Genomic DNA, 43,763 nt, shown 5'->3' with positions numbered 1-43,763 from the left:
GCCTCGCGGCTCAGGCCTGGCCTTTCGGCCCCAGTTGGTGTCCTCGATGCTTCGCACCCCGCTGTTACCAGCGACGCACGATCGAGTAGGCTACTGCTGGCAGAACAGCAGATCTTGTCCAATTACTATCGGCAAGACAGTTGCGATAGCGACCTTCAGGTCGCACCTGTATTTTTATACAGTATATGCCAGCCTACCCGTCGAGGATATTTGATAATAGTTGATAAGTGGCTTAGTATCGGACCAGGACATTTTTGAGGGCACAGCCATGATTAGCGCAGACCTTGGGCAGCAACTTGAGGGGTACATCACCAAGCTGGTCGAGACGGGCCGCTATGGCTCGAAAAGCGAAGTCTTGCGCGAAGGCGTGAGGCTCATTCAGGACCGTGAGACGCAGCTTGTCGCGCTGGATACCGTGATCGAGCGCGGCATTGCCGATTCCGATGCAGGCCGGGGCAAGCCCGCCGAGGAAGTGTTCGACCGTCTCGAAGCGAAGTATCTGGCGATGGCGAACGGCAAGCCATGATCGTTCGGATTTTGCCCGCCGCTGAGGCCGAACTCGAAGCCATCGGCGATTACATCGCCCGAGACAATCCCCGCCGCGCCGTGAGCTTCGTGCGTGAGCTGCGCGACAAGTGTTTGAGTCTGGCAGATATGGCACTCGCGTTTCCGCTTGTGCCTCGCTACGAGGATCGCGGCGTGCGGCACCGGGTTCACGGCAACTATCAGATTTTCTATCGCGTCGTCGGCCTGCCCGCCGAGCGGATCGACATTATTCATGTTCTGCACGGTGCGCGGGACTTTGCCGCGATTCTCTTTCCGTAGCCAGAAAAACAAAGGCCCGAAGCGCGGCAACGCTTCGGGCCTCTACCGTCAAACAATGCAGGAGTAAGACGGGTCCAACGAGAAGCCGATTATACCGGCTCGACGGCATCAAGGCCACACCTAACCCTACTCCGCGCCGTGCCGGTGCTGCGCGCCCCTTGCGGGGCTTGCTGGTCGTTCCGCGTGATCGTGGCAGCTCGTCGGGGTCGGTCAGTCGCTATCGACCTTGAATCTGCCACACGCCCCGGCTTTCCCGGTCAAGGGGCTTTCGCGGCATATCCTCGCCCGCTGCGCGGACTGCGGTATCCCACGACCCCTTGACCGCGCAGGTTCGTGCAGCAGACCGGGCTTACCGCGACCGACCGACCCCGACGAGCAGAACCACCAGGCGCCCTCGCGCGCTCTACTCCCAACGCTCACCACTCGGAGCAGCAACCTTGATGCCAGTGGCCGAGTAAATATTTTTGTGTTTTCTATTTACTTCTATTGACTTTTAAGGGGCCATCGCCGATAATACATACATCGAGGCGCTAAACAGTACGGCGCACCGATAGCCGGGAAACAAGCGGCGGCAACCGCTCCCGGCTTTACCTCAACTACGCAGGAGTACGAAACATGCAACTCGCTTCCAAGTTTGGCCGCACGGCCCCGGTTCTCCGTTCGCCGGTTCCCCTCACGGATGACCAAATCCAAGCCGTGGCCCCGTCGATCTTTGCCGCACAGGCACACGACAGCCGCTCGGCGCGTTACACCTACATTCCGACTATCGACGCTTTGAACGGCCTGCGCCGCGAAGGCTTCCAGCCCTTCATGGTCGCGCAAACCCGCGTGCGCGACGAAGGCAAGCGCGAGCACACGAAGCACCTGATCCGGCTACGCCACGCCAACCAGATCACCGGCAAGGTGGCGAACGAAATCATTCTTTTGAACAGCCACGATGGAACATCGAGCTTTCAGATGCTTGCGGGCGTGCTCCGGTTCGTGTGCTGCAACGGCATGGTGTGCGGTACGAACGTCGGCGAGGTTCGCGTGCCGCATAAAGGCGATGTAGTCGGCGAAGTGATCGACGGCGCATTCCGTGTGCTGAACAACTTCGAGGTAGCCGACGAGCAACGCGAGGGTATGCAATCCCTCACGCTTTCCGAAGGCGCACAAACCGCGTTTGCCCGTGCCGCGCTTGAATTGAAGTGGGACACGGAGGACGCACCGGCACCCGTCACCGAACGCCAGATTTTGCGCCCGCGCCGCATGGAGGACGGCGGCTCAGACCTCTGGACGACCTTTAACCGCGTGCAGGAAAACATGACCAAGGGCGGGCTTCGTGGCCGCGCCGCGAACGGTCGCGCGACGACGACGCGCGAGGTAAGCGGCATTGACCAGAACGTGAAACTCAATCGCGCGTTGTGGGTTCTGGCCGACGAAATGCGCAAGATCATCGGCTAACGCGGAAGGCTACCGGGTGAGGCAACCCGCCCGGTAGATCCATCGGACAGACGGAGCAAACGAACATGGAAAAGGTTTTCTATATTCCCGGCTCGCCGACCGCGATTGATTACGCGCTCGAACTTGGGAACGGCCTGGTAGTGACGAACTTGACGCGCGAGACGCTGGAACAGCTTGCCGAGCGTTACCTCGGCGTTGTGCTGGGTGACGAAGATACATTCATCCAGCAGCAGGAGCGCGCGCTAGGCTCGACTCCCGAGGAAATCACGGAGGCCGAATATTACGCGGCGCTCGCGATGCCTAACCCGCTTGTGTGGCAGTTGGGCGACGATATCGAATCGTTCAAGGGCAGCGAATATATCGCGGGCAATGTGACGACGGTGTACGCGCGCAAGGGGCATCGTTTCTGGCGGTTCCGTGGGGTTGCCACCCTCCCCCACGCCTTCATTGTGCAGAAGATCAAGCACCATTGAGGAACCAGCGCGCGCCGTGCCGTTGATCGGTATTGACCGCAGGCGGATAATTCAAACTTTCACACTCCACCAAATGCGAACGATCATGGCAGCAGACAAGATGACGGCGAAGGACTTCAAGGCGGTTATGCCGCGTCTAAAGCGAATGACGGTCGGAAGCGTCGACATCGCGCGGCGCGTGCTGGTTGACGGTATCTCACAGGTGGACGCCGCGAACGAAAGCGGGTTGACCAAGCAGCGGGTTGGCGCGCTCGTTAAGGCTGTGTTGGCGGCGGCACGGGAAATCCCGGCAGATTGGGAACAGGTGGAGGTGTGGCTACCGCCCGAGCTGGCCGCGCAGGTTCGCCAGATGGCGACGGAGGCAAAGGCGCGCATCGACGCCGGAACGTGAGGGAAAGGATATGTCGGCCCGTGATGACCTGCTAGGAGAGCGCGCCATTCTTGGGGCGGGCGTCGCCGACCGACCTTTTCGACTGTCAGGCGGCGTTGCCTTTCCTGCGGGCGCGCAGTAGCGTGGAAATGCTCACCCCCGATTGCTCGGCGGCCTGCTGGTAGGTCACTCCCTGCCTGATCAGGGACAAACCCTTGTTCACCAGGCGCGGTGTCGCGTTGGGCCGGCCGAGGCGCTTGCCCCTGGCGCGCGCATGGGCCAGGCCAGAGCGGACACGCTCCCGAATAAGCTCCCTTTCGAATTCCGCGACCGCCGAGAGCAAATGCGCCTGCATCCGGCCCCCTGGTGTGCTCATGTCGATCTGACCAGGTACCACGAAAGCCACTCCAAGCGCTTCCAGTTCCGCCATTGTCAGGATCAGGTCCTGCACGCTGCGTCCCCAACGGTCCAAGGCCTGGACCGGGATCACATCGACGGCGCGGGTGCGCGCCAGTTGCATGACCGCTTCGCGCAGCGGCCGCTTTTGTGACGCGCCGCTGACGGTTTCCTGCATCTCCCGCACGATCTTCCAGCCGCGGGCTTTCGCATAGTTGCGCAATTCCCGCCGCTGCCGGTCGGTGGATTGGTCCGGGGTGGGCACTCGGGTATAGACCGCTGCACGCATGGTCAAAAACCCCTCCGATTCTCGTGCCCAGGCCTCAGTCCTGGCGGGCCTTGCAGAGCATCGTTTTTGATCGTCAAAATCAGGTGATTCTGACGGTCGTTTACTAAGCTTAGATGACTATGCCAAACGCAACCAGCGCCACGGTTTACCGGCTCCACGTATGGATTCGCCAGATCAGTCCGATGATCTGGCGCCGATTACTCGTACGCAGTGACAGCACGATCGCCGACTTGCATTACGCGCTGCAGATCTTCAAATGAATCAGCAAGTCGTGTTTCTGTCGGATGGCGGCGACACCGTGCGTGATCTGCAGCACTATCTCAGCCCGGAATCCGAGCATCTGCTCGACTGGTTCCACATCACCATGCGCTTGACCGTCATGAGGCAGATGATCAAAGGGATGACGGCGGAACTGAAGGCCGGTGACAAATGTCCGGAAACTGCAACAGGGCTGGTCGATCTGGAGAAACATCTGGAAAGCGTCAAATGGAATCTCTGGCATGGCAATGTTCCGCACGCCCTGCAACGGATTGATGACCTGGACGACGATCTGGAGATGCTGGAAGAGAACCCGCCAAACAGGAAGAAACTGGAGAAGGCAGCACGGGAATTCCGCACCTATATCGGGGCCAACGAGGCGTTCATTCCGAACTACGGGGACCGCTACCGGCACGATGAGACGAATTCCACGGCGTTTGTCGAGTCGACCGTGAACTATGTGGTCAGCAAGCGCTTTGTGGAAAAGCAGCAGATGCGTTGGACCCAGCGCGGCGCGCATTTGCTGCTGCAAACCCGTGTGCAGGTCCTGAACGATCATCTGCGGAAAACCTTCGTCCGCTGGTTTCCCGGAATGAGACCGGAAGAACCTGCGGCGCTAAAGGAGGCGGCATAGAAGTTTCAGCCCCCGGAATGACGCGCTCTCCTAATGCCGTGCAAGGCAGCTTGTGCACATTTACGTTACGCGTAACGAAATACTGCATTTATCGTTATGAATAACGTAAAATAGATGTGGTCAACCGCACCAGGATGGATCATGCCTTCACCGGCAAACGACAAGGTAACCGGCACCACGGAAAAGCGTGGCCGTGGCCGGCCACGGAAACCGGATGCGATGTCGAACGCCGAGCGTCAGGCAGCGTGGCGAGCCCGACATGGCGCGCGCACAAAATCCGTTACGGTAACGAAAAATACCCCTCCGCCTGCCGACGCCCATGACGACCTGGTGCGGGAGTGCGAGCAGCTGCGTGGGGAACTGGTACAGGCGCGGCGCGAGCTTAAGACTGTGTCACGGGCGAAGCCGTCTGCCCAAGCTCCTTCTGACGTGGCGACAGTCCTCGGACGGCTTCCGCGTCAGGAAGACACCGATTCTGGCGAGCGGCGTCTGCACCTGACGATGACTGGCACCCAGTTTTTCGCGCTGGAGCGGCTGGTCGCGCACTTCGGCCTGTCCCGGCGCGCGGTGATCGAGCGCCTGATCGACTGGGCCGACGACACGTTTTCGAGGTCACTTTACGACGACGAAGCCGCATTTAACCGTTACATCGACCGTGACCGTAACGAAAAATAATCCCCTATTGACTGGATCGGCGCGAGCCAGTTCAAGATCCTGCAGGACCGGTTCCGCCAGTGGTGCATGACTGGCCACGTCCCTGAACGCATGATGTAACCGGTTTTGACAACACACAGGCACCTTGAATGGCGGCACCCTGCGAAGCATGGCCGGCGGGTTGGTTGATCACACGCCGTCGTCCGCTTGCCACCGCCACACGAGATGCTCGTCACGATCCCTTTGCAGCCGAGCGCCGCAATAACCGGGGGTCTGTCAACCACTCATCACGCGTTCCAACCACGACGAGCGCGAAGTCCGGATGATTGGGATTGAGCAAATAATTGGATTCTGCAGGAACGACCGCACTGGGAACAGCCAGCACGGCGCTGGTTCGCTTCCGCTCCCACGCCGATCCAAGTTCCTGCAGTTCGGCCCGCGCTGAAATGTCCCGCCAGTCGCGAGGCAAACTGGCGGGATCAATACGTTCGACGATTTTCTCCGGAATACTGGCCGGGATCATCACATAGCGGGCACGTAGCGGTGAATCCTGGACCAACATCTCGAGCAGCGCGAGCGATTGCGTCTGCGCCGTATACACCATCGCGACGCCTTTGGGGTTCCACCGGCCACCGTACAATCGCGCTCCTTCCCCAGAAAAAGCGGTATCCGCATATCGTTCAGTCACCACCCGCCATGCCGTGAACATCACGCAAACACGCCATGCTCGATGCGTCCTAGCGTATCCATCACGCTATCGGTGCCAATGTCGGTATCGACAAGACTCAGCGGCGTGGCGTCTTCCAGGGCAGCAACCGGCATCTTAAGCCAGGCGAGTGCCAGGTCGAGATCATCAAACACCTCGGCAGCGCGCGCGGCGACACGCGCGAGTCGCAGCAGCTTGGCTGACTCCTCACGACTCAACACCCCTTCCCGCTTGCGACGCGCCAAGGTCCGCTCCGGGATATCGAGCGCCTGCGCCAGTTCTGCTTGCGAAAGTCCGATGGATTTGAGCATCGCGTCCAGCGCCCGCGACGAAATGCCGTGGCGGACGACCTCCACCCATTCAAGGCCCGATCGGGGAGAACGCGGAAATACCGACCGGCCTCCCAGCAATGAATCGGCTGATACCTTCTCGATGACGTTCATCGGTTTCACCTCCTGCCATTTGGCATCTATTTTATACCAAAATGGCATAGACGGTAGTTGCTGCCAAGGCATCGCCGGTCCGGGCCGGACTGCCGGCTACTTTCAGCGAAAGATCGCGCCCCCCTTGGGGGACATCGACGACAAGCCCAGGCACTGCTCCGACGAGAAGGTGCGCTCGTATGCCAGGAATCCGGAGACGCTGGCGTATGGGAGCGAAGGAAGGCTGAGGCGGGCGATGCGCCACAGGTAGGCTGCGGAGGCCCACGACGGCACCTCACGGAGTCGCAAGGCTATCAAGGTATTTCTGCGTCGGCTTCGGCGTACCAGGTATCGCGCCGATGACCGAGCCCCGGTGAGATGCGAGCGCCTCGAGATTCAACACCTGCGCGCCAGCGGCTTCGAGTTGATCGAGCAAGCGAGTCTTTCCACAACCAGTCGAGCCCGACAGGACCACATACGAGAACTCACGCGGCCGCGTGGCCAGTTGTTCGTTGACCCATCGTCGATAGCCCTTCCAACCGCCAGGCAGACGGTCCACCTTATAACCGATCGTATCGAGAGCATCAAACCAAAGGAGACTGCGCTTTCCGCCGCGAAAGCAATATACAAGCACCCTTCCATGACGCGTGCGGCCCGCAATTACGGTGTCAAGATGACGCGAAATGTTTTTCAGCAAATAGGCGACGCCGATCAGATAAGCCCGCATTTTGTCGGTCCGATGCAATGCGCCGACCTCAGCGTATTCGTCATTACTGACCACGGGTAGGTCGATTGCCTCTGGGATGTGATCCACGGCGTATTCGCGTTCGCTGCGCGCGTCGATGATGAGGACGTAATCTTCGAATCGGTACATGTGCACCTGCCGTCTGAGTGTCGGCGTGCAATGCGTGTTCGTTACGCCGTTTTGTTAAGACTCAATACGTCGAACAATTGGCCGTCTTCGCAGCTGGAATCTGTATTGCTTTGCCGGTTGCCGGGCTACGGCCTACGCGTGGGGGCGCTCACCACTCGAGAATGAACCGAATCCGATAAGTTGCACGGTTTCGTGCCCTGCCACCGCCGTGGTCACCGTGTCGATATGCGCGTCGATCGCCTCGCCGGTAGCCATCGCGCTTTCACACTTTGCGGCGGCGACCGTATCAACCAGTTCCTGCTTATTCATCGTCTACCCCTGTCAAGCGTTCATGAGACCGTTCGTGCGAACCGCGGCCGCCGGTAACGCCACCCTTCCGCTCGTCGGCGCATTCGCGCAAACCTGACCGCATCCTTTGACTCCAGATATTCCTAGGGCCGCCAGTGATTCAAAAAGGTAGCGACAGCGACCTGCTTGGAAACGCGCAGGTGCTCATGCGGACACTCACGCCGATGCGCGACACGAATTCATGCGCCCGAATACGAATTGCCCCAGGTACCAAACCAGTTCCGTATTCGCGACGATGTCCTCCTCCGCTACAGTTACGGCCTCGATCTTCATACGACGCAGCATGAGCTTGCCCTCCCTCGACGCAACCCATGCGCGGACCAGTTCTTTGCGGGTTTTAGCGTCCGCCGCGTTGAAGTGTTCGCGGCCCTTACGCGACTCCTCGTTCATGCGTGCACGGACTTCTTCTTCGCGCGAAGCGATGCTGCGTGCGACCGAACTCTGGATCTCGGTTTTTACGACATCCGCTTCAGTCTCTTCGGTAAGTAGCTTCGCCTGAACCTCGACCATCTTCCGCTCGGCTTCAGACATCTTCCAGTTATCGCGTAGGGCTCGCATCAGGTAGCCGGCGGGACTCCTTTTTATCTGTCCACGATTGAGCTTGAATCGCGTGTATTCGACAGCCTGCTGGATGTGCGCATCGGTCCAGACTTCGCGGTTCTCGGAAATCTCGCTGAACTGCGCGGTAGACAGGTTGAATTCTTCTTTGAGAATTTTGTACAGGTGGCTGGCGTCAGCCAAGCTGGCCAGCGCAGCGTCGGCGGTATCCTTGCGCTTGAGCAGGAACCTTATGCGGTCGATTTTCTTCGACGTGCTGGACTCGGTCCTGGTCTCATAGGACAGATCGATGTCCGACACCTCATTGATTTCACGCACAGCCGGTTCTAGCCAGTCACGCTTGAAGTATTTGAAGATGGCGGCGTTCGCTCCCATTCTGCCGGGCCAGTTTCGCATGTCTTCCAGCGGTATCCATTCCGTTCTGCCATTTGGGACACTGGGAAGGACCTGGTCATAAATCGCGCGCGCTAGGCTGCGTGTAAAAGCCGTCGATATACGCAGGCTCAACCAGTGGGATTTTTTTGGGTCCCGGATTTGCGGGACTAGGCGAGGGTGCACGTCGAATCGAATGCGCCCCCTGTGGAAGCCGACCATGCCCATCAACTGGACTGATACCCACAGATCGTTTTCGTTCGGGTCCCGATCGATTGGTGTATCGGTAACCTGGATTTTCGCGTCCTGAGCTTCTTCCGCGATAGTGCGCAAGTGCTTGAGATTGCGGCTGTCATAGCGCATCAACCACTTGAAGTAGTTCAGTTCAACGTCGTACTGGTCCCGTGCTTCCTGCTCCTGGGCGACAATGAAATACGCGGCGTCAAGAAAGCGCCGCGCCGGCAACCCCATGTTGACGACTTGAGTGAAGAAGTTGTTGCGCTGGTATCCGATTTCACGATTGGCTTCGCTGATGGGCAAACCCAAGTCGAACATGTCCTCGAACAGCGCGAGCGCCATCTGTCGCGGTGTCACTTTCGACTTGCCTTCGTCCGGATTGTCCTCCGCCGCCATATTCTCATCCGTTCTTCATTTTCGCTTTTGGGAATGTAGCATTCGTGGGTGAGCTGTCAACACATACAACCTCACCATCAGCAGGTCGCACTGGTTGTCTGCGGCCTACGCTCTTCCGCCATGCACAATGAACCTCACCGCAGCACAATCAACCTCACCACGATGAACCCGTATCTCCCGTCAACCGCTTATCCCGTGTGATTGGAATTAGCTCCTGCGCCACTATGCACAGTCAACCTCACCGTGGTACGCGCCAGCGAATCCCGCACATCTGACCTCACCTTCGTGTGGAACCGGCCTCACCTTGGCCACACAATGAAACTCACCTTTGTGCACATCTGACCTCACCTTTGACACAACGGACCTCACCTTTTGGAGGTTAAGACTTTGAAATTAAACAAAGTCACGTGCCTCTGTTGGTTCGTTGGGTTGTTTGATTTTTTAAAAAAAACAAACCAACCCGTTACTAGGAAGCAACTTGGCGAGCGTCCCTGATGGTGAGGTTGATTGTGAGGAGCAGCAGTTTCGGTCCGGCTCCTGTTCCGTTTCAACAGAAACACGTTTTCGATTCGTAAAGCACCCTATTGACGGTGAGGTTCATTGTGCACTCACACTTGTATAAAAACCTCCGCGCGTGCGAGGCGGTCAAAATCAGAGAGGAAGGTGAGGTCAATTGTGCTGGGTGAGACAACTCGAAGCGCGCCGATATGTTCGTAGCACAATGAACCTCACCATGTGCCATTTTTTTGTGCAAATGTCGATGTGCGCGGCGATTCTGCTTTCAGAATTAGCACAAGCGACCTCACCTTGAACGACCATCTGGCGACCGGCGCGCGAACTACAGTGCCTATCGGCGACAATTCTGCCGAATGGCAGTGGTCTGGAAGAGCAGGAAGTGTCTCTTCTATGCGTGTCGGCCGCACTCCAGTCGACCAGAAACGCGCAATGACGCGTGGTTTTTCAGGAAAAACAGCCGTTTATAGAGCTATTTTCATGTGTTTCCTGTATTCTGAGGTTCATCGAAATTTACGGATGAACCTCAGAATGGTGAAAACGAGCCAACTTCCTGCCGTAGACCGAACGGTTCCTCTTGAGCAGATTAGCCAGTTCGCTGAAAAGGTCTCAATTTTCACGGATGAACTGCGTAACACCATTCTTGCACCCCGACCGCGAAAAGCTGCGCCTGTTTTCAAAACAGGGGAAATTGCCGAGATGTGCAACATCTCTCATTCCCAGGTCCAATACCTCGCAACCAAGAGCGACGGAGAGTTGCCGCCAGGCACCGCTGCCGGTACCGGGCGGACCCGCACATTCACTCTGGAGGAAGCGCGCCTTTGGGTCCAGAAAGTCTCCGACATCTATCAGACTCCACTCGTTACCGGAACACGTGAACCTGAAGGGAAAATCGTCATAACGGCCCAATTGAAGGGCGGCTCGGCAAAGACAACCACAACTATGTGTCTCGCACAAGGACTGACGTTGCGCGGGCGCAAGGTGCTTGTCATCGACCTTGACCCTCAGGCCTCGCTTTCCGAACTATGCGGCTTGTACGCGGAAAAGGATGTGACGCCGGATGACACCGTGTTGCCGTATATCTACGACCAGGACGTCGAGGGTGGCCTGGAAACAAGGGTCCAGTCGACTTACTGGGATGGGCTTGACGTGATTCCGGCTCACACCGAATTGATTGGTGCGGAGTTCCATTTGCCGGCAATGCAGAAGATGAGGCCCGGCTTCCGGTTCTGGACGGTGCTTCGGCAAGGTCTCGAGCCACTACGCAAGCGCTACGACTACATCCTCATGGACACGTCGCCTTCGCTGTCGTACCTCAACCTGAATGCACTGCTGGCGGCGGATGCCATGGTCATGCCGATGGTTCCCGAAAATCTGGACTTCATCAGCTCGCTTTCGTTCTGGCGACTGTTTTCAGATGTATCCAAGAGTTTCATCAAGTACGAGCAGGACAAGAAATACGACTTTATTTCGCTGATGCTTTCGAGGGTCGATTACGGGCGCACGTCGTCCGCACCTATCGTGCGTGCATGGGCACAGAGCGCATACGAGAGCTGGCTGCATTCGATTGAAGTGCCGGCCAGTTCGGTGATGAGCACAGGAGCGTTGGCATTTTCAACGGTATTCGACGTAAGCAGTACCCATAGCGCAGCTAAGTCGTTGCAGCGTGTACGACAGCCCCTTGTCGATTACTGCCGTTGGGTGGACGAAATCTATGCGGAAAAATGGAGGAACGCGCAATGAGCAACATGCGAGAGCAGCTGCTGGCCAAGACGTCCGGTATCCGGACGACCTCATCTATCAAGGAAGATGAGGTCAAGCGTAGCAACCGAACGCAGACGGCGCCTGGCCTCGCGGGTGCGCTTGCGGTAGCGCAACTACGTGTCCAAGAGCTGGAGTCTACTGGCGCCGCGTCGCAATTGTCTGTGTCCGACATCGTACCGAACCCCTGGCAGCCGCGGAGAGTATTCAACGAGGCGAAGCTGTCGGAGCTGGCCGAGTCCATTCGTGAAGTCGGGCTTATGCAGCCCATCGTGGTCCGCCGCGCCGACGATATCTATCAGATTGTGGCGGGCGAACGTCGGTGGCGCGCACATAAGATGGTGGGACTCGAAGCCATCAAGGCTGTTGTTGTGGAGTGCTCCGACGAAGACATGGCTGTGCTAGCCCTCGTGGAAAATGTTAGTCGTGACGACTTGTCCGACTATGAAGTTGCCATGTCCATGAGGCAGACGGAGAAGGAGTTCCCTGACCGTAAGCGGATGGCCGAGGCACTGGGTATGTCCCGCAGCGGGCTCTACCAGTTCCTCTCGTTTGAAAATCTACCGGACTTCATCAGGAAGGACCTCGACATTCAGCCGCGGTTGCTTGGCGGGACTGCTGCCCAAGCCATTGTTGCGGCCGTCAAGAAACACGGCGAAGACGGTGTGAACGCAGCAATGGAACTCTGGCCGCTCGTGGTGAAGGGCGACATGGACCAGGGGAAGGTGGCGGCGGCGATTAAGGCGTTGGCAACTCGTCGAACGACGACGAATTCTGCAAGCGAGCGGAGCATCGATAAGTTTTTCTCTGGCAAGGAACACGCGGGCTCCATTACCAAGGACATCAGCGGTATCACGGTGAAAATTAAGGCCGGCGTGCTCACGGACGCGCAGGAGACGCAGATTCGGGAGCTTATCAGCCAGATGTTCCACGCTCACCCGAAAGCAAACTGAGTAACGCTTCACCCTTAACTAAGCCCGCCTTGCGCGGGTTTTTTTCGTCCAGCCGCTCTTAAAGTGTCTAGAGTCTAGACACACCGCAGGCTGCGTCGCCGTCCGGCCCGGAGCAAGCGTGTCTAGACTCTAGACACGAGATTAGGTAGCGGTGAGCGGACGCCATGGGGCGACGCGACGACCAACGAAGAGCTGCGGCCCCCTCGGCGTGTCTAGAGTCTAGACACGCCGAGGGCAGCTGTCGGTTCCGAGCAGCGGGGTCTGCATCTCAGCAATTCACGGTTCCCGTAAGCGGCGATGGTTGCGGACGAGGCTTGAGCATGTCTAGACTCTAGACGCGCCCCTTCAATGGAATCAGCTATACAGGAGCTAGGCTGCTATTGAGAAGCTGGGCACGAGAGTCAGCAAATCAGCGCCGGCGCAGTAGCCTGATCAAGTTGAATCCGAAAAGCGTGCGACCCTAGGAGCCCTTCGTGGTAGACCCAGACTTGCGACAAGTATTCATCGCGGCGGCAAGTAAGCGTACCTGTTCACCATACCTTCGTCCTGAAAGATGCTGATTGTTGAGCAACGCCCGCTCTCGCAACCGGCTTCGGATTCGAGAAGATGCCTGACGAGCATCCGCCGCGACATCCACTTGCGGTGCTCTGGTACCCTTTGAAGGGCAAAGCCCCGCCCCCGCGGCAACCCCTAAGATCGCGACGAATCAGACTACAGTGGTCAGCAATGTTCGACTGTGGGCGCGGCCATCTCCTTGATGTTGTTTCGGGTCATGGTATTTCCTCTTGCAACTGTGTCCATGCCTTTGTGGATCAAGCAGGCGTGATTGTCATGACCGTATAGCGACATGTCTATATTTCTGCGTGCTCAAGTAGCGCCGCACTAGAACTTCCCTCCTCCAGTTCGCCGTCGATGCTACCTGACAGCAATTCAGACCGGTCCACACACGGCGATCACCTCTCTCTCGTAGCACCGACGATTTCAGCCATCAGGCTCGGGCCGGACTGGCGGCTGTCCAATAGGCCGGTCGTCAGCGGCGCAAGGCCTCCTCGGTTTGTAACGCACCGGCCAGTTGCGCAGGCGACAATTTCTCTAGCGTTTGCGGTGAGCGCCGGATCGTGATCGGCGAGGGACGCCGCGTCGATGACAGTTCATGACGGGCTTGAAGCTACGCGGCGCGTTGTGGCGTCGCACGGGCAAGCGGCTTTCGTGAAGGTCCAACGTATCGAAAATGCTCGCTGCGCCGATCATAGCGACGAGGAGACCATAATTGTGCGGCGCCACCCGGGAGTCGTGGGACGCCGACTGTGACCGTGTCACGCGCGAACGGGCCCGCTGCGTCTCCAGCGCGCGCTTCAGCGGTTCGTCGTCGACGTTACTGGCGGAAGGTCCGCAGATCGCTATGGTCCGTGTTTTCGAGCGCCGCAGATGCGTCCAGGCCGTCGCGGACCGCCTGAGCGAGCCCTTTGGCACAAGTGTGACGCAGCCAGTGCGCGGACGCGCGTTCAAACCGGTCGGCATCGACGAGCCGGCCGTGAGCGCGGGCGTAGGCAAACGCAAACGCCTCACTGCACAGTCCGGTGACCAGTTTCCAAATCGCCGTGCGGCTGCGGATGCCCTTGCGTTCACCCCAGCGGGAGCGTCGCACCGACAACAGCAGCGGCAGGTCTTCGTCCGGCAGCGGCACCGGTGGCAGGCCAAACGCGATTCGGTAGGCCTGCAGCGACAACGCTATCTCGTCGCACGGCACCCAGCGGCCCCTGCCGCCCTTCCAGTGGCTGTCGCGCTCAACGCGCAGCAGCCACTGGAAGGGCGGGGCGTCCGGAAACTCACGGCGGAGAGCATGCGGCACCGGCTCGATGCACACATGGCCCATCCGGCACTGCATCACCTCGGTGGTGCGCATGCCGGTCCGTTCCAACAGGTCCACCGCGAACAGGTCCACCGCGAACAGGTCGCGCGCATTCGCCTGGCGCGCCCCGCGGCCGGACTCCGCGCCCGGGCGGGCGGCAATCGCCGCACGCAGGAGCGCCGTGTCGTTCGGTGACAGGAAACGCCCCTGCTTTTCCGGCTCGCGTCGGCCCACCGTCGGCAGCCCGGTGGCCGGATTCAGCTGCAGGTAGCCGACGTCGCGCAGCCAGTCGAATAGCGACGTGACGATTTTCTGGGTCTGGCCCCCCGAGCGCTCGGTCAGTGGCCTGAGGAACGGCCGCCAGTCCGCCGCGCCGCACCCCGCGCACGCGGATCGACCACGGCGCTGGCACCTGCAGGAAGTCGATGTATGCGGAAAACTCATCCAGCCCCCACGCCGAAATGGGTGTATTCACCTTCCGTGCATACCAGAACAGGCGCTCGGCCTCGATGCGGTACTGTGCGAGCGTGGTTGCGGCTAGGCGCTCGCGGCCGGTCGCCTTGGCGGCGAGCCAGCGACCCACGACGTCCTCGTCGGACAGGCCACGTGGGGGATCGGACTTTCTCGCCGGTTCACGACCGGCCGGGTCGCCGCGGCCGTGAGGGCTGGATCCGGTTCAAAACGGTCAATCGTGCTCATCGAGCTGCTCCGGGACGAACCTGGTTGACGTGAGCAACGCAACTAACGGCCTACGCATTGCCCCCACGCGCAAGCCCGCTTGTGCGGGGCCGCAAGGCCTTGCAACGCAGTGGGGGCCCGCCAAGATTGGGAGCAGTTTAGCGGCGAGCTCGCTCACGGCGCAGCCGCCCCACGGCGCATGTTGATGCGCAGCTCGTGCGCCGGCCGCGCCGCGCACAGGAACGAAAAAAGTCAGCTGCCGCGCACGGGTGCGGGACGAACGGCAGCGCCGGTTCGTGCTCGCTGAAAGTGACGTCGATGAGCCCTCCATCCGCAAGGCGGATAACCGAGTGCGCGCAGAGGAGCAACTGCGGCCCGTCGGTGACCACAGCGAGCCAGCCCCGCACGGCCTGCGATTCCGGATGCGTGGCCACCCACGGGTCGACCGCATCGTGGCAGTTGGGTCTGGGCGTAACTGCTGGCCGCACGCGCGGAATTTCCCGGCCCGTTGGGCAGCGGGCAGAAGCCCCGACGAGCGCCCGCGCAAGCACGATCCGAATCTGGACGACCTCATCGAACTCGCGCGCGTCCTTCTCGCAGAGAACGCTCAGGACGGGCTCGGTCACGGCAAGTTCGTCCACGATATGACGCAGGGAGATTCCGTTTGTTCGGCACTCTCACTATTGCTGCAGTGGACGGCCGCGCAGGCCTGCATCGGGCCGGGCCAGCCGGGCGAGCCGTACGTCTCGCACCTGTGCCGGCAGCTCTCGGGCCGCGGCCGCCGTGGCCAGTACGGGCGGCCGTCACCCGCGGCGCGGCGCACCTGAACGTCGGCGAGCGCCATCTGGTGGCGATCCGGCAGATCCTCCCGCGGCCGCGGGCGGAGACCCGCCGGGCCGCAGGATGACACGAGTGGGGCAGGGGCGCCGGGCGGCGTCGCTGTGGCGTCGCGGCCGGATCACGGCGCCGGCGGGACCGTTCTGTCGCCGCTGGCCTTGTCTGCTAATTGTTATTAGCAGACAGCGTTTTAATACCTATAATCAGCGGAAAACGTGTTACGTCACACCAATGATAGGGGTTTACCCTTATTTATTCATCCGGAGCCCGATCTTGATCCCACACGCGCGGCTCGACGCCGTCACCGAAGCCGACCTGCAGGCCCTGATCGACCACGGCGTGCGCGAAAGCCGCACGCTCGACTACAAGCGCGACTGGCCCGCCGACCGCGACGCGCGCACGGAGCTCGCGAAGGACGTGTGTGCGTTCGCCAACTCGCTCGGCGGTGACCTCGTCCTCGGCATGCGGTGACCTCGTCCTCGGCATGCGGGAGGAGGGCGGCGCCGCGGCGGAAATCGTCCCGCTCCAGTTCGCGAACCTCGACGCGGACCTGCTCGCGCTGACCAGTGCGCTGCGCGACCTGCTCGAGCCGCGCGTGAGCGGCGGCCTGCACGCGCATCCGGTGCCACTGGCGAATGGGGGCCATGTAGTGGTGCTGCGGGTCGCGCCGAGCCCGGCCGCGCCGCATCGCGTGACGAAAGACAACCACTTCTACGCCCGCACCTCGGTTGGCAAGGAACCCATGGACATTCACGGCATCCGCCACGCGTTCGCCGCGGGCACGGCCCTCGGCGAGCACATCCGCGCTTTCTGTGCCGATGCGCTTGGCCGGATTGAACGGCGTGAGAACCCGCTCCCCCAACTCGACGGACCCCTGTGCGTCTGTCACGTGGTGCCGGTGTCGGCGTTTTCGCGTCAGGACGCGCACGGCGTCGATGCGCTGGCTGTTGCGGGCAACGCGTTGCGCCAGGCAGGCGACGCTCATTCGCTGCGCCCGCAGGTCAACCTTGATGGCGTCGCCTGTCTGCCACATCGTGAAAACCCGCGACGCGACTACGCGCAGCTCTACCGCAACGGCGCCGTCGAACTGGTGTACGGCGATCTGCTCTTCCGTTCGCCGGCGGACGACACGAACGGCGAGTCGCTTTTCCCCGAGCTGTACGAAAAACCTCTCGTCCGTCGCGGCGTGCCGGCGATCGTTCAGACGCTGGCCGCGCTCGATGTGGCGCCGCCGGCGTACCTGATGCTCAGCTGGCTGTTCCCGCCGGGCACCCGGATTGGCTACGAAACCGACCAGGGGCGGGGGGCCTATCCGGCGCTGCCCGCGCACCTCTCGCAGCTGACGGCCCCGCCGGTTTACCTCGAGGACTTCGGCGCCGATCCGCTGACCGTGTTGCGCCCCGCCTTCGACGTGCTGTGGAATGCCGTCGGCGTGGCGCACACGCGGACGGATTTTGCGGCGGCGGACCCGGACTGAGACACGACATGGCCAACCTCCCGCAAACGCTCACCGTCCCGCCGCCGCGCACCTATACGCGCACCGACTTCGCGGCGCTGCGCGCGTTCGTCCAGCGCATCGAGCCGGCGGCGATCGCGCGGCGCTACTACGACGCCGACGATCCGGATCAGGCCCCGCACGCGGCCACGTCCGAGGCGATGGCGCGCTACCTGGGTGCGATGCGCGACGAGCTGGTGCGCCTCGCGCTGCTCAACGGCTCGAGCGTGCTCGCCGAGCACCTGAAAACCTCGATCCGCAGGCACGGCAGCGCCAGGCTGACCGCGGTCACGCTGCGCATGGTCGAGCAGGCCGCGCAGCTGGCGGCCGCGACACCGTCTCCGGCGCACGGCGTCGGCCTGTGGTTCCGGCCGCTGGTCGCGCAACGCCTGACGGCCGAGGGCATCTCGACGCTGCAGGAACTCATCGACTGGTGCAACCGGCACGGCGGCAGCTGGTGGCGGTCGGTGCCGCGCATCGGCCCGCTGCGTGCGCGGACCATCGTCGCGTGGCTGCGCCGGCACGAGGCGACGCTGGGCGCACGCGTGGACGCCGACGTCGACGAGCGTGAGCTCGCGCCGGTGGCCGCGGGACAGGGTGAAGGGCAGGGCGGCGGGCAGGGGACCGTCGTCGTGATCGGCGGGCCGCCGGAGGCGCCGCGGCTCGCCCCGTTCGAGCGGCTCGCAGTGCCGGCGGAGCTCTCCGGTGGGAATGATACCCATCGAGGGACCAACCGCGCGGGCGCGTTTGCGTTCATCCGTGCGCCGCACGACCTCGCGGCGATCCATGCTTATTTACACCGCTACCGCGACCGCCTGGCGACCTGCCGCGCGTACACGCGCGAGCTCGAGCGCTTCGTGCTGTGGGCCGTGATCGTGCGTGGCGTTGCGGTGTCGTCGGCGACGGTCGAGGACTGCGAGGCGTACAAGGATTTTCTCGCGCGCCCGGCGCCGGCGTTCAGTGGGCCGAAACGCCCGCGCGCGGGCGGGCGCTGGCGACCGTTCACCGGTGCGCTGTCGGCCGGCAGCCAGGCGTATGCGGTGCGGGTGCTGCGGGCGGCGTTCGCGTGGCTCGTCGACGTCCGCTATCTGGCCGGCAATCCGTGGGCCGCGGTGACCGATCCGGTGACCGTGACGCGCGAGGTCGCGGTGCAGGTCGAGCGCGCGTTGCCGGCGCAGCTGTGGGCGACCGTGCGCCGTGCACTCGAGACCCATTGCCGGGCGGCCGATGTGGGCCATGCGGCAGACCAGGAGCGCGACGATGTCCGCCAGTGGCGCATCGCCCGCGCGGCGATCCTGCTGATGGGGGACTCGGGTCTGCGCCGCGCCGAAGCCGCAGCAGCCCGCCGGGAGGATCTGCGGCTCTCGCCGTTTTCGACGGGCAGGGCACCGGTGTGGGCCCTGACCGTGATCGGCAAGCGGCGCCGGCAGCGCACGGTGCCCGTGAGTGCGGCGACGGTGCGCGCGCTGCGCGTGCACTGGGCCGATCGCGGGCGGGATTTCGATGCGGCGGGGGCGGGCGGGCCGCTGGTCGCGCCGCTGGTGATTCCAGGCACGCGCGCGGCGCAGGACCGGCATGGCGGTGGCGAGGCCTCGTACACGGCCGATGCGCTCGCCCGCCTGGTCCGGGCGGCGGTGCGCGATCTCGCCGCGACGCTGGCCAGGCAGGGGTATCTGTCGCCCGACGACACTGTGCGGCTCACCGGCGCCTCTGCCCACGCGTTCCGGCACACCTTCGGAACCGGCGCGGTCGCCCGCGACATGCCGGTCGACGTCGTGCAACAGGTCCTCGGCCACGCGTCGCTGCAGACCACCTCGATCTACGTGCGCGCCGGCCAGCAGCGCATGCTCGAGGCGGCCGCCCGCTATTACGCTGGAGATGACGATTCGGATGTAACGGTCAATCCTGCCTGACCCGGCTGATCGATGCCGCGTTCAGCGGCGAGTAAATTGTGATTTTCGAGACGGCCATCGGTAGACGTACGTCGACCTCGTCACCACACTGCAGGATAAAAAGTACCGGTACAGCATGACGGAGATTTCATTGCGTGGCAGAATCAAAAGCATTCCAACGCCATCTGCATTTCATATAGTGACAAACATGGACTCAGTGTGGAACGCCGATTCCCTGGTAGCTGTCCGTTCTGAGAACGTCGACCGCTACAGGCGAAATTTCTTGCGGCAGGCTGTCTGTGAGTTCCGCTTTCCGACACTCTTGGAACTCGGCGGCCCACGGCCACCGCCCTCGTTCGTTAGCGCGCTCAGAAAGGAGTACCCGCATCTCGATTTGGCCAAAGAAGTGCAGATCAACTTTGGTGGTGAGGCGTCCGGGTCCATCAACAAGCACATCTTCCGATCGGAAAAGCTGACATGGACGGTTTCCATCAAGGAAAATGCTTTTTCGATCGAAACCATCTCCTACACCGATTACGCTCATCTGAAGGATCGGGTGATGCACATTGTCGAAGCCGCTTCAAAGGTCATCGATTCCGACTTCTTCACACGGGTGGGGCTTCGATACATCAACGTGATCGATGGTGACACTGACCCAGTGACGGGGGGGTGGGTAAATCCGGAACTCGTTTCGCCGCTTCTTTCCAACTATTTCACCGGTGTTCAGGAATATTCTGGGAGACTAAACTTGGTGGCGGAAGACGGGGGATGTCTGCTTCAGCACGGGATTCAGCCGAGACAGACACAGACCGGCAGACATGCTGCGGAATTCAAGTGGCCCGAATACCTGTTGGACGTTGACGTGTTTCGCAACGGCGTGAAAATTAGCGACACGGCGTCGGCGATCGATGCGATGCACGTACAGGCATTCAATGTCTTTGATTGGGCAATCGGCGATGCGGCACGCGAGTACCTGTCGGCATCGAAGCTCTCGAAAGCGTAAGTGAGAACCATGAGTAATTTCACAACTGCAAACCAGCCGGCGAACCCGAGATCCATATGGGCTTCCTTCGCGTCACCCGAATCCGGGGTGCGGGGGCGACCGCATATGGTTCAGGGTACGCAGTTCACCAATACGCGGACCGGCTACGCGAATGCTTTCTCGGCACGGACCGGCGGGCGTGGCGCAACCCCGATCCTGAATGCCCCGGCATCGTTGCCCGCGACGCCGACACCGACGGTTAAAGAAGCCGCCGCTGGGGCCGCCGGCCATGCCGAGGTGGTTACCCCGACTGACGAAGTCAAACGTATAGCGAGCGAGCGCGTGATATTGATGGCTAGGCAGTACGCCAAAGGCCCGCACCAAACGGAAACGGCCTTGAGGTTGGACATGTTGAACGAGCGTCTCTTAAAGATCGCTCCGCGTGTGTCGATGGATCAGGTCGCGGCTCTCACGACGGCCACTGAACAACTCGAGCAAGGTATAGCGGCTCGCGAAGAACGCGCACGGATTCGCGAGGAAAGACGTGCAAGGAATCAAGCAGCCCACGCTGGTCCATGAGCCTTTTTCAATATCCAAAGTCAAAACACGTTCGTAAATTTGGGCCGCCGACGTACAAGCACTATCAGACTTACAAACGGTGGCTGCAGGCGGAATTTTCGCGGGTATGCGTGTACTGCCGGCAGCCGGACAGTAGCTCACCGAATTTGAACTTCGGCGTCGACCACTACAAGCCGAAAGGGGACTCGCGCTTCGGGCATCTGCTTTGCTCATACGGGAACCTGTACTACTGCTGCGGGAGCTGCAACAGCCGCAAGAATGATGATTGGCCCACTGACGAAAAGGCGGGCCCATATGTCGTCAACCCCTGCGATCACGAGATGGCGGATCACCTTCGTTTTAATGTCAAGTCCGGGCGCATCGAACCAAGGTCATCCAATGGGACGCACACGGAAAAGCTTTTGCAGTTAAATGATGTTGAATCGATCAAGTATCGGAACAACACGTTCGTAATTATCAGAGCGTTGGAAGCTGAGATTGCACGGCTGGATGCGGAACTAAAGGAAAGCGAAAACTGCTTGAGCCGCGGTATCATTACGCAAGCCGAGCATGATGCCGACGCGATCTCGATCAGGGCCGATCGAGATGCGCATCAATGCGTCATTTTCGCGCAAAATGGCGGCTTGCCTCTCGCGCTGTCACGGAAGCAACAGAATTACCTTGCACCCGCAAAGCCGTAACTGGCTTGTCTTGGCTCTTGGCTTTTCCTAGGGCTCACGGGCTGCGCCGTCGGCGAGCTCGTGCGGCCTATGCTGTAACGAAGTTCGGTTGAAAGTCGCGCTGTACGGCGCTAGGCTAGGGCACGCCCACGTGCTGCGAATGGACACAACGGCGGTGACCTTTTCAGCGTAGCCTTAATCTGATCGAGCGTCGCGAGGCCGTATTCCACGCGCCAGCGCCGGACCTGCTGCAGATAGGCGCCGGCTTCGCTCAATACGAATTCCTTCCGTTGTCTTCCACTGACGGTTGCTTCGCGGTGCATTGGCCATCAGCGATAAATGGAATATTTTTGTATGAATTTTTTCCAGATTCTGCGAGACGATGCTTTGAAAAGGCGCAAATTCGTCGAAAGACGGAGTGCACATTTTTTGCTCCTTTTGCAGCCGATTGCGTCAAGTCGCCGATATACGGATGGACTCGCAGGTGATAGCTTTGGCACCGCAACCACGATGGATATTGCGCGGTGATTGAAGCCCATTGTTTCTCGCTTGCGGTCTCCCCGGTGTCGGCTGAAGGCCGGTGGCCCGACGACGTTGAAGTCTGGCACGTCGGCGTTCCCGACGATCCGGAGGCGTGGATATTGCTTGCTCGATGCCTGAATCCTGACGAAGTCGAGCGCGCGCGACGCTACGTTCGGCACGCGGACCGGCTACGTTTCGCGATAGCACGCGTCACGCTGCGTGCGCTGCTGGGCGCGCGGACAGGTGAAGCGCCGGCCGCGTTGCGCTTCGATTCCGGTCTGTTCGGACGGCCGACGCTGGAACGGCACCCGAATCGGTCGTTCAACGTCTCGCACGCGGGCCCGCATGTATTGATTGCGATGTCCGACACTCTGCGTGTCGGCGTCGACATCGAGGCGATCGAAAGCACGTACGATTTGAATTCACTGCGTGATCTCGTTTGCAGCGAAGACGAACGACGCAGGATCGATTCGGTGGTCGACGTGTCTCCGGTGCACGCATTCTTCCGCTGCTGGACGGCGAAAGAAGCGTTGCTGAAGGCGCTTGGCATGGGCATCGCCGAACATCTGCGCGCGGTTTCGGTCGATCCGTGCGGCAGCGGCCGGCAGCGTTCGCGCGTCACGCACGAGTCGGTAGCCGCGGCTGGGGCGCTGCAGTTTCACTGGCTCGACGACTTCGACGACTATGTGGGCTGCGTTGCGTTCGGTGAATAAGTGGTCCCGACCGATCATTTCGCCGCGGATTCCCGGTCTTTTTCCGAAGAATTAAATGCCCGTATACTTGGCGCCGCACCGATCAGGTGCGGCTGCATGACTGGCCGGTGACTTGATCCAAGCGTGTCGGCGCAATTGCGTGCAACTGCTCCGTTACCGGTCGTTCGGCCAGTCGGATGAGTTGGCGCGCCGCGTGTACGCGCAATCGCATGCGACGGCTAAAAAAATCACAAATCCGCCTGCAAAAAAAAGGATTTCGCCAGATAAAGTACGCGCGGCGTTTCTTGCGGCTCGCACATCCACCGCCTAGTATTGGGAGACAATAATGCATCCGGAGGCGTCGTATGTCCGCTGCAAAGCAGATTGAACGCATCGCGTGTCCGGATGAAGAGACGTTTCGCCGACAGTTCGTCGAGCGCGGACGTCCGGTTGTGATCTCCGATGCGCTCACGCCGGATGATCTGAATCAATGGAGCTTCGAGAAGATTACCGATATCGCCGGTCGTATCGACGTGCCGGTATATGACTGGGGCGACTCGGGACCGACCATCGGCGATCGGTTCGTCATCCGACAGATGCACTTCAGCGACGCGATTACGCGCGCGCGCAATGTCGTCAGTCCCGCCACGCAGCGATATTCGATTTGCCAGTTGCCGATAGAGGCGCTAACACCTGTCATGGAGCGCTGGCGTACACCGGACTTTCTCAAGCACTCCAGCGAGATCGATCGGCTGCCGGCCCTCTTCAGCGAACGTCCGCGCAAGGCTTTCTTCATCAGCTTCTTTCGCGGGATGCACTGGCACAACGGCCGTGAGGCCGTTGCCACTTTGCTGAGCGGCCGCAAGCGATTCGTGCTGTTCCATCCGAGCGATACGCGCTTTCTGTATCCTCGTCGTTTCATCGGCTCGGGACTGTCGTGGTTCGACGAGCGTGAAGCGGTTTTCTGCAGCGAAATTCCATTTGAACTCGGTATCGACGCGATCGACCTGAAGCGCTACCCGAAGTTCGCTCACGCCACGCCATACGAAGTCGAGTTGCGGCCCGGCGACTCGCTTTACATCCCGACGCACTGGTGGCACTACACAGTCGCGCTCGAGCCTTGCGCGGTATTGGTCGAATTCTGGGACGCGCCTTTGTCGCGGTGGGGCTTCCCGATCGCGCGGCGTAGCCTGCTGATGAAGCCGTACCGCAAATACCTGTTCCGGCATGTACGCAAGTGGCGAAATTTCAGTCGCCACAGTGACCTGGCCTCGGCTTGACGCTCGAAGGACGCGGACCGGACATGCGACGGGTACTGATCACGGGCGCGAGTCGCGGCATCGGATTCGCACTGGCCGAACGCTACGCGGAAGACGGCTGGCAGGTGTTCGCGACATGCCGCCGGCCGCAGCACGCATTGGAACTCGCTCGACTGCAGTACCGCATCGGCCCGAGCGTGCACGTGCTTGCGCTGGACGTCGCCGACGACCGCAGCATCGCGGGCCTCGCAGCACACATGGCCGACACGCCGATCGACGTGCTCGTCAATAACGCGGGCGTTGCGCCGGTCGGCCTCGAGGATCTCAGTTACGAAGGCTGGGAAATGGCGATGCGCGTGAACGCCTACGCCACGCTCACAATGACCCGGCACTTCCTGGGGTCTCTGCTGAAGAGCGATCGGCGCACGATGATCGCGATCAGCAGCGAGATGGGCAGCATCGCGCTCGCCGGCGCCGGGACGCGCTACTCGTATCGCGCATCGAAAGCCGCGGCGAACATGCTAGTGAAGACGTTGGCCGCCGATCTCGCAGAGTACGGCCTGATCTGCGCCGCGCTGCATCCGGGTTGGGTTCAAACCGCGATCGGCAGCGCGCGGGCGCCGCTGGTCCCGGCCGAAAGCGCAGCCGCATTGGTACGCGTGATCGACGCACTGACGCCGGAACATTCGGGCGGATTCTACGGACCGGAAGGCGCGATGATTCCATGGTAGAAAGCGATCTTCCCGATGCGCACTACAAGGTCCTGACGCGCGCGCAAGCCGACAGCTTCGTGCGCGACGGTTATGTGATCGTGCGCGACGTCTTCAGCGCGAGCACGGCGCGCGCACTGCTGCCCGCCGTCTGGTCGCGCCTCGCGGAACGTCCCGACGATCCGCGCACCTGGCAGCGCATGGGGGTGCAAGTGGAGGAAGTCATCGAGGAAGGTCCGATCGGAGAGATGTTCACCGATTGCTTCAAGGCCTCGGTCGACGATCTGGTCGGCGCGGGCCGCTGGAGCACGCGATGGGGCTATGGCTGGATCGCGCTGCGCTTTCCGGGCTTTCACGCACCGCCGTGGGCACCGCCGGCGACCGGATGGCATGTCGACGGCACTCATTTTCATCACCATCTGACTTCACGCGAGCAGGGTTTGGTCGGTATCGAGATGCTGACAGACATCACGCCAGGCGGAGGCGGCACGGCGCTGCGCGTCGGGTCGCATCGGCTGGTGAGTCGTGCGCTGGCGGCGGCGGAGCCTGCCGGTCTGTCCTATGCGGAGTTGCGTGCGTTATCGGAGGGCATCGTCGGCCTTCCTGTCGCGGAAGCCACGGGCCGCACCGGCGACGTGCTCTGGATGCACCCGCATCTCGTGCATGCGCGCAGCCCAAACGTCGGTAAATCGATTCGAATTGCCGCCAATCGTTGTATTGCGCTTAAGGAACCGATTAATTTGCGCCGCAATTCGGCCGAACTATCGCTTGTCGAGCGTGCAATCTTAATGTCACTGAACGATCGCCAATTCAACGTTGAATATTAAGCAGACGCTGTTTGCTATTGGTTAAACGGGTGTATATGCTCAATTCACCCACGGTACGGCCGGTCCGTCAGGAGACAACAATGGGACACCAAAGTACGCGTTTTGCATCCACGATCGACATCATGGCGATTCGTGATCAGCTCCGATATCTGCTCGGTAATCTCGAACGTTTTCGTGCGGGCGGCAAGCAGTCGTTCGGACGCGTGGTGGACGTCGCAGCCGGCGGAAAGCAGACATTCGGCCGGCCGGTCGACGTATTCGCAGCCGCCGCGGGCAAGCAGACTTTCGGCCGGCCCGTCAATGTGGCGGCAGGCGGGAAGCACATGTTCGGCTTCGGCGTCGACGTGATCCGGGTGCTCCGCGAACTCCATGCGCGTATCGATACGCTTGGCTCGCGCGCCGGCATGGTTCCCGGCGAACTGGATCTCGCCACGACGATGCGGCGCACGCTGCAGCAGTGCAGGGCCGAGAACATGGATCGCGATCTCGTCGAAAAAGTGTTCCAGGAGCAACTCGATATCGCATTCGCACCCAAAGAGAAAGCTGGCGAGGCGTGAGCGCATCGCACTTGTGCACGGACGGGCCGGCCGACGCTTTGCACGGTCGGACCCCGAGGGCGGGCACAGGGCTCGAATGCACTGCGTTGAGTTGCTGTGTGATCGGCGGCGCCGAGCTGACGATTCAATGCGCTGAACGCTGGATTTCAAGAGGGCACCAGGTCGCGGCCGTGGTGGGGCGTGGTCCGGCCGTGGCGAAGTGGGCTTTCGATCGAGGGTTGCGCTGTTTTCCCGATGTCGATTCGTTCGTCAGGATGGCATGCGAAATCGGGCGATTCGACGTTCTATTCAGCGTGATCAACGACAGCGTTCTTGATGCGAACGTGCTCGACCTACCTGACATATTGGCGATCAACTATCATAACGCGCCGCTGCCGCGTTATGCCGGTGTGTTCGCGACTTCGTGGGCGTTGCTCAACGGCGAGACGACGCACGGAATGACGTGGCACATGATGACCGGCCGCATCGACGCCGGCGCCGTGCTCGCGTCGGCGTCGTTCGACATCGCGCCCGACGACACGGCGGCAACGCTCAACAGACGCTGTCAGAGCCTCGCGCTCGAGCGTTTCGACACGATCATTGACGATCTCGAAAGCGGACGGTTCACGCGCCAGCCTCAGGACGCATCGCAACGAACCTACTATCCGCTGCATCGCAAGCCGCCCGGCGGCGGGTTGATCCGCTGGGACAGACCGGCCGCGGAAATCGATCGGACCGTGCGGGCGTTGACTCGCGGGTCGATCGTGAATTCGTTCGAACTTCCGAAGATCGCGTGGCGCGAGCGCTTCCTGATACCCGGCGACTTGCGTATCGCCGGATCTTCATCCGGGGCGACGCCCGGAACCATACTCGCGTGCGACGAAATGGGGCTTCGCGTCGCAACGGGAACCGATGACATTGTGATCACGCACCTGCTGACGCACGATGGGGTGCCGGTCGATCTTGCGTGGGTTGCGGCTTCAATTGATGCGTGGCGCGTGGACTTGCGACGCAGTACGGTCGATGTCAGTGCTTTCGGATATCGGGACGCGATGGATGATTCCTCGATGCCTGCGGGTGGCGAGCGGCTGCCCGTCGCGTCAGTCGCGACCGCCGTGCGGCTCGAATCGATAGCGTGCGAACTCGCGACGCACGAAGGCTTCTGCGTGACGGCGTGGAAGGAATCCGTGCCCACATTTGTCCGGACGATCAAGCGTGTCCGAAGCGCCGCGAACGGCAACGCGGACATTTGCAATGGCAATCGGCAAAGCAACAATGCGGTCGCCGGTAGGGAACGCAGCTTGCCGCGGCAATCAGGCACCGGCCAGCCTTTCACGTGGTTGCACGCAACGCGATCCCGACCTGCGGGATTGAAAGTCCGATTACCCGTTCATGGAGTCAATCTTCGCCGGCACGACTTAACCGAATTACTGCCTGACGGCTGGACATCGGAAGCACTCGTGTTGCTAGACGCATTGCTTGCGCAATTGCGTCCGCACGCAGGACAACGCACCGGTTCGGTGCTGCTTCGCACACCGGGGATGCGTGAGCGCGCGCGCGGCCTCGACGCGTTCATTGCCTCCGCGTTGCCGGTGACCGTGCCGCTGCCATGGACGTGCGGGGATTCCCGGCGCCTCGCCAGTCTCGCGAGGACCGTTCGTCGCATCGACGCTTGGGGCGCGCATGGCCACGATCTGCCGATGCGTCACAAGATCGCTCCGGTTGCGCCAATGCAGGCCGTCTTTGACGTGCTCGACGATGACGCGCGTTACGCGATTGCGCCGTGGCCGATCGATCGCGTCGCCGCCGGCGCGGTCACATTGAGTATCGGGCCGCGTGCACGCTGGTTCGTGTTGAGTCGCGCGCACGATATCCATGCCGGCGCGCAGAGCCGCGCAATGCTGCGTCGTCTGGCGGACAGGATGATCGACAGCGCCGAATGTCCGACCGGCGCGCGACGCGCCCACGGACGGTTCGGTACGAGGTCGCGAGGCACTCCATCGCGTAACGACGACCCGTAGGCGCGGGACATCGACATCCGGCTGACATCCATCGCGCGACGTAGAAGACGCAGATCAAAGTGACTGGAGGATTCGATGGCGGACCGAGTTGACGAGGCGAACCGCGCGCAGGCGCTCGGCGCCCCTGACCATACCGTGATCTATCGCTGGTCGATACGCGACGTGTATCTGATTGCCGCCCTCGCGCCCGGTCTGCGAGTCGTGGACGTGCGTCCCGCCGAGCCGGCTGACGAAGCGTTCGAGCGGATACTCGCCTCGGGCGACGAACCGCGGCGCGTGATCGTCCATATCGACACGAGCATGCCCGCCGATTTCGTGCGGCCATTCGACGAATTGCGTGCCGCGCTGCACGCGCGCGGCATCGAGACGTGGAACGCCGCGATCACCGATATCCGCAAGACGGCGATCCAGGCGCACAACGAGAAGCTTGGCTTGCCGTCGACGCGCGCGACGCAAAACGGGCTCGGTCACGAAACTCTGATCGTCAAGACCAATCTGAACAGCCGCGGCTATCCGGAGTGGGCGCTGCCGCCGGACGTGCGTGCGGCGCTGGGCTGGCCACCGCCGGTAGAGTCGCCGCTGCACGGCAAGGACGGATATCTGGTGCTGCCGCGCGAACAGATTCCGGCCGCGTGGTGGGACGATGATCAGGCGATGATCGAGCGATACGTCGACAATCGCTACGGCCTTTTCTATCGAACCTATCTGGCGGGCGAGGCGGTGGTGCTATGCGAGGGCACGGCGACGACGCCCGTGCGCCGAATGCGAGACGCCGGCGATCGCTACGACTATCTCCTCGCACGCGAGCTCGCGATCGACCCCGACGCGATGGCCGCGCTTCAGTCGCCCGCAGCCGAAGTGTTCGTCGCGGCGGTCGTGTATGCCGAAACGTTCGGTCTGGATTTCGGATCGATCGATTTCGTGATCGACGACAACGGCGTGCCGTACGTCGTCGACGTCAATACGACGCCGTACTGGGGTGCGACGCCCGGTGACGGCGAGATGTTGCAGCATCTGCGCCGTACCCTGGTTGGGTGAGCGGCATGCAACGCCCGGACGTCCTGCATGCGTGTGCCGCGGATCGCCATGTCACGGATCGCGACGCGCCACCCGGGAGCGAATCGGCGAGCCCGAACGCGCGGCTGCTCCCCATGCAGAGCGCGATGGCGTTCGACTGCGCGCGAGCGGGCAACAACGCGTTGTACGTCGTCGAGGTGGACCTCGCGGGCGAAGGCCCGTTGGATGTGATCGAGCTGCAACGCGCGCTTCACAACGTCGCGCTCTGTCATCCGGCGATACAGGGCGTGGTCACGCCTTGGGACGGTTTGACATACGCGCCACGCTTGCCGGTGATCGATACGGTGCCCGTCACCGATGCGGGGCCGCAGTTTCGCGCGCATCCGCCTGTCGTGGATGTGCTGCGGCCCGGTCCGATGCGGTTTCAGCTTGCAGTCATCGATCCGGAAAGCTGGCACTTGCGTGTCAGCTTTCACCACTTGCTCGCTGACAGACAGTCGATCGAGCACATGCTCGACAGCCTCGCCAGGTTCTACAACGGCGGGGGCGAAACGCCGGTGCTTGATTATCGTGATCTCGATCGCGCGCTGTGTCCTGATGCCGAGGTGACTGCACGCTGTCGAAATTACTGGCGCGCAAAGCTCGCGGATTGTTCGAGCGAGCATCGCTGGCGATTTCCTGCGCTGGGGCGCGTCGACGTCGGCAAGACGGGTGCCGAGTGTGTTGGAGATTCCATAGACGGGCCACACGATGCGAGCGCACATCCGACGGGCGATCCGGAGAACGCGGTCGGACGAATCGAGGGCTTGCTTGCCGCGGAACCCTGGCGGTTACTCGAAGCGCGCGCGAGCAGGCTCGACTGCACGCCGCATGCGTTGGCCTTGGCCGGATTCGCGGCATCGCTCGGAGCCGTCGACGACCGGCGCGAACAGGTGATCGGTGTGCCAGTCAGCCTGCATGATCTGGTGCCCGGCGACGTTGCCGCGATCGGGCCATTCATGGAAACGCTGCCTCTGCGCGTCACGGTTCGCGCGGAGACCGACCTTGACGCGCTGGCTCGCCAGGTGCAGCTCGAACTTGCGATGGCGTTCGAGCATCGCGAATTGCCGTTCGCGGAGATCGTTCGAGAAGCGGGGTTGGCCGGCACGAGCCGGTCTCCGCTGGTGCAGTCTGTGTTCGCATGGGGCGGCGCGGCCCGGCCATGGACGTTCGGTTCGGCGACGCTTCGGCTATGTCCGCCGCGACCGTATCCGACCGCGCTCGATTTGACGGTGCTCGCGCATCCAGGCACTGACGGCCTGTGGCTCGCGATCGACTTCGACGCGACGCGCTTCGGATCCCCGGCGATGCGAGCGTTGCTCGATCATCTGCTGAGTGTTTTGGATGCTTGGGCGAACGCGCCGGAGCCCGACGATCGCGGCGTCGTCGATATACGCGTTGCGGTCTTGCCGACATGCGATGACGACATGCTACGCGAACATTGCAATGCTGCCGGTGATGTCGATGCGTCGACGGATGTACCGGCTGACGTGGCAACCGACTCGTCCGCGACGGCTGCCTGTGTGGGCTCGGAGCACCTCAACTCGACCGATGACGATGAATGGCTCGGTGCGGTGATCGACCGGCTGCACGTGGATCCGCAGGGCGTGGCATTGATCGACGACGATCGCGTTCTGTCGCGGACACAGTTCGGCGCGCTGGTCAGTGCAATCGGCACTGGCCTGCGACAGCGCGTCGAGTCGGGAGCGACGATCGCGTTGTGTGTGAAACGCGGCCCGACGCATCTGGCTGCGCTTCTGGCCGGGCTTGTGGGCAGCTACACCGTCGTGCTTCTCGACCCCGACGAACCTTTGGTGCGTCAGTATCCGCTCGATGCGCTCGGCGTGGCGCTCGTGCTGACAGGTGAGCAAGCGCGGGAGCGATTCGCGTCGCACTTCGCGCAATGGCAGTTACCGTTGGACGACGCGCCGTCCCATGCCCTTCGCGCCGAGCATCCGCCGGTCATCGAATTCTCCAAGGGCATGGGCGGTCGTCTAGTTCTGTTCACTTCGGGAACGACCGGCACGCCCCGACCGGTACTGCTATCTCTGCGCGCGATCGGCGCTCACATGCGATGGTTCGCGTCTCGCGTGAAGTTAGCCGCCGACGATCGCGTGTTGCAGTTCTGCTCGATCGGCTTCGACGCATTTCTCGAGGAGGTCTTTCCTGCGCTCCTATCGGGCGCGACGATCGTGTTCCGCAATGCGCTCGCGTCGTCGTCGGCCGCCGCGTTCGTCGAATACTGCGCGCGTCACCATGTGACGGTGGCCGATCTGCCGACAGGATTCTTCGGACTGCTGGTTCAGGAGCGCGCGGCATGCGGTCGGACGCTGCCGGAATCGATGCGCGTCGTGGTCATTGGAGGGGAAGCGGTCAGTGCTTCGTCGCTGGAAGCATGGCGCCGCTGTGCGCCAGCTATCGATCTGCTCAATTCCTACGGACCGACCGAGACGACAGTCGTGGTGAGCGCCGGGCCGCCACCCAGCATCGGCGCGCCACGCGCTGGCGTGCGTCTCTATCTCCTCGATCCCTTGTTCCGGCCGGTGCCGGATGGAATCGTCGGCGAGCTTTTCATCGGCGGAGAGTCGCTTGCCGAAGGATACGCCGGTTGCGCGGTGGAGACCGCGACGCGATTCCTTCCGGATCCGTTCGCCGGGAAGCCCGGTGTGCGGATGTACCGAACCGGGGATCTCGTCGTGCGCGATCTGGACGGACGGCTGTACTTTGTCGCAAGGTCCGATCGGCAGGTTAAGATTCGTGGCTTTCGCGTTGAGCCCACGGCGCTCGAGACAATTTGGTCTCGCCAGAACGGTATCGCGCAGGCGGCGATCGCCGTTGACGCGAGTCAGGGTCACGCGCGTCTCGTGGCTGTCCTGTCGTTGGTTCCCGGTGCGACAGTTGCATCGCTCCAGTCGCAATGGCGCGATGCGTTTTCGCCGATTCAATGGCCGTCGCGCGTGATCGTTCTGCCGAGATTGCCGGTCACCGCGCGAGGCAAACTCGATCGAGCTGCGGTCGCCCGAGTCGTCGCGCAGTCCGCCGACGAGCACGGCGCGGCAATCGATCGCAGCAGTAGCGAGCCGTTGCTCAAACTGATCGCCGAGATCGCGGGCGTCGCGACGATCGACGAGAACGACGACTTCCTATCGATCGGCGGACATTCGTTGCTGGCGATGCGCATCATCGGTGAGTCGAGTCGCCGTCTCGGATTGGCGCTGCCGGTCGCGTGGCTGCTTAGCAACATGCGCTTTGGCGAGCTCGTACGGCGCGTCGCACTGCTCCCGGCCGTTTCGCATTCGGCACGCGACGACCGACGTATCGACGAGACGGAACGCCACTCGACAGCCGTGCGCGACGCGATTGCGCCTGCTGACGGGCTTGCGAGCGCGTCATCGACGCGGTTCGAACTATGGCCGACGGAAACTGCGATACTGCTTGACGAGGCGCTCGCGGAAGGGCCTTCGCCGTATGTGATCGCCGAGCGAATCGAGTTCGGCCATCTTTTCGACGCGGTGCAATGGCGCGCGGCCGTGCTGGCACTTGCCGCACGTCAGCCGATGTTGCGGGCGATTCTCGCCGACACAGGCGCGAATCACTGGCAATTGCTATCCGTGAACGCCGCGGTCGATCGCGCGCTGCGCATCGACGCACTCGGCGGGCCGCAGCAATCCATCCGACAGAGCGATTCCACGACGTTCGACCTGACACACGAGCCTGGATGGCGACTCGGCATTCAAGCGAACGGTTCAGGCACCGCGCTTGAATTGCACGCGCATCACGCGGTGATGGACGGACGTGGCATCGCGCTCTTCTGGCGGCAACTGATCGACTTGGTCACGCAGCACGACGTTGCGGAGAACACGAAGTCCCACGCGATACCCGCTCAAATTCCGTCATGGCCGATCGACTCGCACGCCGACGACTGGTGGAAGTTGCAGCTTGCCGAAGTCGATGCGTCCGGCGTTCTGCCGCCACAACGCAAGGGCGCGTCCGGTCTCGTGCGCACGACCGATGCTCATCGGGTTTGCGTGCCGGTCGACGGGCGCGCGATCGGCGCGCTTCGGGACTCACTGCAAGTGACCGGCTTTTGCGCCGCGCTGAGCTGCTTGGAGGCGTGGCTGCATCGGGCGCTGGGATGCGACGACCTCGTGGTCGGTGTTCCGGTGTCGGTGTCCGGGATGCTCGACGCACCGGATTTGATTCGCAGCGCCGTTCGGCTGCTTCCGATCTGCACGCGACTTGCCCGCAACGCATCCCTGACGTCGTTCACGCTTCAATGCCGTGCGTTGCTCTCCGGCGTTCTCGAACATGCCGCCGTGTCGCCGTCGACGATCACTCGGGTGCTACGTGCTGCTGGCGCGGCATCCGGCATGCCGGGCGTCGTCGTCGATCTGGACGACCAGTTCGAGTGCGCGCGGCCGTACATACGACACGATGCGGCCGTGCAATCGACACGCGTGCCGCTCGAGCTGTCTCTGCGGCGCGATCGTAGCGGCGATTGGTCGGTGGAGCTGCGCGCGAGTGCGGCGCTTTACGAGCGAGGCGACGTCGAACATTGGGCCGCGTCGATTCAGTGGTTCCTTCATCGATGTGCCGACCAGCCAGAGCTGCCGCTATGGCAGCAGTCGCTGATCGATCCGCTTTCACCGTCGGCCGCGAGAAGAAGTGGAGTCGAATCGACGTCGCCAATCGACATTGCCGCGTGTCTTGCGAACGTGTTCGAGGGAGATCCGCAAGCGCCTGTGGTCGACGACGGATTGCGGTGCTGGACACGTGCGGCGCTCGTCGCGCGGGTGATGGCGATCGCTGCGTCGTTGACGCAAGACGGTCGGGTAGCGGCTGGCGATACCGTGGGTGTGGCGCTGCCGCGTTCAGTCTCGCATCTGGCTGCGTTACTCGCCGTATGGCGAATCGGCGCGACGCCGGTGTTGATCGATCCGGCGCTTCCCGCCGGGCGCCTCAATCTTATTGCTCGGAAGATGCCGGTGCGCTTCGTGCTGTTCGACGGGTTGGACGCGGAGTGCCTGGAGGCGCTGCGCACGGGCGACGCCGTGTTGCTCGACGTAAAGAATCTTCCCGGCGATGCGCACTCCGTTCCCGCATCGCCGCTCGCGGCAACCGCATATATCGCCTTCACGTCGGGAAGCACGGGCACGCCGCGCGCGGTGATCTGTCCGTGGCGGGGCCTCGCGAGCCTGCTGCAATGGTCTCGCTCGAACATCGCGCTCGGGCGTGACGATCGCTTTCTGCATCTGGCTGCGCCGGCGTTCGATATTGCGCTCTGGGAATTGCTTCATCCGTTGTTTAGCGGAGCGCTGCTGGTGATTTTTCCGGCCGATGCGCACGGAGACATCGGACGCATTGCCGAATGGGTCGAGCACCATCGCATCACGGTCGCGCACTTCGTGCCAAGCCTGCTCGCGCCGTTCGTCGACCTCGTGCGGTGCCCGTGCACGTTGCGACACGTCGTTGCGGGCGGCGAAGCATTGTCGCCGTCGCTCTTTCGGGCGGTGCGTGAGCGTCTGGGTGCAACGCTTCACCACACCTACGGACCGACAGAAACGTCGATTTTCATGCTGCGCTGGCGAGGTGATGGCGACAGCGATTCGATCGCGTCGGAACGATTGCCACTCGGCACGCCTGTCGCCGGCTGCACGGTTTCAGTCATCGATGCGGCCGGTAACGTGCTGCCGCGCGGGCTGATCGGCGAACTGCTGATCGAGGGGCTGCCGGTGTGCGATGGTTATTTCGGCGACGCACACACCACTGCACTACGTTTCATCCCGGCGGCGGGCGGAGGGCGTGCATTTCGCACGGGCGACCGTGTTCGCATGAGTACGGACGAAACGCTCGGTTACTACGGCCGGCGCGATCGCCAGGTCAAGCTAGCTGGCGTGCGCATCGAGCTTTCGGAAGTCGAAGCGGTGCTTCAGCGCGTGCCGGGCGTGCGTGACGCGCGTGCCGCGCTACGTCCGGGACCGGCAGGCGAAGTGACGCTGGTGGCGTGGATTGCGAGCGACGAACGTGAGGCGGCGGTACGCAAGGCCGCAATCGGTTACGCGGCAAGATGGCTGCCATTGGCGGCTCGCCCCCGGCAGTTGATCGTGCTCCCGGCGTTGCCGGTCAACGTCAATGGAAAGATCGATGTCCGGAAGTTGCCGGATCCGGTCTGGCATCCGCAAGCCGCGACGCTCGAGCCCGCTTCCGCCAACGATCGTCAGCCAACCGATCCTCTGCTCGGCGTGACCTTGAAGGTATGGGCCGAGGTATTCGGGCAACCGATGGTCAGCGCCGATGCCGATCTCTTTGCGAGCGGCGGCGACTCGATCACGGCGATCCGGATTCTCGCCAGAATGCGAGTGCTCGGCATGCAGATCTCGCTACGCGACATATTCGAGCACTCGAGCCCGGCGTCGTTGGCATGTTGCCTGCGCGAGCGGTCACGCGTCGAACCCGATGCGGGTGGGTGCGTGGCCCGGTCCACGGACGTCGCTCGTGTGCTGACACCGGCGGCCGAAGCATGGCTCCGGCAGTACGGTCCGGATACTATTGCCGGTGTGCAGGCATGCTGTCTGTCGATCGACGGGTCGCTGAAGATCACTCGCCTTCGAGACGTGTGGACGGAGACTGTCGCGCAGCAATGCTCGCTGCGGTTGCGCGTAAACCAGGATGCCCATGGCAGGATGCAGGCGACCGTTTCGGGTGCGCGCGCGCCGCGCGTCTATCGGGCTGATGAATCGACTTCCGAGGAGGTGCTGCTAGCCGACGCTCGCGCGCGAGTTGCTTTGCGCGATGGATATGCTGCGGTGTTGTTGGTTGCCAGCGGAGCGCGGAACTCACGAATCGTCATTGCCGTTCACCATGCGGCGATTGATCAGGCGGGTTGGCGGGTTCTGATCGATGAGTTCCATCGGTCGTACAGCGCGTGTCCGGGCGATCAGCCGGACGCTCAGCGTGGCCAAACAATTGATGCATCGTCGATGACGGAGCAATGGCGCCGGTCACTGCAAGCGGCTGCACAATATGGTCCGTGGCTGGCCGACGATCACGAATCCTTCGGTGCGCGGCGTGGCGACGGCGGCAGGCGTCGCCGGTTGGTGCGCGTTGACGCAACGACAGTTACCGCTTGGCGCATCAGGACCGCCGCAGCGAGCGCACCGCTTGGTGTGGCGCTTTGCTCGGCGGCTGCCGAAGCCTTTTGCTCGACTTTTGAAGAAAACAGCGTGGCGATCGATACGGAAATCGATCTGCGCCACGAGACCGATCAAATCGATCCGCGCGTCCTTGGCTGGTTCACTGGGTTGCAGTGCATGACTGTCGAGCGTCCCTCGACGCGAACGCAATGGTTGGACGCGGCGATCTCTGCCCATCGCAGTGGTGTTTTACTTGCTCGTTCACGGATCGCGCCGATGGCGGTCCAACTCGTTGCGGCGGAATCGCGTCGCGAGCGCGAACCTTCGTGGCAAGGCGCGCACGTGACCTGGAGTCACGATACCCCGCCGCTCCACGCGATCGCGATCGAAGCGGTTGAGAACGGCGACGCACTTACCGTCGATGTCGACTTCGACGCACAGCGATTCAGCGAGGCCGTATTCGAGCGCTTCGTCGACACATTGCAGACCGTCCTTCGATCGACCGGCGGGACGGAAACGGGGGCGGTGCGAAGCGATCGTATGGGCGGTACAGTTTGCGCGGGAAACGGCGATGACGATTACATAGCGTATCCGCTGACGCCGTTGCAGATGGGCATGCTTGCCGAGACGCTGCGAGATCCGCGCTGCTATCACACGCAGATCTGCTATTCGCTGCAAGGTCAGGTCGATACCGAGCGACTGCGTCGCGCGTGGGACGTGGTGGTCGCGGCGCACGACGTATTTGCGATCTCATTTGACTGCTATGGTGCCGACATGCCGCAGCAGCGATTGTTGCGCAAAGTCGAACGTACGGGCGCAAGCGTAACCCTGGACGACGGATTGAGCGTCGCGCGAACCGCCATCGACTGGCGGGTAGTCATCGCGTGCGAAGACGAGTCGGCGGACGCCGCCCTGACGCGAGTGATGGCCGACGATCTGCGCGAATCGTTCGATTTGTCGCGTGCGCCGCTATCGCGCTGGTATCTCGTTTGCGCGGACGACTGCAAACGGTTGCTGTGGTCCCACCATCATTTGCTCTTCGACGGCTGGAGCCTGTCGCTGGTCGCGCAAGCCGTCGGCGACGCGTATGCACGAGACGAGGCCGCGACGGTGGCGAGGCCGTCGCCGGCATTCGTGACGTTCGTACGCTGGCTCGCGAGCCAGCCGGACGCGACGGCGCGCTGGACCGACAGGCTGTCCCAGCTCGAGCGACCGTGCCGGCTCTGGACCTCGACTTTGCCAGCGGCCGCGCAACCAACCAGTCTTACCTTCACGATCGATGCGCAGACTTCCGATGCGCTGCGCCGACTTGCGGTCGAGGAGCGCGCGACGCTGCACGGCATCGTGCTGATGGCGTGGCTGCTCTGCCTGGCCCAGCTGACGGGCGAGCGCTGGCTCGCTTGCGGCCTTGTCGTCTCGCAACGACCTGCCGACGTGCCGGCAAGCGAGCGGATCGTCGGCCTGTGCATGAACGCCGTGCCGTTCGTCGCGCGCGCCGACCTGACCCGTGGCGCGGCGGAGTTTCTTCAGTCGGTGCAATTGGCACTGCTCGATGCGATCGAGGATAGTCACGGTTCCTTCGCGCAGGCGATGTCGGCCGCCGCCCGGCAGCGTGCATCGCAAGGGCCGCTGTTCGATTCGATGCTCGTGTTCGAGAACACGCCTGGCGACCGGTGCGAGGTGCGGCTCGACGACACCGCGTGGCTGGAAATTTTGCCGTCGCGTGAGCAGAGCACGATGCCCTTCGTCCTGGTGTGCATGCCGCAACGCGAACTGCAGTTTGAGTTCCTGCTGGCCGACCGCGCGCTGCTGGCGCGCGGCGCGCAGATCGAAGTGCAGATGCGCAAAATGCTTCAGGTGCTTGGCCGGACGGCGCACCGTCGCTCGGAAGAAAACACGGGGGAGGCTGATCATGAGCCTTGATCTGCCGTTGGCCCAATTGCTGTCCGACTCGACGGACGCTGCAGCAATCGAAGATACGGAGCTTGTTTGCGGAGCAGGCCGTCACGTGCCGTTGCCCGAGCGCCCGTTCGTCGACGATCTGATCGCGCAGGCCGCGCAGCGTTTCGGCGATCGCGTGGCGGTAGTTCACCGCGAGCAGGGCCTGGACTACCGGGCGTTCTGGCACCGCGTCGAAGCGGCGGAACAATTGCTGCGTACGCTCGGCGCGCAACGCGCGACGGCCGTCGCAATCGCGCTCGCGCCGGGCATCGACCGACTCGTCGCGGTCGTTGCGACGTTGCGCACCGGCGCGTGCTTCGTTCCGCTGAATCCGGATCATCCTGCTGAACGCTTGCGGCGTCAGATCGCCGATTGCGGCGATCCGCTGCTCGTCGCCGACGCGAACATCGCGCGCCTTCTCGACGTCGGCACGTGGGTGGTGCTCGGCCAGACGCCACCGGTAGAGGCGGCCGGTATCCGGCGCGACGACCGCCGCGGGCGCGATACGGCGTACGTCATTCACACGTCGGGGTCCACCGGTGTGCCGAAGGCGTGCGCGATCGATCACCGCGCGTTGTACAACCGGCTGACCTGGATGCGCGACTCGTTGCGGGTTGACGAGGAGGACACGATCCTTCACAGGACCGCATTCGGCTTCGACGTTTCGGTCTGGGAGCAACTACTGCCGCTGATGACGGGCGCGACGATCGTCATCGCCGACGGGGACGATGCGCGCGACGGAAACCGGCTTGGCGCGCTGATCGAGCGGCACCGCATCAGCATATGTCACTTCGTTCCGACGCTGCTCGATGCGTTCCTCGAGCCGGCCGTGCCCGAGCGCTGCGGCAGCTTGCGCGCGATCGTGTGCAGCGGAGAGGCGTTGCCGCGGGCGACCGCGCTGCGTTGCACGCAGCGGCTGCCGGCGGCCGTCTACAACTATTACGGTCCGACCGAGGCGGCGATCGACGTCACCGCGTGGCGTTTCGATCCGGCCGATCCGTATGATTTCGTTCCGATCGGTCGCCAGATAGACAATGTCGATACCTATGTGCTCGGTTCCGACGGCGAGCCCGTTGCAATGGGCAGCGTGGGCGAGCTCTATCTTGGGGGTGTCGCGGTCGGCAACGGATATCTCGGGCGCGGTCGCCAGTCGGCGGAACGCTTCGTTCCCGACGCGTTCTCGGATCGGCCCGACGCCCGACTGTATCGCACGGGCGATTTCGTCAGACGTCATCCGGGCGGCGTGCTGGAATACATCGGCCGGCGCGATAAGCAGGTGAAGGTGCGAGGCTTCCGGATAGAACTCGGTGAGATCGAGGCCGTCGTCCGACATCACCCGAAGATCAGGCAAGTGGCGATCGTCCTTCAGGCCAATGGGATTGCCAGTCACCTCATTGCCTATGTGGTCACCGCCGCGAGCGTGTCGCTCGCGGCGATCGAGGGCGAACTGCGAAACTTCGTAGCAACTGCGCTGCCGCCCTACATGGTGCCCTCCGCATGGGTCGGCCTCGACCGCATGCCGACGACAGTGAACGGCAAACTCGATCGCGATTCGCTGCCGCGCTGGGAGCCTCCATCCGCGCCGATCGAGCAGCACAGCCTGCTTAGCGAGAGCGAGATGCGGCTCGCCACCATCTGGCGCGACCTGTTGGGTGTGCCGGATGTGGCGGCCGATCAGAATTTCTTCTCGTTGGGCGGTGATTCGATCCTTGCGATCAGGGCGGTCGCGCGCGCGCGCGGTCAGGGCTGTTTGTTCGAAGTGGCCGACGTATTCGCGCATCCGACGTTGCGCGCGCTGGCCTCGGTGATGCGCCACGACGTCGACACACATCCGTCCGTTGCGATCGCGCCGTTGCCGCCGGTGTGTCCGTGGTCTCGCGGTTTCGCGCGCGGGGACGTCGTGGCTGTGACGTTCGTTTGGCCATACGGGATGCAGTCGCCCGAAACGCAAGCGGCGCTCTCGAGGGTCGACACGCTGTTCGGCATGCTCGCTGGCGTCCCGCATGCCGGTTGGTATGTCGCGATGCCCGGCACGGAGCCCGCTGCGGCACTCGACGAGCTTGCCGCACGATTGACGGATAAACCTGCGCGAAGCTTCGCGGCGGCGACCTGCGGCAATCCAGACGACGCGCGTCTGTTGCTCGTCTGTTCGCCGACGCTGATCGATTGGGAGAGCGTCGCCCGACTGGCGGACGTGATTGCCGGGGATGATCCCGAACGTATCGCACGTGCATATCAGGACTGGGCACGGACCGCGGCGAAGCTGCCCGCGCCCGATTCTGCGCGCGGGGCGATCCGTCGCATCGAACGCGCCGACCGCAATGAAGCGACGGCGGACGTCGAGGTCCACGCGCATGCGATTTCGCTCGACGGCAACGGCGAGTATCGCGTTCCGACGGCGGACGTCGTGCCTGATCTGGTCGTCGGCGCTGTCCTGACAGGCTTGGCGCGGGCGGGTGTCGACGCAGCGCAATGCCACGTGTCGGACGGCAGACGGTGGGCACGAGACGCCGGATGGGCGGTATCGCCGCTCATTGGGCGGCTGGCGTTCGAGCACGTGCTGACGATGAAGTTATCGGACTGGCATGGCAGCGATCAGGAACTGCGGGCGCTTCATCTCGCGAGAATCGGCCAGACTCCGCTCGCGACGGAGAATCAACCCGATTCGGTCCTGTGCCATTTCGTGATCGTGGATGCGCGCGACATCGTGCAAGCCGTCGGTGAATCCGCTGCGCGCGCCGATTCCAGTCGGCCCGCGATTGCGCCGGAATTTCCGGCGTCCGTTGTGCGCAGCTTTGCGAATGCGGAGAACCTATGGGTCGTCGCGACGGTGCACCGGGACAGGGTGTCGCTTGCGTTGGGCGGCGCGGCGCTGCAGGGCCGCGTGGATTGCGTGCAGACTGTGATGGAAACATTTGCTCAGTTATGCATGCGCGATCCCGCGTTGCGGACGGCAGCGGATCTGCCTGAGATCGCGGCGGCGACGCCGTCGCGATTGCCGCTTCGTGCGCCGCTTGCCGACGCGTACGACGTGTATCGTCTCGCGCCGATGCAGGAGGGCATGTTGCTGCGCGCGCGATTCTGGCCGGATTCGGATGCTTATCTGAACCAGAACTTGATCGAGTTGCGCGGTCCACTGGATCGACACTCGCTTGCGCGCGCATGGATGCATGTCGTCGAACACTACGAAGCGCTTCGAACGGGATACTTGTCCGACGGGCTCGATCGGCCCGTGCAGTATGTCGCGCCGCGGGTCGAAGAAGGTATCGTCGAGATCGACTGGACGCACATGGCGTCGGCGGACGAACCGTCGCTCAATGCGCGCCTCGACGCATTCCTTGACGAAGATCGCGCACGTCGATTCGATCTGCACAAGGCCGGACTCTGGCGCTTCCTTCTGATCCGCGTTGCGTCGGACCGGCATTTCATCGTGTGGAGCCACCATCATCTGCTTCTTGATGGCTGGTGCCTGTCGCTGATCTGGGGCGATACGTTCAGATGCTACGCTTCGAATGTCGAAGGCCGGCCGCACGGCCTGAAGCGCCCGCGCCCATTTCGCGACTACCTCGCGTGGCTTGCGGAGCGTAGCACGGGCGACGCGGATCGTCAGTTCTGGCGGCAGCATCTCGATGGCTTCGCGACACCCACGCTGTTCTCACGCTTCGGGCAAGACCGGGAGGGACGCTTTTCGACTCGCAGGATCGTCCTGTCCGCGCAGCAGACGGATGCGCTCGGGGCATTGGCCCGCGAAACGGAAGTGACGGTCAATACCGTGATCCAGAGCGCATGGAGTCTCATGCTGGGCGCGCGCACCGGGACGCTCGACGTCGTGCACGGCGTTGCCGTTTCAGGGCGGCCGCCGCAGCTCGATGGCGCCGACACGATGGTCGGACTTTTCATCAATACGATTCCGTTGCGGGTGCGCCATCGTGCGTCCGACAGCGTGGCTGCGCTGCTTCGACAGACCCAGAAGGCACTCGCGGAAGCGGCACTGCATGCTCATGTCCCGCTGTCGGAAATCGTCGGGCAATGGCGCGGACGCAAGCGTGGCGAGGATCGTCTGTTCGACAGCCTGATCGCTTTCGAAAACTATCCCGAGGACAATCTGCCTCACGGCGACATCTGTGGCCTGCGGATCATCGATCGACAGTGCGACGAGAAAACGGAATATCCGTTCGGGCTGATTGTGCTTCCCGGGCGCGAACTCGAGTTGCATTTCAACTACGACACAGCGCACTTCGACGATGCCGAGATCGGCGCGTTCATCGCGCACTACCGCGCATTGCTTGCTGCATTCGTCGACACGCCGCAGGCGCCGCTTGCGACGTTGCCCGCGCGCGCGGCGGCGGCTTCGCCGGTCACGATCGTGTCGGCGACTGCGCGCGACCAGGTGCGCTCGCCGCTAGAGCCGGCGGCCTCGCTCGACAGGCTGATTGCCGAGCACGGATGCCTGACCCCGCAGCGCATCGCGATCGTGGACGACGAACGCGAATGGACCTACGCCGATCTGGAGCGAACGATCCGTCACGTGGCCAGGAGCTGGCGCCGCGCGGGCGTATGTGCAGGCGATGTCGTGCTGTTGCAGATGAGGCGCAGCCGACAGCTCGTCGCGGCGCTGCTTGCGATCTGGCGCATCGGGGCGACGCCTGCGGTGCTCAATCCTGCTCACCCGCGCGCATTGATCCGCAGTTGCGCGATGACCGCCGGCGCGAGACATATCTCCACGACGATCGACCACGGTTCGCAGGCCGAAGACCGTGCCGATCTGCCCGGTGTGTCGGTACTGGACTGGCCTTCGCTCGACGATGGTGACGATGCGCCGCCGGCACCGGCCGCAGACTGCGGACGATTCATGCTGTTCACTTCCGGCAGTACAGGCATGCCCAAGGCGGTGTCGTGCATCGAGCGAGGACTCGTCGCACGGATCCGCACGACAGCGGCGCTTTATAGCGGCGATCACGGCGAGCGGCCCGTTCTTCTCGCGAATGCCGCGCCCGGCTTCGACATCGGTCTGTGGGAGTTCTTCTACCCGTTGACGTCCGGTGGCACGGTAGTGGTGGCGAACGATGCCGAAACGGCCGATCCGCTGCGGCTTTCGCGCGCGATCGAGCGACATCGTATCGGTGTATTGCACCTGATTCCTTCGCTGCTCGATCTGCTGCTACAGGTCGCCGATCCGTCGGCACTCGCGAGCTTGCGATGCGTGATAACCGGTGGCGAAACGCTGTCGCCGAACACATTGCGCCGCTTCTTTTCGGCGGGCCTGATGGCGTCGCTATGGCAAGGCTACGGCCCCACGGAGGCATCGGTGAGCGTGACGGACAGGCGCTGCGAGCCTGGCGACGCAGAACACGCTCGCGTGCCGCTGGGACGCGCAAGCGGCGGCGCGCTCCTTCATGTGCTCGACGACTGGCTTCGTCCCGTTGCCGATGGTGTCGAAGGCGAACTCTATATCGCTGGAGACGGGCTGTTCGAAGGTTATGTGGGCAACCCGAAAGCCACCGCGCTTGCGCGATTGCCCGATCCGTGGGGACCGGCAGGCGCCGTCATGTACCGGAGCGGCGATCGGGCCATTCGGCGGCTCGACGGTCAGCTGGAGTTTCGCGGCAG

30 protein-coding genes and 2 pseudogenes (1 of these 32 only partly in view) are annotated in these 43,763 nt (G+C 62.6%); 25 read left to right on the top strand and 7 right to left on the bottom strand.

Annotated features, from left to right (window positions below):
• The first annotated feature begins 268 nt into the window (after positions 1-268).
• The 5 genes from KHO31_RS25415 (at position 269) to KHO31_RS25395 (ending at position 3,132) form a co-directional block, all read left to right on the top strand.
• Positions 269-526 carry a type II toxin-antitoxin system ParD family antitoxin gene (locus tag KHO31_RS25415; RefSeq protein WP_093642358.1) on the top strand — a complete coding sequence of 86 codons (258 nt, stop codon included), beginning with the start codon at positions 269-271 and terminating at the stop codon, positions 524-526.
• Positions 523-825: a type II toxin-antitoxin system RelE/ParE family toxin gene (locus tag KHO31_RS25410; protein WP_201078690.1), complete on the top strand. Its 303-nt coding sequence runs from the start codon at positions 523-525 to the stop codon at positions 823-825. The genes KHO31_RS25415 and KHO31_RS25410 overlap by 4 nt, the downstream gene beginning before the upstream one ends.
• Positions 826-1,440: 615 nt before the next feature.
• Positions 1,441-2,268 carry a DUF932 domain-containing protein gene (locus KHO31_RS25405; RefSeq protein ID WP_201078692.1) on the top strand — a complete coding sequence of 276 codons (828 nt, stop codon included), beginning with the start codon at positions 1,441-1,443 and terminating at the stop codon, positions 2,266-2,268.
• A 65-nt stretch (positions 2,269-2,333) separates the two neighbouring features.
• On the top strand, positions 2,334-2,741 hold the full coding sequence (locus KHO31_RS25400) for a hypothetical protein (protein ID WP_201078694.1): 408 nt from the start codon (positions 2,334-2,336) through the stop codon (positions 2,739-2,741).
• 85 nt (positions 2,742-2,826) lie between these two features.
• Positions 2,827-3,132, top strand: coding sequence for a TrfB-related DNA-binding protein (locus KHO31_RS25395; protein WP_201108956.1), 306 nt, complete (start codon positions 2,827-2,829; stop codon positions 3,130-3,132).
• An 85-nt stretch (positions 3,133-3,217) separates the two neighbouring features.
• Here the strand turns inward: KHO31_RS25395 and KHO31_RS25390 are convergent, their stop codons facing one another.
• Positions 3,218-3,796, bottom strand: coding sequence for a recombinase family protein (locus KHO31_RS25390; protein ID WP_236071462.1), 579 nt, complete (start codon positions 3,794-3,796; stop codon positions 3,218-3,220).
• Positions 3,797-3,909: 113 nt separating this feature from the next.
• Here KHO31_RS25390 and KHO31_RS40075 point away from each other — a divergent pair, with 113 nt between their 5' ends.
• The 3 genes and pseudogenes from KHO31_RS40075 (at position 3,910) to KHO31_RS25375 (ending at position 5,363) form a co-directional block, all read left to right on the top strand.
• Positions 3,910-4,056, top strand: coding sequence for an IS1096 element passenger TnpR family protein (locus tag KHO31_RS40075; RefSeq protein WP_201078698.1), 147 nt, complete (start codon positions 3,910-3,912; stop codon positions 4,054-4,056).
• Positions 4,020-4,688 (top strand): annotated as a pseudogene (locus tag KHO31_RS25380) (ISKra4 family transposase); the annotation flags it as partial. The gene KHO31_RS40075 and the pseudogene KHO31_RS25380, both read left to right, overlap by 37 nt.
• A 219-nt stretch (positions 4,689-4,907) precedes the next feature.
• Positions 4,908-5,363, top strand: a complete 456-nt coding sequence (locus tag KHO31_RS25375; protein WP_236071451.1) for a hypothetical protein — start codon at positions 4,908-4,910, stop codon at positions 5,361-5,363.
• A gap of 211 nt (positions 5,364-5,574) precedes the next feature.
• Here KHO31_RS25375 and KHO31_RS25370 read toward each other — a convergent pair whose 3' ends face one another.
• The 5 genes and pseudogenes from KHO31_RS25370 to KHO31_RS25350 all read right to left on the bottom strand — a co-directional run bounded on the left by KHO31_RS25370 (position 5,575) and on the right by KHO31_RS25350 (position 9,255).
• Positions 5,575-6,051 carry an RES family NAD+ phosphorylase gene (locus KHO31_RS25370; protein ID WP_201078901.1) on the bottom strand — a complete coding sequence of 159 codons (477 nt, stop codon included), beginning with the start codon at positions 6,049-6,051 and terminating at the stop codon, positions 5,575-5,577.
• Positions 6,051-6,491, bottom strand: coding sequence for a type II RES/Xre toxin-antitoxin system antitoxin (parS, locus tag KHO31_RS25365; protein WP_007731380.1), 441 nt, complete (start codon positions 6,489-6,491; stop codon positions 6,051-6,053). The genes KHO31_RS25370 and parS overlap by 1 nt, the downstream gene beginning before the upstream one ends.
• Positions 6,492-6,765: 274 nt before the next feature.
• Positions 6,766-7,344, bottom strand: coding sequence for a rhodanese-like domain-containing protein (locus KHO31_RS25360; RefSeq protein ID WP_236071449.1), 579 nt, complete (start codon positions 7,342-7,344; stop codon positions 6,766-6,768).
• Positions 7,345-7,405: 61 nt separating this feature from the next.
• Positions 7,406-7,653: pseudogene (locus tag KHO31_RS25355) on the bottom strand (HU family DNA-binding protein).
• 195 nt (positions 7,654-7,848) lie between these two features.
• Positions 7,849-9,255, bottom strand: coding sequence for a replication initiation protein (locus KHO31_RS25350; protein WP_201078702.1), 1,407 nt, complete (start codon positions 9,253-9,255; stop codon positions 7,849-7,851).
• Positions 9,256-10,299: 1,044 nt separating this feature from the next.
• Between KHO31_RS25350 and KHO31_RS25345 the strand changes: the two genes are divergently transcribed.
• A complete protein-coding gene (locus tag KHO31_RS25345; protein ID WP_201078903.1) occupies positions 10,300-11,511 on the top strand; it encodes a ParA family protein in 1,212 nt (403 codons plus the stop codon).
• A complete protein-coding gene (locus KHO31_RS25340) occupies positions 11,508-12,482 on the top strand; it encodes a ParB/RepB/Spo0J family partition protein (protein WP_201078704.1) in 975 nt (324 codons plus the stop codon). Before KHO31_RS25345 ends, KHO31_RS25340 begins: the two co-directional genes overlap by 4 nt.
• 1,375 nt (positions 12,483-13,857) lie before the next feature.
• Here KHO31_RS25340 and KHO31_RS25335 read toward each other — a convergent pair.
• Positions 13,858-14,778 carry a site-specific integrase gene (locus KHO31_RS25335; protein ID WP_211624363.1) on the bottom strand — a complete coding sequence of 307 codons (921 nt, stop codon included), beginning with the start codon at positions 14,776-14,778 and terminating at the stop codon, positions 13,858-13,860.
• Between the two features lie 686 nt (positions 14,779-15,464).
• Between KHO31_RS25335 and KHO31_RS25330 the strand changes: the two genes are divergently transcribed.
• The 15 genes from KHO31_RS25330 to KHO31_RS25260 form a co-directional block, all read left to right on the top strand.
• A complete protein-coding gene (locus KHO31_RS25330; RefSeq protein WP_201078708.1) occupies positions 15,465-15,839 on the top strand; it encodes a hypothetical protein in 375 nt (124 codons plus the stop codon).
• Positions 15,840-16,122: 283 nt separating this feature from the next.
• A complete protein-coding gene (locus KHO31_RS25325) occupies positions 16,123-16,320 on the top strand; it encodes an AlbA family DNA-binding domain-containing protein (protein ID WP_211624361.1) in 198 nt (65 codons plus the stop codon).
• Positions 16,295-17,326: an AlbA family DNA-binding domain-containing protein gene (locus tag KHO31_RS25320; protein WP_211624359.1), complete on the top strand. Its 1,032-nt coding sequence runs from the start codon at positions 16,295-16,297 to the stop codon at positions 17,324-17,326. The genes KHO31_RS25325 and KHO31_RS25320 overlap by 26 nt, the downstream gene beginning before the upstream one ends.
• Positions 17,327-17,334: 8 nt before the next feature.
• Entirely contained in the window at positions 17,335-19,257 is a 1,923-nt protein-coding gene (locus KHO31_RS25315) for a phage integrase family protein (protein ID WP_201078712.1), read from the top strand.
• A gap of 187 nt (positions 19,258-19,444) precedes the next feature.
• Entirely contained in the window at positions 19,445-20,239 is a 795-nt protein-coding gene (locus KHO31_RS25310; RefSeq protein ID WP_201078714.1) for a TIGR04255 family protein, read from the top strand.
• Between the two features lie 554 nt (positions 20,240-20,793).
• The gene (locus KHO31_RS25305) at positions 20,794-21,477 is read left to right on the top strand and encodes a hypothetical protein (protein WP_201078716.1); all 684 of its coding nucleotides are present in this window, start codon (positions 20,794-20,796) and stop codon (positions 21,475-21,477) included.
• Between the two features lie 503 nt (positions 21,478-21,980).
• On the top strand, positions 21,981-22,691 hold the full coding sequence (locus KHO31_RS25300) for a 4'-phosphopantetheinyl transferase family protein (RefSeq protein WP_201078718.1): 711 nt from the start codon (positions 21,981-21,983) through the stop codon (positions 22,689-22,691).
• A gap of 344 nt (positions 22,692-23,035) precedes the next feature.
• Positions 23,036-23,950, top strand: a complete 915-nt coding sequence (locus KHO31_RS25295) for a cupin-like domain-containing protein (protein WP_201078720.1) — start codon at positions 23,036-23,038, stop codon at positions 23,948-23,950.
• A 23-nt stretch (positions 23,951-23,973) separates the two neighbouring features.
• On the top strand, positions 23,974-24,660 hold the full coding sequence (locus KHO31_RS25290; protein WP_201078722.1) for an SDR family oxidoreductase: 687 nt from the start codon (positions 23,974-23,976) through the stop codon (positions 24,658-24,660).
• Positions 24,654-25,466, top strand: coding sequence for a phytanoyl-CoA dioxygenase family protein (locus KHO31_RS25285; RefSeq protein WP_201078724.1), 813 nt, complete (start codon positions 24,654-24,656; stop codon positions 25,464-25,466). Before KHO31_RS25290 ends, KHO31_RS25285 begins: the two co-directional genes overlap by 7 nt.
• Positions 25,467-25,546: 80 nt before the next feature.
• Entirely contained in the window at positions 25,547-26,023 is a 477-nt protein-coding gene (locus KHO31_RS25280; protein ID WP_201078726.1) for a hypothetical protein, read from the top strand.
• A gap of 98 nt (positions 26,024-26,121) precedes the next feature.
• Positions 26,122-28,023, top strand: coding sequence for a formyltransferase family protein (locus KHO31_RS25275; RefSeq protein WP_201078729.1), 1,902 nt, complete (start codon positions 26,122-26,124; stop codon positions 28,021-28,023).
• 75 nt (positions 28,024-28,098) lie between these two features.
• Positions 28,099-29,061 (top strand): hypothetical protein, encoded by a 963-nt coding sequence (locus tag KHO31_RS25270; protein WP_201078731.1) that lies wholly within the window; start codon positions 28,099-28,101, stop codon positions 29,059-29,061.
• Between the two features lie 5 nt (positions 29,062-29,066).
• A complete protein-coding gene (locus tag KHO31_RS25265) occupies positions 29,067-38,135 on the top strand; it encodes a non-ribosomal peptide synthetase (protein WP_211624348.1) in 9,069 nt (3,022 codons plus the stop codon).
• Positions 38,125-43,763, top strand: partial view of a non-ribosomal peptide synthetase gene (locus KHO31_RS25260; RefSeq protein WP_201078735.1) — the 5' portion only. 1,297 nt of this gene lie beyond the right edge of the window; the window shows 5,639 of its 6,936 coding nt (coding positions 1-5,639); it begins with the start codon at positions 38,125-38,127; the stop codon falls past the right edge of the window. The genes KHO31_RS25265 and KHO31_RS25260 overlap by 11 nt, the downstream gene beginning before the upstream one ends.

It is taken from the genome of Paraburkholderia domus (assembly GCF_905220705.1).
Lineage (GTDB): Bacteria > Pseudomonadota > Gammaproteobacteria > Burkholderiales > Burkholderiaceae > Paraburkholderia > Paraburkholderia domus.
Note: the sequence above shows the minus strand (reverse complement) of the source record. Positions and strands in the feature narration are given on the sequence as shown.

Excerpts from the sequence above, each read along its gene's own strand:
- KHO31_RS25395 (WP_201108956.1), top strand. The coding sequence starts at position 2,827 with ATGGCAGCAGACAAGATGACGGCGAAGGACTTCAAGGCGGTTATGCCG.
- KHO31_RS25370 (WP_201078901.1), bottom strand. The coding sequence starts at position 6,051 with ATGTTCACGGCATGGCGGGTGGTGACTGAACGATATGCGGATACCGCT.
- parS (WP_007731380.1), bottom strand. The coding sequence starts at position 6,491 with ATGAACGTCATCGAGAAGGTATCAGCCGATTCATTGCTGGGAGGCCGG.
- KHO31_RS25305 (WP_201078716.1), top strand. The coding sequence starts at position 20,794 with ATGAGCCTTTTTCAATATCCAAAGTCAAAACACGTTCGTAAATTTGGG.
- KHO31_RS25410 (WP_201078690.1), top strand. The coding sequence starts at position 523 with ATGATCGTTCGGATTTTGCCCGCCGCTGAGGCCGAACTCGAAGCCATC.
- KHO31_RS25400 (WP_201078694.1), top strand. The coding sequence starts at position 2,334 with ATGGAAAAGGTTTTCTATATTCCCGGCTCGCCGACCGCGATTGATTAC.
- KHO31_RS25375 (WP_236071451.1), top strand. The coding sequence starts at position 4,908 with ATGTCGAACGCCGAGCGTCAGGCAGCGTGGCGAGCCCGACATGGCGCG.
- KHO31_RS25270 (WP_201078731.1), top strand. The coding sequence starts at position 28,099 with ATGGCGGACCGAGTTGACGAGGCGAACCGCGCGCAGGCGCTCGGCGCC.
- KHO31_RS25415 (WP_093642358.1), top strand. The coding sequence starts at position 269 with ATGATTAGCGCAGACCTTGGGCAGCAACTTGAGGGGTACATCACCAAG.
- KHO31_RS25335 (WP_211624363.1), bottom strand. The coding sequence starts at position 14,778 with ATGAGTTTTCCGCATACATCGACTTCCTGCAGGTGCCAGCGCCGTGGT.
- KHO31_RS25345 (WP_201078903.1), top strand. The coding sequence starts at position 10,300 with ATGGTGAAAACGAGCCAACTTCCTGCCGTAGACCGAACGGTTCCTCTT.
- KHO31_RS25390 (WP_236071462.1), bottom strand. The coding sequence starts at position 3,796 with ATGCGTGCAGCGGTCTATACCCGAGTGCCCACCCCGGACCAATCCACC.
- KHO31_RS25265 (WP_211624348.1), top strand. The coding sequence starts at position 29,067 with ATGCAACGCCCGGACGTCCTGCATGCGTGTGCCGCGGATCGCCATGTC.
- KHO31_RS25340 (WP_201078704.1), top strand. The coding sequence starts at position 11,508 with ATGAGCAACATGCGAGAGCAGCTGCTGGCCAAGACGTCCGGTATCCGG.
- KHO31_RS25285 (WP_201078724.1), top strand. The coding sequence starts at position 24,654 with ATGGTAGAAAGCGATCTTCCCGATGCGCACTACAAGGTCCTGACGCGC.
- KHO31_RS25280 (WP_201078726.1), top strand. The coding sequence starts at position 25,547 with ATGGGACACCAAAGTACGCGTTTTGCATCCACGATCGACATCATGGCG.
- KHO31_RS25360 (WP_236071449.1), bottom strand. The coding sequence starts at position 7,344 with ATGTACCGATTCGAAGATTACGTCCTCATCATCGACGCGCGCAGCGAA.
- KHO31_RS25290 (WP_201078722.1), top strand. The coding sequence starts at position 23,974 with ATGCGACGGGTACTGATCACGGGCGCGAGTCGCGGCATCGGATTCGCA.
- KHO31_RS25315 (WP_201078712.1), top strand. The coding sequence starts at position 17,335 with ATGGCCAACCTCCCGCAAACGCTCACCGTCCCGCCGCCGCGCACCTAT.
- KHO31_RS25405 (WP_201078692.1), top strand. The coding sequence starts at position 1,441 with ATGCAACTCGCTTCCAAGTTTGGCCGCACGGCCCCGGTTCTCCGTTCG.
- KHO31_RS25295 (WP_201078720.1), top strand. The coding sequence starts at position 23,036 with ATGTCCGCTGCAAAGCAGATTGAACGCATCGCGTGTCCGGATGAAGAG.
- KHO31_RS40075 (WP_201078698.1), top strand. The coding sequence starts at position 3,910 with ATGACTATGCCAAACGCAACCAGCGCCACGGTTTACCGGCTCCACGTA.
- KHO31_RS25310 (WP_201078714.1), top strand. The coding sequence starts at position 19,445 with ATGGACTCAGTGTGGAACGCCGATTCCCTGGTAGCTGTCCGTTCTGAG.
- KHO31_RS25350 (WP_201078702.1), bottom strand. The coding sequence starts at position 9,255 with ATGGCGGCGGAGGACAATCCGGACGAAGGCAAGTCGAAAGTGACACCG.